57 protein-coding genes, 7 pseudogenes and 2 riboswitches (1 of these 66 running past the window's edge) are annotated in these 57671 nt (G+C 43.1%); of the genes and pseudogenes, 16 read left to right on the forward strand and 48 right to left on the reverse strand.

Annotation, left to right across the window (positions count from 1 at the left end; translation table 11 throughout):
- From AB5170_RS06445 to AB5170_RS06505, 13 genes are all read right to left on the reverse strand, one after another.
- Window positions 1-355: BMC domain-containing protein (locus AB5170_RS06445; protein WP_368365053.1), on the reverse strand; the 355-nt coding region annotated here is incomplete at its 3' end.
- Window positions 356-371: 16 nt separating this feature from the next.
- On the reverse strand, window positions 372-1700 hold the full coding sequence (locus tag AB5170_RS06450) for a 4Fe-4S dicluster domain-containing protein (RefSeq protein WP_118577771.1): 1329 nt from the start codon (window positions 1698-1700) through the stop codon (window positions 372-374).
- A 4-nt stretch (window positions 1701-1704) separates the two neighbouring features.
- Entirely contained in the window at window positions 1705-1971 is a 267-nt protein-coding gene (locus tag AB5170_RS06455) for a EutN/CcmL family microcompartment protein (protein ID WP_117850917.1), read from the reverse strand.
- A gap of 104 nt (window positions 1972-2075) precedes the next feature.
- Entirely contained in the window at window positions 2076-2720 is a 645-nt protein-coding gene (gene pduL / locus AB5170_RS06460; RefSeq protein ID WP_368361282.1) for a phosphate propanoyltransferase, read from the reverse strand.
- Window positions 2721-2848: 128 nt separating this feature from the next.
- Window positions 2849-3127, reverse strand: coding sequence for a BMC domain-containing protein (locus AB5170_RS06465; protein ID WP_005427721.1), 279 nt, complete (start codon window positions 3125-3127; stop codon window positions 2849-2851).
- Window positions 3128-3330: 203 nt separating this feature from the next.
- Window positions 3331-3633 (reverse strand): BMC domain-containing protein, encoded by a 303-nt coding sequence (locus tag AB5170_RS06470; RefSeq protein ID WP_118577772.1) that lies wholly within the window; start codon window positions 3631-3633, stop codon window positions 3331-3333.
- 21 nt (window positions 3634-3654) lie between these two features.
- The gene (locus tag AB5170_RS06475; RefSeq protein ID WP_118577773.1) at window positions 3655-3930 is read right to left on the reverse strand and encodes a BMC domain-containing protein; all 276 of its coding nucleotides are present in this window, start codon (window positions 3928-3930) and stop codon (window positions 3655-3657) included.
- 128 nt (window positions 3931-4058) lie between these two features.
- Window positions 4059-4373: a BMC domain-containing protein gene (locus AB5170_RS06480; RefSeq protein ID WP_118577774.1), complete on the reverse strand. Its 315-nt coding sequence runs from the start codon at window positions 4371-4373 to the stop codon at window positions 4059-4061.
- Window positions 4374-4396: 23 nt separating this feature from the next.
- On the reverse strand, window positions 4397-5635 hold the full coding sequence (locus AB5170_RS06485) for a zinc-binding dehydrogenase (RefSeq protein WP_347088460.1): 1239 nt from the start codon (window positions 5633-5635) through the stop codon (window positions 4397-4399).
- A gap of 17 nt (window positions 5636-5652) precedes the next feature.
- Window positions 5653-7041 (reverse strand): aldehyde dehydrogenase family protein, encoded by a 1389-nt coding sequence (locus AB5170_RS06490; RefSeq protein ID WP_118577776.1) that lies wholly within the window; start codon window positions 7039-7041, stop codon window positions 5653-5655.
- 73 nt (window positions 7042-7114) lie between these two features.
- Entirely contained in the window at window positions 7115-7978 is an 864-nt protein-coding gene (locus AB5170_RS06495) for a class II aldolase/adducin family protein (RefSeq protein WP_173717925.1), read from the reverse strand.
- A 255-nt stretch (window positions 7979-8233) separates the two neighbouring features.
- Entirely contained in the window at window positions 8234-8707 is a 474-nt protein-coding gene (locus tag AB5170_RS06500; RefSeq protein WP_148461167.1) for a EutP/PduV family microcompartment system protein, read from the reverse strand.
- 6 nt (window positions 8708-8713) lie between these two features.
- Window positions 8714-9091 carry a BMC domain-containing protein gene (locus AB5170_RS06505; RefSeq protein ID WP_021924989.1) on the reverse strand — a complete coding sequence of 126 codons (378 nt, stop codon included), beginning with the start codon at window positions 9089-9091 and terminating at the stop codon, window positions 8714-8716.
- 279 nt (window positions 9092-9370) lie between these two features.
- Here AB5170_RS06505 and AB5170_RS06510 point away from each other — a divergent pair, with 279 nt between their 5' ends.
- The gene (locus AB5170_RS06510) at window positions 9371-10084 is read left to right on the forward strand and encodes a phosphatase (protein WP_118577779.1); all 714 of its coding nucleotides are present in this window, start codon (window positions 9371-9373) and stop codon (window positions 10082-10084) included.
- Between the two features lie 123 nt (window positions 10085-10207).
- Here AB5170_RS06510 and AB5170_RS06515 read toward each other — a convergent pair whose 3' ends face one another.
- The 13 genes from AB5170_RS06515 to bsh form a co-directional block, all read right to left on the reverse strand.
- The gene (locus tag AB5170_RS06515) at window positions 10208-10516 is read right to left on the reverse strand and encodes a cysteine-rich small domain-containing protein (RefSeq protein WP_118577780.1); all 309 of its coding nucleotides are present in this window, start codon (window positions 10514-10516) and stop codon (window positions 10208-10210) included.
- A gap of 460 nt (window positions 10517-10976) precedes the next feature.
- A riboswitch (cobalamin riboswitch) is annotated at window positions 10977-11165 on the reverse strand.
- Window positions 11166-11256: 91 nt separating this feature from the next.
- Window positions 11257-12303 (reverse strand): GDSL-type esterase/lipase family protein, encoded by a 1047-nt coding sequence (locus AB5170_RS06520; protein WP_368361283.1) that lies wholly within the window; start codon window positions 12301-12303, stop codon window positions 11257-11259.
- 169 nt (window positions 12304-12472) lie between these two features.
- On the reverse strand, window positions 12473-13828 hold the full coding sequence (locus AB5170_RS06525) for an NlpC/P60 family protein (protein ID WP_368361284.1): 1356 nt from the start codon (window positions 13826-13828) through the stop codon (window positions 12473-12475).
- A 372-nt stretch (window positions 13829-14200) separates the two neighbouring features.
- Window positions 14201-15721 carry an N-acetylmuramoyl-L-alanine amidase family protein gene (locus tag AB5170_RS06530; protein ID WP_295260874.1) on the reverse strand — a complete coding sequence of 507 codons (1521 nt, stop codon included), beginning with the start codon at window positions 15719-15721 and terminating at the stop codon, window positions 14201-14203.
- A gap of 309 nt (window positions 15722-16030) precedes the next feature.
- Window positions 16031-17017 (reverse strand): diaminopimelate dehydrogenase, encoded by a 987-nt coding sequence (locus AB5170_RS06535; protein ID WP_368365054.1) that lies wholly within the window; start codon window positions 17015-17017, stop codon window positions 16031-16033.
- Between the two features lie 292 nt (window positions 17018-17309).
- Window positions 17310-17969 (reverse strand): J domain-containing protein, encoded by a 660-nt coding sequence (locus AB5170_RS06540; RefSeq protein ID WP_173734861.1) that lies wholly within the window; start codon window positions 17967-17969, stop codon window positions 17310-17312.
- On the reverse strand, window positions 17953-18807 hold the full coding sequence (locus AB5170_RS06545; RefSeq protein ID WP_173734860.1) for a DUF5685 family protein: 855 nt from the start codon (window positions 18805-18807) through the stop codon (window positions 17953-17955). The genes AB5170_RS06540 and AB5170_RS06545 overlap by 17 nt, the downstream gene beginning before the upstream one ends.
- A 1-nt stretch (window position 18808) precedes the next feature.
- Window positions 18809-19222, reverse strand: coding sequence for a hypothetical protein (locus AB5170_RS06550; protein ID WP_118577786.1), 414 nt, complete (start codon window positions 19220-19222; stop codon window positions 18809-18811).
- Window positions 19223-19363: 141 nt separating this feature from the next.
- The gene (locus AB5170_RS06555; protein WP_148461162.1) at window positions 19364-20566 is read right to left on the reverse strand and encodes a class I SAM-dependent rRNA methyltransferase; all 1203 of its coding nucleotides are present in this window, start codon (window positions 20564-20566) and stop codon (window positions 19364-19366) included.
- Between the two features lie 317 nt (window positions 20567-20883).
- Window positions 20884-21495 (reverse strand): ECF transporter S component, encoded by a 612-nt coding sequence (locus AB5170_RS06560; RefSeq protein ID WP_173734859.1) that lies wholly within the window; start codon window positions 21493-21495, stop codon window positions 20884-20886.
- Window positions 21496-21843: 348 nt separating this feature from the next.
- Window positions 21844-23472 (reverse strand): DUF1002 domain-containing protein, encoded by a 1629-nt coding sequence (locus AB5170_RS06565; RefSeq protein ID WP_368361285.1) that lies wholly within the window; start codon window positions 23470-23472, stop codon window positions 21844-21846.
- Between the two features lie 231 nt (window positions 23473-23703).
- Window positions 23704-25977: an endopeptidase La gene (lon, locus tag AB5170_RS06570; RefSeq protein WP_368361286.1), complete on the reverse strand. Its 2274-nt coding sequence runs from the start codon at window positions 25975-25977 to the stop codon at window positions 23704-23706.
- A 199-nt stretch (window positions 25978-26176) separates the two neighbouring features.
- Window positions 26177-27151, reverse strand: coding sequence for a choloylglycine hydrolase (bsh, locus tag AB5170_RS06575; protein ID WP_195476892.1), 975 nt, complete (start codon window positions 27149-27151; stop codon window positions 26177-26179).
- 246 nt (window positions 27152-27397) lie between these two features.
- Between bsh and AB5170_RS06580 the strand changes: the two genes are divergently transcribed.
- Together AB5170_RS06580 and AB5170_RS06585 are read left to right on the forward strand one after the other, a co-directional pair.
- Complete coding sequence (locus tag AB5170_RS06580; RefSeq protein ID WP_195476890.1) at window positions 27398-28633, forward strand: nucleotide sugar dehydrogenase; 1236 nt, start codon at window positions 27398-27400, stop codon at window positions 28631-28633.
- 11 nt (window positions 28634-28644) lie between these two features.
- Window positions 28645-28911 (forward strand): DUF6783 domain-containing protein, encoded by a 267-nt coding sequence (locus AB5170_RS06585; protein ID WP_334284952.1) that lies wholly within the window; start codon window positions 28645-28647, stop codon window positions 28909-28911.
- On the opposite strand, the gene AB5170_RS06590 is transcribed toward AB5170_RS06585, so the two are convergent.
- From AB5170_RS06590 to AB5170_RS06605, 4 genes are all read right to left on the reverse strand, one after another.
- Window positions 28886-29608 carry a LytTR family DNA-binding domain-containing protein gene (locus AB5170_RS06590; protein ID WP_226815623.1) on the reverse strand — a complete coding sequence of 241 codons (723 nt, stop codon included), beginning with the start codon at window positions 29606-29608 and terminating at the stop codon, window positions 28886-28888. The two genes, AB5170_RS06585 and AB5170_RS06590, sit on opposite strands and share 26 nt — an antisense overlap.
- 134 nt (window positions 29609-29742) lie before the next feature.
- Window positions 29743-30498, reverse strand: a complete 756-nt coding sequence (locus AB5170_RS06595) for a ThiF family adenylyltransferase (protein WP_148461155.1) — start codon at window positions 30496-30498, stop codon at window positions 29743-29745.
- A 241-nt stretch (window positions 30499-30739) separates the two neighbouring features.
- Complete coding sequence (locus tag AB5170_RS06600) at window positions 30740-31546, reverse strand: response regulator (RefSeq protein ID WP_330602859.1); 807 nt, start codon at window positions 31544-31546, stop codon at window positions 30740-30742.
- A 30-nt stretch (window positions 31547-31576) separates the two neighbouring features.
- The gene (locus AB5170_RS06605) at window positions 31577-33958 is read right to left on the reverse strand and encodes an ATP-binding protein (RefSeq protein WP_368361287.1); all 2382 of its coding nucleotides are present in this window, start codon (window positions 33956-33958) and stop codon (window positions 31577-31579) included.
- Between the two features lie 55 nt (window positions 33959-34013).
- On the opposite strand from AB5170_RS06605, the pseudogene AB5170_RS06610 reads away from it, so the two are divergent.
- Window positions 34014-34148: pseudogene (locus AB5170_RS06610) on the forward strand (DUF6783 domain-containing protein); the annotation flags it as partial.
- A gap of 78 nt (window positions 34149-34226) precedes the next feature.
- Window positions 34227-34317: riboswitch (cyclic di-GMP riboswitch) on the reverse strand.
- A gap of 74 nt (window positions 34318-34391) precedes the next feature.
- Here the strand turns inward: AB5170_RS06610 and AB5170_RS06615 are convergent.
- A complete protein-coding gene (locus AB5170_RS06615) occupies window positions 34392-34592 on the reverse strand; it encodes a hypothetical protein (RefSeq protein WP_295261993.1) in 201 nt (66 codons plus the stop codon).
- Between the two features lie 67 nt (window positions 34593-34659).
- Between AB5170_RS06615 and AB5170_RS06620 the strand changes: the two genes are divergently transcribed.
- From AB5170_RS06620 to AB5170_RS06640, 5 genes and pseudogenes are all read left to right on the forward strand, one after another.
- Complete coding sequence (locus tag AB5170_RS06620; protein ID WP_195991589.1) at window positions 34660-34866, forward strand: hypothetical protein; 207 nt, start codon at window positions 34660-34662, stop codon at window positions 34864-34866.
- Between the two features lie 84 nt (window positions 34867-34950).
- On the forward strand, window positions 34951-35223 hold the full coding sequence (locus AB5170_RS06625) for a type II toxin-antitoxin system RelB/DinJ family antitoxin (protein ID WP_118578232.1): 273 nt from the start codon (window positions 34951-34953) through the stop codon (window positions 35221-35223).
- Window positions 35220-35501, forward strand: coding sequence for a type II toxin-antitoxin system YafQ family toxin (locus AB5170_RS06630; RefSeq protein ID WP_148461153.1), 282 nt, complete (start codon window positions 35220-35222; stop codon window positions 35499-35501). The genes AB5170_RS06625 and AB5170_RS06630 overlap by 4 nt, the downstream gene beginning before the upstream one ends.
- Before the next feature lie 89 nt (window positions 35502-35590).
- A pseudogene (locus AB5170_RS06635) lies at window positions 35591-36282 on the forward strand (phage tail tape measure protein); the annotation flags it as partial.
- 37 nt (window positions 36283-36319) lie between these two features.
- Window positions 36320-36817, forward strand: a pseudogene (locus AB5170_RS06640) (recombinase family protein); the annotation flags it as partial.
- Between the two features lie 209 nt (window positions 36818-37026).
- On the opposite strand, the gene pnuC reads toward AB5170_RS06640, so the two are convergent.
- From pnuC to pcrA, 8 genes are all read right to left on the reverse strand, one after another.
- Window positions 37027-37656, reverse strand: a complete 630-nt coding sequence (pnuC, locus tag AB5170_RS06645; RefSeq protein ID WP_368361288.1) for a nicotinamide riboside transporter PnuC — start codon at window positions 37654-37656, stop codon at window positions 37027-37029.
- 587 nt (window positions 37657-38243) lie between these two features.
- On the reverse strand, window positions 38244-38684 hold the full coding sequence (locus AB5170_RS06650) for an N-acetyltransferase family protein (protein ID WP_368361289.1): 441 nt from the start codon (window positions 38682-38684) through the stop codon (window positions 38244-38246).
- Window positions 38685-39353: 669 nt separating this feature from the next.
- On the reverse strand, window positions 39354-40397 hold the full coding sequence (locus tag AB5170_RS06655) for a virulence RhuM family protein (RefSeq protein ID WP_148461150.1): 1044 nt from the start codon (window positions 40395-40397) through the stop codon (window positions 39354-39356).
- 26 nt (window positions 40398-40423) lie between these two features.
- Window positions 40424-42217 carry a DUF262 domain-containing protein gene (locus AB5170_RS06660; protein ID WP_148461149.1) on the reverse strand — a complete coding sequence of 598 codons (1794 nt, stop codon included), beginning with the start codon at window positions 42215-42217 and terminating at the stop codon, window positions 40424-40426.
- Between the two features lie 14 nt (window positions 42218-42231).
- Window positions 42232-43002, reverse strand: coding sequence for a hypothetical protein (locus tag AB5170_RS06665; RefSeq protein ID WP_148461148.1), 771 nt, complete (start codon window positions 43000-43002; stop codon window positions 42232-42234).
- A 277-nt stretch (window positions 43003-43279) separates the two neighbouring features.
- Window positions 43280-44650 (reverse strand): 23S rRNA (uracil(1939)-C(5))-methyltransferase RlmD, encoded by a 1371-nt coding sequence (gene rlmD, locus AB5170_RS06670; protein WP_368365055.1) that lies wholly within the window; start codon window positions 44648-44650, stop codon window positions 43280-43282.
- A 414-nt stretch (window positions 44651-45064) separates the two neighbouring features.
- Window positions 45065-45295 (reverse strand): hypothetical protein, encoded by a 231-nt coding sequence (locus tag AB5170_RS06675; RefSeq protein ID WP_173716615.1) that lies wholly within the window; start codon window positions 45293-45295, stop codon window positions 45065-45067.
- A gap of 115 nt (window positions 45296-45410) precedes the next feature.
- Window positions 45411-47642: a DNA helicase PcrA gene (gene pcrA, locus AB5170_RS06680; RefSeq protein ID WP_215659252.1), complete on the reverse strand. Its 2232-nt coding sequence runs from the start codon at window positions 47640-47642 to the stop codon at window positions 45411-45413.
- Between the two features lie 30 nt (window positions 47643-47672).
- On the opposite strand from pcrA, the pseudogene AB5170_RS06685 reads away from it, so the two are divergent.
- Window positions 47673-47744 (forward strand): annotated as a pseudogene (locus tag AB5170_RS06685) (DUF6783 domain-containing protein); the annotation flags it as partial.
- Here AB5170_RS06685 and AB5170_RS06690 read toward each other — a convergent pair.
- Window positions 47718-47795: pseudogene (locus AB5170_RS06690) on the reverse strand (DUF6783 domain-containing protein); the annotation flags it as partial. The pseudogenes AB5170_RS06685 and AB5170_RS06690 overlap by 27 nt on opposite strands.
- Between AB5170_RS06690 and AB5170_RS06695 the strand changes: the two are divergent.
- The gene (locus AB5170_RS06695) at window positions 47760-47840 is read left to right on the forward strand and encodes a DUF6783 domain-containing protein (protein WP_368361321.1); all 81 of its coding nucleotides are present in this window, start codon (window positions 47760-47762) and stop codon (window positions 47838-47840) included. The pseudogene AB5170_RS06690 and the gene AB5170_RS06695 sit on opposite strands and share 36 nt — an antisense overlap.
- Before the next feature lie 195 nt (window positions 47841-48035).
- Window positions 48036-48662 (forward strand): DUF1836 domain-containing protein, encoded by a 627-nt coding sequence (locus tag AB5170_RS06700; protein ID WP_118578215.1) that lies wholly within the window; start codon window positions 48036-48038, stop codon window positions 48660-48662.
- A 92-nt stretch (window positions 48663-48754) separates the two neighbouring features.
- Here AB5170_RS06700 and AB5170_RS06705 read toward each other — a convergent pair whose 3' ends face one another.
- Window positions 48755-49081, reverse strand: coding sequence for a YerC/YecD family TrpR-related protein (locus AB5170_RS06705; RefSeq protein ID WP_118578214.1), 327 nt, complete (start codon window positions 49079-49081; stop codon window positions 48755-48757).
- Between the two features lie 227 nt (window positions 49082-49308).
- On the opposite strand from AB5170_RS06705, the gene AB5170_RS06710 reads away from it, so the two are divergent.
- Window positions 49309-50004, forward strand: coding sequence for a YesL family protein (locus AB5170_RS06710; RefSeq protein WP_118578213.1), 696 nt, complete (start codon window positions 49309-49311; stop codon window positions 50002-50004).
- Entirely contained in the window at window positions 50001-50933 is a 933-nt protein-coding gene (locus tag AB5170_RS06715) for a TIGR01212 family radical SAM protein (RefSeq protein ID WP_180006308.1), read from the forward strand. Before AB5170_RS06710 ends, AB5170_RS06715 begins: the two co-directional genes overlap by 4 nt.
- Here the strand turns inward: AB5170_RS06715 and AB5170_RS06720 are convergent.
- Window positions 50906-51013: pseudogene (locus AB5170_RS06720) on the reverse strand (DUF6783 domain-containing protein); the annotation flags it as partial. The gene AB5170_RS06715 and the pseudogene AB5170_RS06720 sit on opposite strands and share 28 nt — an antisense overlap.
- Here AB5170_RS06720 and AB5170_RS06725 point away from each other — a divergent pair.
- Window positions 50990-51040, forward strand: a pseudogene (locus tag AB5170_RS06725) (hypothetical protein); the annotation flags it as partial. The pseudogenes AB5170_RS06720 and AB5170_RS06725 sit on opposite strands and share 24 nt — an antisense overlap.
- 168 nt (window positions 51041-51208) lie before the next feature.
- On the forward strand, window positions 51209-51721 hold the full coding sequence (locus AB5170_RS06730) for a DUF4364 family protein (RefSeq protein WP_148461144.1): 513 nt from the start codon (window positions 51209-51211) through the stop codon (window positions 51719-51721).
- A gap of 127 nt (window positions 51722-51848) precedes the next feature.
- On the opposite strand, the gene AB5170_RS06735 is transcribed toward AB5170_RS06730, so the two are convergent.
- The 6 genes from AB5170_RS06735 to AB5170_RS06760 all read right to left on the reverse strand — a co-directional run.
- Window positions 51849-53171, reverse strand: a complete 1323-nt coding sequence (locus AB5170_RS06735; protein ID WP_148461143.1) for a replication-associated recombination protein A — start codon at window positions 53169-53171, stop codon at window positions 51849-51851.
- 287 nt (window positions 53172-53458) lie between these two features.
- A complete protein-coding gene (locus tag AB5170_RS06740; RefSeq protein ID WP_226841004.1) occupies window positions 53459-54271 on the reverse strand; it encodes a polysaccharide deacetylase family protein in 813 nt (270 codons plus the stop codon).
- 275 nt (window positions 54272-54546) lie between these two features.
- Window positions 54547-55164 (reverse strand): AAA family ATPase, encoded by a 618-nt coding sequence (locus AB5170_RS06745; protein WP_148461142.1) that lies wholly within the window; start codon window positions 55162-55164, stop codon window positions 54547-54549.
- Window positions 55165-55382: 218 nt separating this feature from the next.
- Window positions 55383-56093 (reverse strand): ABC transporter ATP-binding protein, encoded by a 711-nt coding sequence (locus tag AB5170_RS06750; RefSeq protein WP_118578210.1) that lies wholly within the window; start codon window positions 56091-56093, stop codon window positions 55383-55385.
- A 13-nt stretch (window positions 56094-56106) separates the two neighbouring features.
- On the reverse strand, window positions 56107-56865 hold the full coding sequence (locus tag AB5170_RS06755; protein WP_148461141.1) for an ABC transporter ATP-binding protein: 759 nt from the start codon (window positions 56863-56865) through the stop codon (window positions 56107-56109).
- Window positions 56866-56867: 2 nt separating this feature from the next.
- A protein-coding gene (locus tag AB5170_RS06760; protein ID WP_118578244.1) for a branched-chain amino acid ABC transporter permease crosses the window boundary here: on the reverse strand, window positions 56868-57671 show its 3' portion. 270 nt of this gene lie beyond the right edge of the window; 804 of the gene's 1074 nt are visible here — the last part of the coding sequence; its start codon lies beyond the right edge, outside the window; its stop codon occupies window positions 56868-56870.

The raw sequence follows: 57671 nt of genomic DNA on the forward strand, positions 1-57671 counted from the left end.
CAGTCTTTGCAGCCTGATCTGCAGCCTCAATAATGGAAGCTGCATCATATGTTTCAAGAATTCCCAGCGCACTGATCTCCTCAACCTGAGTAGTTCCATAAATAGCCGGGAAAAGAGACTCGTGCGGATTACCCAGTACAAAACTGTCAATGCACTTGTCCTCATATGTTGTTACAGCTGTATCTACGGCAGCTTTTACCGCACTGAGATCACCGGTAATAATTGCAATATATTTACCCGGACACACGGTCTGCGCCTCAACGATTTCTACATCAGATGTCTTAACCATTGCATCTGCTGCAGTAACGCCGGTAGCTGTAGTTTTGAATTCAATCATTCCGATTGCTTTACTCATTTTCTGCACGTCCTTTCTAATTCTTTGCAACTACGATCCAGCGGTCTGTCACCTCGGTAACTTTACCGGAGATGGTTGCATGGATACCAACACTTAAGCCCTGGGCAGGAGAAGCGATCATCTGACCTCTTGTCACCTGATCTCCAACTTTTACAATTGCCTGAGCAGGTGCTCCGATATGCTGGCTAAGAAGAATTTTAACCTTTGGAATATCAACCAGTGTCTCGTCCATCGGTGCGTCCTTGTCATATTTTGTAAGACCAAGACGTGCCATCAGGCGTTCTTCCGGAACCTTGCGGTATTCTCGGGATTCCTTAACTGGTACTGGCTGTACTCCCTGAGGAGGACGAATACCTGCCTTACGAAGTCCGCCCTTCATGTCTGCAAGAAGTGTTCTTGGAGCAAGGCTCTGAGGACATGCATACATCTCACAAACGCCACAGGAGCTGCAGAAGCTTGCATTGATGTATGGATTAACATCTCTGAAATCCTGATTGGAAGCTGCACGCATGAAGCGGGCTGGATCAATCGGATGTCCCAGATTGTTACGTGGGCAAAGATCTGTACAAGTATTACACTGGCAGCAAATAGATGCTGCACGTTTTAAATCTATAGCAGAAGTCCGCATCTTCTTCTGTACGATTAAATGGTCTTTTGGCAGAACCAGAATCGCATTTGTTGTCTTCGTCACAGGGTCAGAACCTTTTCCGATTCTTCCCATCATCGGTCCACCAATAAAGTAAACCGGGTCTTTTACAGTAGTTCCGCCTGCCTGGGCAACAACATCATCCATAGTACATCCAAGAGGTACTTTTACAGTTACCGGATGATTTACCTCAGCTACAACAGACACATATTTGGCTGTTACAGGCTCTTTTTTCTCTACTGCCTGGTATATATTATACAATGTCTCTACGTTAAACACAGCAACTCCCTGCTCAATAGGAAGTCCGCCAGGTCTTACAACTCTACCAGTTGCTTCGTAGATCAGTACAACCTCATCTCCCATCGGATACACTTCATCCAGAAGGTGGATGCGCATTCCCGGGAACTCTTCGATATGCTGTTTCAGAGCATTTACTGTCTGAACATAAGATTTTTTGATTCCAATAATGGCCTCAGAAGCTCCAACTGTTTCCTGAACCATATGGAAGGTTTTCATTATTTCGTAAGCGTGCTTCTCTAATAACTGTCTGTGTAATTTCAGTAAAGGTTCGCACTCTGCACAGTTCATAAGAATGGTATTTGCTTTATCTGTCAGCTTCATGTATGTAGGGAATCCTGCACCACCGGCACCAACTACACCATTCTCCTGTATAATATTCTGTAATTCTTTGATATCCATGGCGTTACTCCAATCCTGCACCGTCATCAACGATACCTACAATGGCGGCATCTACCGGTGCTGTTTCTACGCCGCAGCCAATTCTTGCCGCGCTTCCTTGTGCCACCAATACATATTCTCCGATTCCTGCACCGATAATATCGATCGCAACAATCTGACTGAGGTCACCTTTCATGTGATGAACCGGTTCCACGATCATAAACTTATTGCCGATCAGCTTTTCGTTTTTTCTTGTGGAAACAACGCTTCCTACTACCTTGCCAACTATCATGTGAACCTCCAAATTTTATATCAGTTCAGCCATGCATCTGTCATTTTCAGAACCAGCATGGCTGAACACTTTATTTTAGTAATGAGGAAATGATTTCCAAAACATTACTTTATAATTGTAACTGTATTGCCTGTGGCAATTTTTGCTGCATTTGCTTCATCTGTATCAATGTGCATCTCCAGTGTAAAGCTGTCGTCTACACGGATCTTCACCTGATTGAAAATGGTTCCTCTCTCATTGTCTGCCTTAACAGATACGATATCTCCATCCTTCACACCGGCTGCCTGGGCATCCTTCGGGGACATATGAATGTGACGCATTGCTACGATACATCCCTCTTTCAGATAAATCGCACCTTTCGGTCCGACAATTGCAATAGGAGCACTTCCCTTAACATTTCCAGACTCACGCACCGGTACTTTCATACCAAGCTTGATTGCGTCTGTAGCTGATACTTCAACCTGTGAAGCCTTGCGGACCGGTCCGAGAATACGTACATTCTCAATTGCACGGAGCTTCAGTCCAACGATAGTTACTGTCTCATTGGAGGCAAACTGTCCGCCCATCAGCTCTTTCTTCTTGGTGAGCTGATATCCTGGTCCAAATAAAGCTTCAACATGTTCCTGCGTCAGGTGGATATGTCTTGCGGAAACTCCGATGGGCACCATGAAGCCATTGCCTTTTTCTTCTTTTTTATTGAGAGCATCCAGTACCATTCTGGTAATCAGCTCAACATTATTGGTTTCCAAAAGTACACCTGCTTTCTTCCTGAAATTCGGTAATGTCTGCCATAGCAGACATTATAAAAGTAAGGAGCATCCATGAATTCGCTCATGCAAGCACAGCTCATTCATGGCTGCTATCTGGGACTTTTATATTATTTCAGAACTGGAAGGATTTTCTCAACATCTGTATGAGGTCTCGGAATTACGTGTGTAGCTACAAGCTCTCCAAGTCTGGATGCTGCTGCGCTTCCGCTCTCTACTGCAGATTTAACTGCTCCAACATCTCCACGAACCATAACAGTTACAAGACCGGATCCGATCTTCTCTGTTCCAACTAATGCAACGTTAGCTGCTTTGCACATCTGGTCAGCTGCCTCGATAGCTGCTGTAAGTCCTCTGGTTTCTACCATTCCTAATGCTTCCTGTGTCATGATTTTTTCCTCCTTATGAATTGCTGGTTTCTCAGCTTCTGTATGTTTGGTTTCTGTAATCTCTTTGTCAGCTGCAGTGGTCTTCGGCTCTTCGGCCTTTACTTCTGCTGCTTTTGCTCTGGTTGTTCTGGCCGTTCTTCTCGGAGCGGCTGCCTTTTTAGGGGCTGTTTTTTTCGCTGTCTCTTTCTTTTCTTCGTCAGCCATTATTCATCCCCCTTTTTCTTTCTCCATCGACTTGCGCTAAGCTCCACCATTTTGACGATTTCCTCATGGGGATTGGCAATTACTGCATAGCTTGCCGGTTTCTTGATGGCATTTGTTGCTGCCGCTTCCACAGCTTCTGTAACAGCTGCCACATCGCCTTGTACAATAATGGTCACCAGTCGTCCGCCCAGCTTACGCTCCCATGACGCCAGCTCAACGTCTGCCGTTTTACACATAATGTCCAGGGCATCCATGGCCGCTACAACACCTGTGATTTCAATAAAACCATATGATTTACTCATGAGCGAACTCCTTATAGTTCATTAGATGCTTGGAAGGATTTTCTCCACATCTGTATGAGGTCTTGGGATTACGTGTGTAGCTACAAGCTCTCCAAGTCTGGATGCTGCTGCGCTTCCACTCTCAACTGCTGCCTTAACAGCTCCGACATCACCGCGAACCATAACAGTTACAAGACCGGATCCGATTTTCTCTGTACCAACCAGTGTAACCTCTGCTGCTTTTGTCATTGCATCTGCTGCCTCAATTGCAGCTGTAAGTCCTCTGGTTTCTACCATTCCTAAAGCTTCCTGTGCCATGATGAATTCCTCCTGATATATCTCGACTTTTCAAGTACGCTCCAGCGTACTTGCTGTGAGGTACCTGCCATGCTCCGCATGACTTTGTTCATTTTTATTATAGACTTAAATTCACTGGTTAGCAATCATTAATCCTTATCCAGTGCGCTGATTTTCAGCATTTTTTGTGTACCGGGTTCCGGATTTGGTATTACGTAGTGCTGTACCACACCGGTCATACTCTCTGCTACTCTGATTCCAGCTTCCACAGCCTCTGTTACATCAGAAACGCTTCCGCGGAACTTGATGCAGACAAGGAGCGGTACCGGCAGACTGTCCGCATTTGCAGGTTTATTTTTATCAAAAACCTCCAGATGGACATTTGCTGCCTTGCAGCCAGCGTCGGCCGCCACAAACGCTGTTGCCAGTCCGAACACCTCCAAGATTCCTACAGCTTCTGCCATCTTGATTCTCCTTTATCCGGCAATTATTTATTTACAACTGCGATCTTAAGACCGGTCATTGCAAGGTTCTTCTTTAATGCTTCATTGATCTCCTCAAGCGGATACTTGTCTGTGATCAGCTCAGACATTGGAAGTCCGATTGCATTTGCTCTCTTAAGGAAATCAAATGTTGTAACGTAATCTCTTAAGGTGTATACCCAGGAGCCTACGATTGTGATCTCTTTGGAGCAGATGTCAAAGTGCGGGTTAATTGTAGCATCTCCACCATTGATGAAGAAACCAAGCTCGCAAAGGCCACCGCCGTTACGGATGAATTTGTAGATGTTTGCATGAGCAACAGGTGATCCTGTACACTGGAATGCAAAGTCTGCAAGATGTCCGCCAAACTGATCTTTAACAGCTTCAGAAAGTGCTTCGATTCCTTTGTGCTCCATGAAGTTTACACTCATGGTAGCGCCCATTCTCTTAGCGAAATCAAGACGCTGCTGATTTCCATCTACAGCACAGATGTTCTCGATACCCATGGTACGAAGAACTGCAATACAGATCAGACCGATTGGTCCGCATCCCTGTACAACAACTCTGCTGTTGAAACGAAGGATACCAGTTGTTTTTGCTCTCTCAACTGCATGTACAAGAACTGCACATGGCTCGATCAGGATACGGGAGTCCAGATCAAGATCACTTACGTTGAAGAATGTGCTTCCAAACTCTCCACCTCTGATAAAGATGTAATCAGAGAACCATCCGTTAAGATGAATGTTATCATCTGGAAGAAGTCCGTATACGTCAGCTCCTCCAACGTTTTTCTTGTTTAAGTCGAACATTGTGATTTCAGGATCATCCTTGAAGATCATACAGGTAACGACTTTGTCACCGATCTTAACCGGTTTTCCAGCTGTATCAGTCTTAACATTTTTACCCATGGCAACGATCTCACCAGTTCCCTCATGTCCAAGTGCAACCGGGATCAGGTTGAATGGGTCTCTCTTGAATTCGTGAGCATCAGTACCGCAAACGCCGCAGCCTTCTACTTTAACAAGGATGTCGTCATCGCCAATTGCCGGAATCGGGTACTCTTTAATATCAAAATGCTCTTTTTCAGTAAGTACTGCAACGTGTGCAGTTTTCGGAATTGCGCCTGCCGGTGCTGCAGCTGGTGCTGCCGGTGCTGCTGATGCAGAAGCTGCCGGTGCTGTTCCAGCCATTCCAGCAAGAACCTGTTTTACGATTTCTTCGATATTTACGTTATTCATATCCATTTTTATGTTTCCTCCTGTCAGCGAATGCAAAGGCTGTCTGCCATTACGCAGCGTCTTCTCTTGGTGAATGTACTTGCACTTGTAAGTCCTTCACCAGTACGGCTTGCGATTGTGAATGTACAGTAACCTTCTCCGCCGAATCCAAGTGCTGCATAGGAAGGTGCATTCTTAACAAGGATTGCGGTGTCGATTGCTTTCGCATATTTGGTGATATTGTCAATGTTCTTGGAATGAATGTGTGCAGAGTGGCGGTTGCCATGCTCAAGCCATACAGCCTGCTCTACTGCATCATCAAAATCTTTTGCCCTTACAACGCCAAGGATCGGCATCATAAGCTCTGTAGCGATAAGTGGATGTTCCTTCGGTCCTTCAAATACGATGCAGCGGATATTTGCAGGAGCATTTACTCCGATCATGGAAAGTAATGTTCTTGCGTCACGTCCAACGCATTTACGGTTCAGCTTGCCGCCTGCAAGAACAACTGCTGTAAGTTTATCCTGTTCTTCTTTGGAAGCAAGGTAACAGTCATTCTCACTTACCAGATAATGCATAAGCTCATCTGTAATAGAAGCAACTGCTACGATTTCCTTCTCTGCGATACACGGAAGGTTGTTATCGAATGTACATCCGTTTACGATATCCTGAGCAGCTTTTCTTACATCTGCTGTCTCATCTACAACTGCCGGAGGATTTCCTGCGCCAGCGCCGATTCCACGTTTTCCAGAGGAAAGGACTGCTGTTACAACGCCAGGACCGCCTGTTGCTGCGATAAGCGGGATATCTTTATGTTTCATCATAATATTGCTTGTCTCTAATGTAGGTTTCTCTACTGTTACTGCGATATTGTCCGGGCCACCTGCTTCCAGGGATGCCTCATTTAAAAGATTGATCGCATAAATAGAGGTTTTGATTGCTGCCGGATGCGGATTAAATACAACTGTATTTCCACCTGCCAGCATACCCATTGTGTTGCACAGAATGGTTTCACTTGGGTTCGTACACGGAGTGATTGCTCCGATTACGCCAAACGGTCCCATCTCGATCAGAGTAAGTCCTCTGTCGCCTGACCATGCTGTAGTGCTGAGATCTTCTGTACCAGGGGTCTTATCTGCTACCAGATGATGTTTCAGGATCTTATCTCCTACATTTCCCATTCCGGTCTCATCAACACCCATACGTGCAAGGATTTCTGCATTTTCTTTTGTTTTTCTTCGAATGCAGGTAATAATTTTTTCTCTCTGGTCCAAGGACATTTTCCGAACGATCTTCTGGGAAGCTTTCGCAGCCTCAATGGCCTCGTTCATATCTGTGAAAATTCCATGTTTACCGGCCGGAGCGTCTGCAATCTGCATTTTCGCCATAACTTCCTGTACAATATCCTGTACCATGCTCTCGCTGATTGGCATGAGATTGTTCCTCCTTAACAATTGCCCACAGCTGCCTGATTTTCCCACAGCTGCCAGCCTTTATATTTTCTGATTATTTCAGTCCTAACTGAGCCATAACCTGTTTGGTGATCTTAGCTACTAACTCTGCATCTGCATTAGCAGTGTCAGCTGCAGGAGCATCACTTCCACCTACGAAATCATACTGATATCCTGGGAACTGTTTGTAGTCCTCGTTGTGGCATGCGCCGCCGCAGTTGTGGCAGTTCAGGCCGTCTTTGTTCTGACAGAGGTTTGCAGGATGTTTTCCAGGCATACCGAATTTACGACGGATCTCATAAAGTTTCTTAATGTTCTCTTTATCGAATTCCTTCGGGCCGCCAAGAAGCTTGCTCTGATACAGAAGCTGTGCATAGAACTCTACAGATTCCATCTTCATGTATGCAGCGTTCAGATCTGTGCTCCATGTAAGAGCTCCGTGGTTCTCAAGAAGAACAGCATCGAAATATGGAAGATATTTCTCAAGGTTATCCGGAATCTCCATTGTAGAAGGTGTACCGTACTCAGCGATCGGAACACATCCAAGAGCGATAACTGCCTCTGGCATGATTGGCTGTGTAAGCGGAATACCAGCAATAGCAAAAGATGTTGCATAAATTGGATGAGCATGTACAACAGATCCTACATCAGGTCTCTTCTCATATACTCTCATATGCATCTTGATCTCAGATGATGGTTTGAATCCCGGGTTAGCCTGAAGAACATTTCCTTTGGCATCTACTTTACAGATGAACTCTGGGGTCATGAAACCTTTGGATACACCAGTAGGTGTGCAAAGGAACTCGTTGTCATTCAGTTTTACAGAGATGTTTCCATCATTTGCTGCAACCATGTTGCGGTTATAGATTCTTCTTCCGATGTCGCAAATCTGTTTTTTGATTTCGTATTCGTTTACCATGCTTTTTTCCTCCTTAAGCACATTCAGGTGCGGTGGATTATGTATGTTATAGTACCGCACCGGGTAACTTATCATGGCTAGGCATAGCTAGCCTGTTACTTTTTAGGTTATGTTGTAAGTTTACACCATTCCACATTATAAGTCAAGGTTTTTCCGTTGTTTTATGTTGTTTTATGTGGATTTTTTTCTGGATTGCTATGTTGTTTTTCGTGGTTTTGCTGGTTTTACTGTTTTTCCACATTTGACAGGTATTTTCTAATTCACAGGATCAGAGGCATCTTTTTCCCATGGCATTACATCGCCATCTTCCCTAAGATATTCCAAAATCTCCGGAATGCCCTCCTGCTGCCTGGAGTCTACATAAAATATTTTTTTACAGCCGGCAAGCTCCAGCCAGGACGTGGCAAGTTTTACATTTGCATCCGGATTGTGGATTTTGGTAACAATTCCAATTACTTCACGGTTGGCCATACAGGTAATGCAAGGTGGAAAAAGGCAATACGGTTCCGTGGCAGATACCAGCAGCCCTACCACATCTGATTCATATGTATACAACGCCAGGGCGTGTCCCAGACCTTTCGTCTGGGCATACTCTCCTGGCGTATCTACGATCACATCAAAATTATTTACATATTGTGTTTTATGATAATGTATTTTTTCACCACGCAGGGCCTGGGTCAAAGTAGTTTTTCCAGCCTCGCTGCGACCGATCAGAACAAGTTTCTTCATATTCTGTCAAGTCCTTGTAATGGGGCATAAAGTAAAGCCCAGTTTATTTCCCACATAGTCCAGAATTGCGCTGGTAGAAGCTTCTACTTCCGACACAGTACCTGTGATGATCAGGCTTCCGCTGAAACGGTCAACAAACCCCAGTTCAATGCCAGATGATTTCATCGCAATATCTGCCATAATGATAGCAGTTTCTGCCGGACTTACAGTCATGATCCCAATGGCCGCTCTTGAGTAGTCCAGCGACGGATCAAGACCCAGCTTGGTGTAAAGAATCTTATCCGGATTGGCAATGATATGTGCCAGGGAAATCTGCTTGCCTGGCACAAGCTCCTGTACAATTCTCTGTTTCATTTCCGGAGACATATTATCTGTGTATCCCATTTTCTCCTCCTGAATAAAGAGTTTTTATTTTCTAATTTGATTATACCTTTCTGATTTCCAAGTGTCAACAAAAAGCAACACTTCTCTGCATGCTATATGTGGTTTTTCTTGTACTACAATGTTGTTTTTATTTGTTTTCTCTGTTTTTTCTTATTTATGATTGACATGCTTTTTACCCTCTGGCATACTAAAGTTAACTGTAAATGGCTTTTCAAAACACTTTTATAGTGAAATTACCAGCTGCATATATTCACGTAATCTTGACTAGGAGATGATTTTATGTATCTTTCTGATATACACACACATTCCATTGCCAGCGGACACGGCACAACCTGCACCATCAGCGACATGGCAAAGGCTGCTTCTCAAAAAGGGCTGAAGCTTCTTGGAATCACAGACCACGGACCAGCCACTCTGGCTGCCGGAACTTCTTCTTATTTCCGAAGCCTGATCTATTCGCCCAGGAAGCGGTTCGATGTGGAATTATTATATGGAATTGAACTGAACATTCTGGATACCGATGGAAAAACAGATCTGCCACAGGAGCTTCTTGATAAGCTGGACTACGCAATCGCCAGCATGCATTATCAGAATTTCCGGCCAAAGACCAGGGAAGAAAATACTGCTGCTTTTCTGAACGTAATGAAGAATCCGGTTATAAAGATCCTGGGACACATTGATAATCCCCAGTATGACATAGATTACGACGCAGTTGTAAAGGCTGCCGGTGAAAACGGTGTTCTCCTTGAGATCAACGAAGCTTCCCTGGCGCCTTACGGATATCGGGGCGACACCCATGCCAACTGCGCGCAGATCCTGTCCTGCTGCCGGAAGTATCTGGTTCCAATCGTTCTTTCCAGTGACAGTCATGGAACAGAGCATATTGGAGACTTCACTTATGCCGCTGATTTCGTTCATAATGCTATGTTTCCAGAGGGTCTGATTCTTAACAACCAGATTCCGAAATTAAAGATGCTGTTAAGCATACGATAAAAAGGATCCAGCTTGCAGAATTCCAATGGAATTTTGCATTACGCAAAAACTCTCCGAGAAATATAAATACGTAAGCTTAACTTCGTATATATTCCGGAGAGTTTTTTATACTTATTTCTTTGATTACTCATTTTCATTTTTATGATCTGCTTCTCTTACTTTCTGCATCATCGCAGCAAGTTCCTGATATTTTCCTGTCACATAACCGTAGTTTTTCTTCTTATGAGGGAGCTGACAATTCGTACAATCTTTAAATCCCTTCTCATTATATTTGAAATTTCCGCCGCATTTGTCTCCAAGGGCATAAAGCGGGCAATAGCAGAACAGACAGTTAAAGTCCTCTGGATCAGCTCCTTTATGGCATGGAAAATACTCACATTTCTTATGACTGAAATAAGCGTATTCTTTATCTTCCCAATATTTTTTCTCCATATTTCTCTCCTTATCTCATACAGCTCAAAACAAAATATTCTTTATATTCTATTTCGTAATGCCCCAAAATCAAATGCAAAAAAAGAATCCCGCTTACAGGAATAGAATACGGCCAGAGCGTGTTTAAAAAAGGCTTTCTGTAAGATGTGCGTCACACCCTGCAGGAGATTACGGGAATAATTCTACAAACAGGCTCAGGAAAAGTGTAAAAAAAATACCGCATATGCGGCTTCTGAATCATCATTATTTAAGAGGGAGCGATGCTACTCCGGGGTAGAATATGATCCGTTCATATATACGCGGAGGGAACGGTTTCATCCGAAGTAGTATCGCCTGCCATTTAATCTGTATAATTCTTCTGAACAGGCGATCATTCCATAAAAAATGTCCACTCACAAAAGCGGACAACATCTCAGGGCTGCGGATTCCCCAAAACTGGTTGTTACACTTTCATCGGAAGTTTAACCTCGCCATACCAAGCAGGTTTCCTGGCTCCAGAATCATCACTTCCTCTCTCCTTCTCATGCGTAAGCACAATGGACTATGAGATTCGCTCCTCTGTTACAGTGACCGGATCGCTCAGGTTTCTCACCTGATTCCCTCTTTCTGCCAGCTTATAGCTGTCAGCACTTAATATGTTCACTATGGAATTATACTGACATCATATTACCACCGGTCACTGTCTTTGTCAACCCTTTGAAAGGATTTTTTGTTATTTTTTTATCAACCTGATGGTGCTGTCACGGCGTGAACAGCAGCGTCAGCTTCTCCAGAATCTTCTCCACCAGGATTTTCGCTGTTTTTTCATGAGATCTGTGCCCAGGGTGCTGCCTTGATCCAAATTCTCCTTCCTGTGTATCCGGAAGCCTCACAAATTCCACGCGCTCATCCCCTGTTTTTCTTTTATAATTCCCCACCGCTTTCTCAAGCGTAGGCAAAATCTCATCTCCAAGCATTCCATAACACCACAGAATATAGCTTTCCGGATTACATACGCGCAGTTTTCTCAAAAAGTCTTCCACAGCCTTTCCAACCCTGTCCATATTCTTCGTGCCGCTGCTGTCGTTTGTCCCCAGATTCACCACGATCACATCAGGCTGAAACTTCTGGAAATCCCATTTTTCCATAGCACCCAGTTGTTTGTTTCTTTCTCCATTTAAAAGACCGCACACCTGCTCATAATATAGCGGGATTGCCTGCTGCTCATTGCCTTCCCAGGAACAGAAAACGCCCCAGCCGCTCTGACTGATGCAATTGTACACCGCGCCCAGTTCTTTTGCTGCCATATATGCATAATTATCCACGGCATTGAAGCAAAAGGAATTCCATGTCATTTCTTCTCCTGCACCGCTGCCGCCCTCACCAGAGGTAATGCTGTCCCCTATTACCTCCAATCTGAGCTTTGGTGTTTCAAGAGGTAAAAACTCACCGTCAGTTTCAACCTCCAGAAGCTGAAGCAATGTTTTTTCATCTGTGGGAAACGCAGGGGTATCACGAAGAAGCTTTACATTTCTTACCTTATCCCTTTCCATATTACGGAAAAGGCAGATTTCCTGTTCTCCCTTATTTACCATAAGCCGTTGGGACAATACGCCGTCTACGATCACATCCACCCATGGCTCAAAAACATCATAATCGGAGCGGATTTTCACCCATATTTCTGTTGCTTTTACATTCAGTTCAATTCCGGAAGCGGTCCAAAATAGTGTTACCGGTTCCAGACTGCCATTCGTTCTTCCTAATATTCTTAAATATGGAATTTCCTTCATCTGATAATGGCTAAGCATTTTTCTCCACCTCTCATCTGGCTATACGAAATATTTATGTTACGATTTTCAGACAATACTTTTATTCTTACTATACTTCTTTTTTCTTTACTTTTCCACATTATTTTCAGTAAAAAGCCCCTTCCGGATTTTCATCTCCGGAAAGGGCTCACAAATTCATTTATTCAGATTACACAAGACGTCTTACAGAAGTAATCGTTCTGTATGCAGCATTATCGCTGACCTTGATGCCATCTCTGGCATTGGATGCATGGACAATCTGTCCATTTCCCATATAAATTGCAACATGTCCGCCATAGCAGATCAGGTCGCCTGGCTGAGCATCCGCATAGGATACTTCATATCCGGCATTCTGCTGCTCATAAGATGTTCTTGGAAGACTTACGCCAAAGTTTGCATATACACTCTGCACAAAGCCAGAGCAGTCAGCACCACTGGTAAGGCTTGTTCCACCCCATACATATGGGTTTCCAACAAACTGTGTTGCATAGGATACAACAGAAGAGCCGGAACCTGAAGAACTGCTGGCTGATGAACTGTCAGAAGAACTATCTGAGGAACTGTCGGAGCTGCTTGCCTCGGAATTGTAATCAACTGTATTGTCAGTATCAATTACATTACCATACTCATCATATTCATAATCAGAAGATCCATCAGAAGAACCACTTACAACATTTCCATCTTCATCATACTGAACATCTTCTGAAGAATTATCTCCATTCTGAGCTGCTTCCTGGGCTGCTGCAGCTGCTGCGGCCTCTGCCTCTGCCTGACGTCTTGCCTCTTCTTCTGCTGCAATACGTTCTGCCTCAAGCTGCTCAATTTCTGCCTGCTGCTGTTCCAGAAGGTTCGCATACTCAGTAGCCTGCTGCTGTGCATATGCGATCTCGTTCTCGCAATCAGCACTGTTCGCACGGGTTACATCCAACTGATACTGAAGGTTAGACTGCTGAGCCTCATATTCTTCCTTCATGGTCTCAAAATCAGCCTTCTCCTGCTCATACTGTTCTTCTAACTTCTGAACCTCTTCAATTGTTCTTGCATATTTCTGAAGGCTCTCTCTGTCCTGCTCATACATCTGCTGTGTATACTCAGCTCTGGTAAGAAGGTCTGCAAGGTTATCTGCATTTAACATCATCTGGAACCATGCATTATTTCCACCTTTTTCATAAAGATACTGGATACGTTTCTTCATGGCGCTGTACTGTTTATCCTTGGCATTCTGTGCCTTGGTCAGGTCGCCCTGTGTTTTTTCAATTTCTGCTTCCTTGGAAGCGATATCATTCTCAAGAGTCTGAATGGAAACCATCACATTTACAAGATCAGAATTCAAAGATTCGATCTGACTCTCAAGCTGCTGCTTCTGATCCCACAGAGCACTCATACGTGCATATGTAGCATCCAGCTGCTGACTTGTCCAAGCCTGCTCTTCTCTTAAGTCACTCTCACGGTCAGCCATTACGCTTACAGCCTGTGAGCCGCACATTAAAATTGCCAGTGTCAGACATACAATTCTTTTCTTCATGTTTCATCACCCTCGTTAATCATTTTGATAATCTAAAATAACTTAATTTGTAATATGTTTGCAATATTTCATTCAATCTTGCTACATATTAACACACCCTTGCAAAGATTTCAACCCTAATTTGCAATAAATTTTAAATTTCTGTAACATTTCGTAATATATTCGTTTGAATTAAGCTTTTTTCCACAAGAAAGAATCCTGCTTTGCAGGATTCTCCGCCTGCGGCGGGTCGCTATAAGCGACATCTACCTTTCCGCCGCTTCTGGATCCTGCCCGGCAGGGCTTTTTTATGCTATAGGGAATTCCAACGTAATTTCCTATAGCATAAAAAAAGAGAACCGGCGTTTCCACTGGTTCTCTTCCATATAATTATTATTTTCCAAACAGGTCATACAGAATCTGATCTGCTGTCATATTATAATAACCATCCGGATCAGAAAGTGTATTTCCATTCCATCTCAGATAGTTACCATTTCGAATATAGTTTCCAACAGATGGATGATAATTAAAAATACTGTATCCGGAATACAAGGACATATACTTCTTCGCAAGGGCTACAGCCTCACTGGAATAGCTTCCTGTAGGTGTGGTAGTTCCGGAAATCTGGACACCTGCCTGCGGAGTAGAGTGGATGATAACAACACTCTTATCACTGCACTGACCAAGAACGATCCATGTATGACCATCATTGTATCCGATATCGCCAGGCTTCAGCTCCCAGCCATTCTGTGACAGGTAGGACTGGTTTACAATTGTACCCCATCCTTTGCCCTTGTAATAGCTTCCGATCTCACCAGATACCACTGTGTATCCATAACCTACGCCTGACTGAGTCTGCATTACCTGGTAAGCGGACCAGCCTACAAAGCCCGAACAGTCAAAGCCCTTCGCACGGTTCGAGGTGGAAAGATCACGATAATTATTGTAGTCATATCCAGAGGGATTAGCTGACCATTTATTGTACCAGTTGGTCATGGTATCGCTCAGACCTTTTCTGGTAGAATCATTCCAGCCGCCGCCCCATACATAAAGAGCCTTTCCTACTGGCATCAATGCTCCTGCCAGATAGTTCTTGATCGTTTTGCTTCCTGTATTTCCATCTGGTGTAGGGTCATTCTGCTTCTCACCCTGGCATACACCAGTGTCAGAGAACACATAAGTAACACCGTCAATTGTCTGTGTACCTGTATACATAGCTCCTGTAGTAGGGTCAAAATAGTACTTGGTACCTTTATCTGTATTCTCTACCCAGCCGGTTGCCATAGCACCGGAGCCACTGTAGAAATAATATGTAACATTGTTAATGGTCTTAAATCCAACTGCCATAATTCCATTGGTCGAAGTGGAAGAAGTGCTGGCAAAATACCGCTTCACTCCGGAGGAACTTGTCAACCATCCTGTAGCCATAATTCCTGTCTTGGAAAAATAGCGGATATTTCCTTTGCTGTCCTTTACAAAACCGGTAGCTGCAACGCCTGACTTAGCGTAAAGGTAATAGGTCTTTCCGCCAAGCTTCAGCCACTTTGTCTTCATGTATCCGGTTGATGGTGCAAAGTAACGACGCTGTCTCTTGGAATTGGAAAGCCATCCAGTTACCATAACACCTGCTTTGCTTGTGAAATAACGCTTTCTGCCCTTTTTATCTTTCACCCAGCCTTTCACCTGAACACCGGTAGATTTATTAAAATAATATTTCTTACCGTTCAAGGTAAGCCATCCTTTGACTTTCTTGCCGTTTTTATAGTAGTATGTTTTCCCTTTTACTGTACGGAATCCATTCTTCGTGGCAGCCTGTACATCTCTTGATGTACTATGGCATGTAAAACCGGCTGCCATAAGCATTACCAGCAGCAGGATACTCCAAAGTCTGAATTTTTTACATTTGTTTTGCATACTTACCTTCCTTTTTAATTAATCTGTTGCTGTCCACAGGTAATACTGCAGTCCAGCAAACACAACCCCTGTTATTATCATCTTCAAGTTTTTACAAAGTTGTTACAGCTTTATGTAGCTCATTATATTACAGTTTCCATCTATCGTCAACCCGAAAGTAAAACTCTGTAAAGTTTTCACAATATTTTCGTATTATTTTTCTTTAAAAGCAATGATTTCAAAGGTATTTTCCATAAAAAAAGAACAGTCCCACACAATGTAAAAGAACTGTCCTTTTATAAATTCTGTAATATTCCTGTTATAAAGTGATTATAACAGATGTTTTCTTAATTCTTCTCCGCTCAGAGCGCTTAAGTAAGCAGGTGCAACATCAAATACAGTCTTGCAGCCCTTCTGTCCCTCCTGGTTCATGCGGTATGCAGCTCTGGCATATGCAACAATTACAGAAGAAGTAAATTCCGGATTGGAATCCAGTTTCAGGCTGTACTCGATCACATGACTGTTCTCATCGTTCCAGCCGGTCTTGCCTGTGCGGATTACAAATCCACCGTGCGGAATTCCGCTGTGGTCACGCTTCAGTTCCTCTTCGGGAATAAAATGTACTGTGGTATCGTATTCATCAAAGTAGTTCGGCATAGTCTTGATCTCATTCTCAATTCTTGCAAGATCAGCGCCTTCTTCAGCTACTACGAAACACTCTCTGGTATGTTTCTCTCTTGTAGTAAGCTCCGGATTCTTTCCGCTTCTTACTGCTTCCAGAGCAGACTCAACTGGGATGGTGTACTGTTTGCCGTCTTTTACTCCTTTGATACGGCGGATTGCATCAGAATGTCCCTGGCTTACACCTTTTCCCCAGAATGTGTAATCCTTGCCGTTTGTCAGGATTGCATTTGCATACATGCGGTTCAGGGAAAACATTCCCGGATCCCAGCCTACAGAAATAATTCCCACATGACCGTTCTCAGAAGCCGCTTTATCCACATTTGCAAAATGTTCCGGGATTCTCTTATGGGTATCAAAGCTGTCTACCACATTGAACCACTGGGCATACTTAGGTGTCTGCTCTGGCAGGTCAGTAGCACTTCCGCCGCAAAGAATCATAACATCAATCTGGTCTTTCATCTTCTCAGCATCATCTACAGAATATACCTTCGCTGTCTCTGTCAGAATTTTAACAGTCTCAGGAGCACGACGGGTAAAAACTCCCACCAGTTCCATATCAAGATTGTGTTTGATCGCACATTCTACGCCACGTCCCAGGTTACCGTATCCCAGGATACCAATACGAATACTCATTATCTGATTCCTCCTATACTACCGCACGCCAGATGCACAATCCCCACAAATGGTCATGCAGCCCCCAAAAGCTGTATTATCCCATACGAACGTCAGATGCTTCACGTCTGCGGTATCTATATCTATTTCACGCTTTAACAGTTTAATACGTGCGAGTTTTCTTGTCAATTGATTTTTAACAAAATCTGTCATTCAAAGGTTACTGTTCTCTGGTAACATCAAAACACCTCAAAAAAGAATACTGTACAATGGCATCCTTCTCCACGGTACAGTATCATAAACTTCTACTTTATCAACAACACAGCACTCCGCTTCCCGGACAGCACATTCCGCAAAGCGCATTCGCCAGACAAAGCTTCAGGCACATATCATCCCCTGCCACCGGCATTCCTCCAAACGGTCCCTGCTGTGTCTCATACCAGCTTCCGCCACCTTCCATCCGGTTCAGGAGCATACGGTACTGCTGATTATTCGGCTCCTGGCGCACAGCTTCACGAATATGCTCCAACGCTTTTACATTATTCCCCATTCCCATGTTCGCCATGGAGGAAATATAATACCACTCTCCATTCTTCTGGGAAAGGGAATTCAACACATTCATAGCCTCCTGATAATGTCCGCTCTGAACAAAATTAGCTGCTGCACGTCTGCGCACACTTTCCTCATCTTCGTAAGTGCTCTGGCGCTGCTGTCCTCCAAAGCCGCCAAATCCTCCATATCCATAACTACCGTATCCGCCGGAAGATCCACCACTGCTTCCATACTCGCGTTCTCTCATGATCTGCTCATATGCCTGCTGTACTTCCTTAAACTTCTCTTCTGCCTGATCTTTGTTTGGATTGTTAATATTCGCATCCGGATGGTACTTCCGGCTTAACTTTCTGTATGCCTTCTTTATTTCTTCATCTGTTGCATTTCTGGAAACTCCCAGTACGCTATATGGATCCAACATGTTCTTTCTCCCGTTCTTCCTTGCGTTTCCTGCTCACTTCCTCGAAGCGGCACCACACACCGGAATATAAAATGTTCCGAAGAATATCCCCATATTTAATAATAGGAAGCTTCTCGAATTCTCTGCAGGTTTCTGCCATCATCATCATAAGGATCTGGCGTACTTCCCCTTCAAACCCTTCCATTGTATATTTTTCTGCGAAAGGATTGTAATCTTTATTTTTCACATCTTCTTCCACATCATCATATGCATCCAGAAGATAGATGAATTTGCCAAGATAAAAGCCAATTCTTCGAAGGCTTTTATCCCACTCATCCTGCCTGTAAGCAAGAATCTCCTCCATAATATGCCCAAAAATCCCGGACATTCTGTCTATATCTGTCTCTCCCTGTTTCTCCAAAGCGGAAAGCTCATCCAGAAGTTCGACGATCCGCTTCGCCTTATCTGGATAAAGTTTTAACAGACGGTTATTTTTCCCCTCGAGAAGCCTGGCGTAACCAAGCTTCACATATTTTCTGTCATCGTTCCAGTCATCCAGACATTTATAATAAGTTAAAAGTATATTCATGTCTGCACAGTATTCTGTCATCACATTCTTTCGAACTGGCTGTTTTCTCACAGGATGAAGAATGCATCTGGTAGTGCCCTTGTACGTCTTTGGCTCATAAAGGCCGGAAAGAAGCATGATCACAAAAGTCATATCATAGCTTAATGTAATCTGGCCGGATATCCCGTATTTCTCACGCAGTTCCCTGCAGAGTCCGCAGTAAAAGGTTCTGTACATGTCAAAATCCTTCATCTTGATCTCCGGCTTGTTCATTACAATATATCCAAACATATCAGCGCCTCTTTATAAATTTGGTATGACACTTGGGACATTCAATCTCCACTTTCTTAAATCCGCCTCTGGGAATACGGATTTTCTGACCGCAGCCAGGACAGCTGTAAATATGATAGTCCTTGCGCTGGCTCATCATTCGCTTCTCTTTCTGGAAACGGGCTCTTAGCTTATCCGTCATCTGAAGATACTTCTGATTCTCCTGATAACGTTTGGAAATATTTTTTGAAAAAATCCTGAAATAAGTATAAACAATGGCAGCCATTCCAAACAGATCCAGAAATGCGCCGATTCCACTTCTGGTCCCAGTAAATAAGGTGAGCACAATAGCAGCCAGTGCTACTCCCATAGTGAATCTTGCGAACTGATCTACTCCGTTTCGTCCCTGCATAAATCTCATAAATTTTTCTTTCAATAAAATACCTTCTTTCTTGTGAACTTATCTTCCTGAAATAAGTTTCTGTCTCTCTTATGTTATTATATTATTTCCCTATTCCTGATTCTGTACATTCACTATTACGGTTCACAAAACAACCAACAATCATTCCGTCTATTCCTATCTGTCGCTGCAGACCTGGAAAATATAAAATTTCAGATAATAAGATTCATCAGCAGACCATAAGATCGGATGATCTGGTGCCTGGGTGCGATATTCTACCTGACGGAGACGTTTATGCACATTCCTGGCTGCCTGACCGATGGTCTGGGTAAAAAGCTGGTAATCCATAAAATGTGAACAGGAACAGGTTGCAAGGAAGCCGCCGTCTTTCACCAGTTTCATGGCACGAAGATTGATCTCACGATAGCCTTTCACTGCATTCTTAACAGAACTTCTTGACTTGGTAAATGCAGGTGGATCCAGAATTACCACGTCATATTTCTCGCCTTTCTCTTCCAGTTTCGGAAGAAGATCAAATACGTCCTCACAGATAAATTTTACAGAATCAGAAAGTCCGTTTAAAGCTGCATTGGCTGTAGCCTGATCAACTGCAAGCTGTGAAGCATCCACACCAGTTACTTCTTTCGCTCCTGCATATCCTGCATTTAAAGCAAAAGAACCAGTATGGGTAAAACAGTCCAGAACTCTGGCATTCCTGCAAAGCTTCTGGATTGCCAGACGATTGTATTTCTGATCCAGGAAAAATCCTGTCTTCTGACCGTCTTTTACATCCACCTGATATTTTACACCATTTTCTACAATTTCAACCAAAGTAGGGAACTCTTCACCAATAAAGCCCTTATATGGCTCCATTCCCTCCTGCTTACGTACTTTCACATCACTTCTCTCGTAAACGCCGCAGATCCGGATACCATCCTCTGCCAGAACTTTCTTCAGAAGTTCCACCAGCATCTCTTTATAACGGTCGATTCCAAGTGCAAGGGACTGTACCACCAGCACATCAGAAAACTTGTCCACAATAAAACCCGGCAGAAAATCTGCCTCTCCGAAGATCACGCGACAGCTTGAAGTATCCGTTACTTTCTTACGATACTCCCATGCATCCCGCACTCTTTTCTCAAAAAATTCCTCATCGATCACAGTATTCTCATCTCTTGAAAGAAGACGTACCACAATCCTGGAATTCGTATTGATAAATCCTCTTCCCAGAGGATATCCGTCAAAATCATGAACCAGTACAATATCTCCATTTACAAAGCTTCCCATAATAGAAGCTACTTCATTATCAAAAATCCACATTCCGCCGGATTTCAAAAGACGTCCTTCTCCCTTTTTCAGGGTTACTACTGCCAGACTCATAGCACTACTCCTTTGCTTTTGCGATTTAGGTAACATTGTAGCACACAATTTCTCAATTTGCCAGTGTTTCCAGGGGTTCTGAGAAAAAGTCATAAAAATTTCACTAATCTTAAAATTTTATAAACTGCCAGCCATTCATCTTCTTTTTTTAACAGACATCTCAGTCTCATTAACAACACAAAAAAAACTCCGGACTGCCTGAACTCGCTTCCTATCGTCAGATTCTAAATCTGACTTTCAATGGCGGTACACGGTTCAGACATTCCAGAGCTTTCACTTATCTCATATTCTGACTTTTCCAGAAGGTTATTTTCTTCTTATTTCGCATTCGCTGCAGCTACATGTACGTGAATCAGATTTGCCTTAATAAGAGCCGGACGAACTGCATTGTAAATAATCACAACCAGGATTGTAGATACAATTGCATTTACAAATGTAGCACCGGCGCTTAATTTCGCAAGGATGCTCGCTACTTCCTGGGGCTGACCAAGAATGTACTGTTTATAGAAATAGCCAACGATGGGATCTGCGATCACATTAAAAGCAAGACCTGCAATAGAAGCGATCAGACTCCATTTGAATACGTATTTCTTGTCGTTCGTCTCATTGATCTTTGCAATCTTGTGGGCTACAAGGCCTGTTATAAGACCGATGCAAAGCTTCAGTACAAAGGTCTTGGGTGCTCCTGTAATATAAACCGGATCCATAAGGTCTGCGATAGTCATTCCAATAGAACCTGCAAGACCGCCGTACCAACCGCCAAGAAGCAGAGCTCCAAGCACGCAGAAGGTATTTCCGATGTGAAGAGAAGTAGCATCTCCACCCGGTACCGGAATCTTAATCTGCAAAAATGTAAAAGATACATAGCAAAGTGCTGCAAGAAGTGCAGTCTCTGCAAGTTTCATAATGGTAGAATTCTGTTTGTTCATAGGTTTCTCTCTCTTTCCCGGAAACCTGGTACATATTGAAAAAACATTCTGCAAGATGTGCCTCACAAGTTGCAGGAATGATTTCTCAAACAAGCTCCAATGTTTCCTGTTTAATCACTGCTTTTTATACTGCAGTATCTAATTAGCACTTATCATAGCGAGATACTGGTATGTCTTCAATAGACAGTTTTGATTATTTTTAAGAGGACAGTTATTTTCTGCAAAAAAAGGTACAGTCCCCAATATCCCACTGGATATCAGTTTCTGTACCTTTTCCACCAGCAGACATGTCATCTCCTGGAGCATCAACACATACTATTCAACAGTATTCTTCCGAATTCAGGTCTGTTATTCTTCGTAGGACTCTTCATCAATAGTCTCGTCATAAGACTCATCGCCTACTTCATCTGTAGCACTTTCATCTGTTGTCACATTTTCAGAGCCGTCAGCTGAATCACTGGATTCTGAACTCTCACCATAAAGTTTCTCAAAGAACTTCATAGTATCTTTATACAGGGTATCTTTATCATCAGAAGATACTGCATCGCCAAGAACATCAATATCCTCAGAAGACTCACCATCATCGATCACATCAATGCCGAAAAGTTTCTTCATCTCTTTATCCAGCATATTCAGTTCTGGTGTAATGTATTTCTCAGTTCCATCCTCCTGATAGGAAACAGCACCATTTCCAAGGATACCAAGGTATTTCTGAAGAACCTTGATGGAAAGCTTGTTGCCTGTGTCGGAATCAAGTGTTACAGTAACTGCAGCATCATCTCCCATTACTTCGTAAAGAGCATCCTCATCACCGCTGTACTCTCCTTGACAGAAGGTCTTCGCTTTTTCAAATTTCGCTTTCGCATCATCGCCAAGGAAATCTGTATTCAGCTGGGATATATCTGTGATCTCTGCGGAAGAATCACTGCCATCACCAGTATCTGTTCCGCCAACTTCACTGATGTCACCATCAGCTGACTCATCTGTACTTCCATCTGTGTTCTCGCTGGAATCATCAGAAGCCGGAAATTCTTCCCAGGATTCTTCACCGGATTCGTCTGCAGCTCCAGTCTCCTCAGCAAGTCCCGGATCCTCTGTAGAACTCTCGATAACATTGTCACCAAGAGCACTCTGGTCTACATTATCCACAATACTGTCCTCATCATCTGATGAATCACTGCTCTCCTCTGCCTTTCCTGTTACATTGTCATTTACACGCTCCAGAGTTTCCTGCATCTCAGAGTAATCATAGTCCTGCTGGGAAATCTGCTGAAGCAGGTTTACGATGGTATTAATCTCATCATCTGTAAGAGTTACATTGTTATTATTGGAGATATTTACAACAATATTGTAGATATCATCTGCATTCTGAACATTGTCTGCAATAACCTGCATTTTCGCCTGGTTGATAACAGTGGTAGCGTCATTCTTTCCTACAGAATCAGCAAGATTACCTGTAACTACCATCTCCTCAGTAGCAAGCTTCTTCTTGGTCTCATCAAGTTTCTGTCCACTGGCAGTCTCATATGCCATCTGGATACCGGTCAGTGCTCCTGTACCGGATACTTCAAACGGGCAGGCAGCAACAACCTCACAGTTGGTAACACCAGATGTGGAAAGGGAACTTGCGATCATATTGCAGGTAACCCAGTTCAAATTGGCGGTACGAACCTTGATACCACCGGATGTGGTAGGCTTCACATAAGCACAGCTCACTGTTCTTGTACCAATCTGCTCCAGCGGAACATAGGAACTTAAGTGATCCCTCTCATCCTGATTGGTAACGTAGATAATCTGTGCCTGGCTGGAATCTACTTTAAAATATTTCAGCATGGTGTTCTTCTGCTCATCTGAAAGATCTGCGCCAAGTGTAACAACCTTCATAGCATCTGCCATAGCCGGTACCGTGGGAACCAAGCTTCCCATAACCATTGATGCGCTGCAGAGCAGCGTAGCTAATAATTTACCTTTCTTCATAACTTTTCCTCCAACTTTCTGTCTGGGTTATAATCTGATCTGTAATGAAAGCCTCATACTCTGTAACAGCTTCCATGCACTGCACTTCTGTCTTTGCAGTTGTTTCATTTAGTACACTTATTATAACATACTTCTTATAGTTTTTGTAATTTTAATTGTTAATTCTCTCTTTGAACATGAAAATATGTTTTGGTAAAAAAATTATTATATCAGCAGCTTTTCCAGAGCCTGTTATCTGGCGAGCTGTAAACAGCAATCCAGAACCTCCTGCACGGTCTTAACTGGTGTAATCTCAAGCTTCTCTTTTACCTCATCGGCCACATCATCAAGATCATCCATATTCTCATATGGAATAAACACATGCTTTACGCCAGCTCTTTGGGCAGCCATCAGCTTCTCCGGCAATCCGCCAATAGGCATAACACCGCCGCGAAGGGAAACTTCTCCTGTCATTGCTATTTCTGCTGGTGCAGGCTTTCCTGTCACCAGAGAGGATAATGCAGTTACCAGCGTGATGCCTGCTGATGGGCCATCCTTGGGAACTGCTCCTGCCGGCACATGGATGTGAAGATCATTTTCCTTGAATTTATCTGCAAATTCCGGATAGAGGGACTTCACAAGAGTAATGGCAATCTGGGCGGACTCTTTCATCACATCTCCAAGCTGTCCGGTAATGATCACCTTTCCATCGCCTTTTGTAAAAGAAGTTTCGATAAAAAGGATTTCTCCACCAGCACTGGTCCAGGCAAGACCGGTTACAACTCCAGGCACTGGGTTTTCCAGAATCTTCTCATGATGAATTCCATGTCCCAAAAATTCTGCTACACGCTTCTCACTTACCGTAATGCTCTTCTGCTCACCCTTTACCAGCTTCACAGCTGCATATCTGCATAACACATCCATCTGCTTCTTCAGTCCGCGGACACCAGCCTCCGCTGTATACTCTTCAATAATGCGGCGGATTGCCTCATCTGTCACCTTCAGATTCTGGGCTTTGATTCCCATGCTCTTCATTGCTTTCGGCAAAAGATGACGTCTCGCGATCTGAAACTTCTCTACTGCAGTATATCCAGGAAACTGGATTACTTCCATACGATTGAGCAATGGCTCAGGAATGGTATCGGTGGAATTGGCTGTACACACAAAAAGCACATTGGAAAGATCATAAGGAACATTCATATAATGATCTGTAAAGCTTCCGTTCTGCTCCGGATCCAGCACTTCCAAAAGAGCACTTGCCGGATCACCGCCGTAATCTTTGGCAAGCTTGTCCACCTCATCCAGTACCATAACCGGATTTGCGGCTCCGCTTCTCTTCATTCCCTCCATAATCCTGCCTGGCATAGCACCTATGTAGGTTCTCCTGTGTCCTCGAATTTCCGCTTCATCACGGATTCCACCAAGACTGATACGCACATATTTACGGTGAAGCGCACGGGCAATACTCTGTCCGATACTGGTTTTTCCAGTTCCAGGTGCACCTACAAACAATAAAATGGAACCAGACTGTTTCTTATTAAGAGCCATAACAGCAAGCTGCTGGATAATTCTCTCTTTTACTTTTTTCAACCCATAATGGTCTTCATCCAGGATTTGTTCTGCCTCATTCAAATCAATTTCAGCAGGTTCCTCTGGCTTCCAGGAAAGACTTGTGGCAAAGTCCAGATAATCGTACAGCATGCCATACTCATGGCTGTCTTTTCCTTCCTGCTTCATGCGGTTCAGCACCTTTTCAGCTTCTTTGCGTGCTTCCTCATTCATGCCGGATTCCTGGATTTTCTTCTGGAAACGGCGCACATCAGAAATATTCTCCGGATGCATTTCGTCCAGCTGCTGCTGAAGAAATTCGATCTGCTTCCGGATAGCGGACTCCCGGTAAACTTTCTCATTGGAGTTCTTCTGCGCAGTCTCAGCTTCCTCACTGACACGGAAAATCTCCATCAGCTCATAGACAGCCTCTTCCATCAGATGCATGCGTTCTTTCCTGGAATCCACCTCGATCATATGGTATTTTTCTTCCCAGGAAAGGCTCATGTAACCAGCCAGGGCACTGACGGCTTCCGGATAGCTTTTCCAATGGTAGATCATGCTGCGTACCCAGACGCCCCACTGAAAGCCTTTTGCAAAATCCATCAGTTCTTTCTTGATCTTATCAAATTTCTCCTTTTCTTCTTCCGGGGAGATATCCTGGATATCCGGAAGATCTACCGCTTCTGCCTGAACCATGCCGTCAGTATATTCTACATGAGTCACCTGCACTCTTTTTCTGGTAGTAATCTTGACGCTGCCTTCCTCGTCTATATTCTCAATGATTCCCATCACGCCCACTGGAAAAATATTTTCCATGGAAATTTCCTCTGGGGCTATTTCTTTCTTCTGTAAAACGAAGAGAATTTCTTCTCCGATATTCTGTTCTTTAATTCTGCCTTCCGGAAACATATCTTTTTTAAAGAAAAATGTAACTTCCGGTAAAAGAAGAAGTTCATAAACTGGTATTGTAATCATACATGTTTCCTCCTTGTATTGTTAGCACTCCTTTAATATGAGTGCCAGATTTATTCTATAGAAAATGGCGAACTCATATGAATTCGCCATCTGAATCTATGATAGTTCATTATAGCACTAAATTAAAATTTTGCAATAAGAATCGAACATTCTTTCTGGAACATGGTAGTTTTTTGAAACATTTATTTCGAAACGGGAGCTAATTTTGCATTCTGATCTGTTCCCCTTTTATGGGCGCATAGGTATAAAGCTTCTCACCATCCAAATCCGCCTTGTACATATCCACAGCACTGATCTGGTGATTGTCGTAAGTATTATAATAATAGATTCCCTTATCTGTATTACAGCAGGAAGTATATAGCGTAATCTCATACTTGTCTTCTCCCAGCTTGCAGCAGCCTCTCTGCTGGTCTACGCTGCCAAGAATGTGGAAAAACTGGCTTACACTTTCTTCTTCTGAATCCCCGGACAGAGAGTTCATTTTTACAAAGGCCACCCGCACAAATCTTGACTGGGAGGAGAGATCTCCCGGCAGTCCCATGCCACCCATTCCCCGGCTGTACTGATTCAGTTCCAGATTTTCTGAAAACGTGTTACTGCGGTTTTCCACAGCCAGCTGCATATAATTGTTCAGATTAAACATCTGATAGTTAAAGGGCGGATTGTTTGTGAGGACACCTACTGGATTATCATATATTTTCATTCCCTCTTCCAACGACTCCAGGGTAATACATTCCTCTTTGTCCGCAATAATCCAGTGCAGCTGCGCAACTGGCAGATCAGGAAGAAATGGGGTGTCAATCAGGTTCATATTCTTAAGAAGCTGGCGTGCTTCTTTCACTGTAGCACATTTTCCCAGAATCCATGGGATCAGTTCGAACTGAGTAATATTGTCTTTCCCCTCTACAGGCTTCTTGTAGCTGGCATTTCCAACGAAATTAAGACCGGCGATTCCAAGACCTTTCTCATTGACCGCATCATAATACAGCGGATAGTTCTCCATAACACATGCCATTCCGATCATGGCATAATGACTTTTCAGCTGACCGCCTTCTCTTAAATCAAATACATAATTTCTAGGCGTGATCACTACCTGGTCTCCATAGGAAATCTCATAATCCAGAGTTCTTCCAAAATAGAAATCCTTTGTTTTATAGGTTGCTGCTGTACACATATTCTGTTCCTCCATTCATCCGAGACTGTTTAAAAGTCAGTTCTGTATTACTGTTCACTGGTAACGTTCTGTAATCTGCATATTCCAAAAAGTTCCCAAGGCGTTGTATTTTCCAGTCTGTCATGTTATTATTTATAAAAATTGTGCATGAACGGTTCATCATTAGTGTTATATATTGTAGCACAAACTGTGAAAATTTAAACTCTTTTTTCCCGATTTCACACTTTTTTAAGAAAGGAACTTACCATGAATAAATCTATTGCAGTCGCAGGTACCGGATATGTAGGGCTTTCTATTTCTGTACTGCTGGCTCAGCATAATCATGTTGTTGCAGTTGACATAATTCCGGAGAAGATTGCTTTGATAAACCAGAAGAAATCTCCAATCCAAGATGAATATATCGAAAAATACCTGTCGGAAAAGGAACTGGATCTTACGGCCACCTCAGACGGAGAATCCGCCTACGCAGAGGCTGATTTTGTGGTAGTGGCCACCCCCACCAACTATGACAGCAGGAAAAATCATTTCGACACTTCCGCTGTTGAAGCTGTACTAAGCCTGGTCACAAGGGTGAATCCTGCTGCCACAATTGTGATCAAATCTACGATTCCTGTAGGCTACACAGAATCTATCCGAAAGAAGTTTCACAATAACAATATTATTTTCAGCCCGGAATTTCTCAGAGAGTCCAAGGCCCTATACGACAATCTTTACCCAAGCAGGATCATTGTCTCCTGTGATGAGCACACCAGAGAAGCAGCTCATACTTTTGCAGCACTTCTTCAGGAGGGTGCTCTCAAAGAAAATATCGACACCTTGTTCATGGGATATACGGAAGCAGAAGCTGTAAAACTTTTTGCCAACACCTATCTGGCACTTCGTGTTTCCTATTTTAATGAGCTGGATACTTACGCGGAAATGAAGGGGCTGAACACCCGCGATATTATCAATGGAGTCTGTCTGGATCCCCGGATCGGAACTCATTACAATAATCCTTCCTTTGGCTACGGCGGCTACTGCCTGCCTAAGGACACCAAACAGCTTCTTGCCAATTACAACGACGTTCCTCAGAATATGATGTCCGCAATCGTGGAAAGCAACCGTACCCGAAAGGATTTTATTGCTGATCAGGTACTGCAAAAAGCCGGCTATTACAACTACAATGAGGACAACCTTTATCAGTCAAGCCTGGAAAAAGAAGTGGTTATCGGCGTCTACCGCCTCACTATGAAGAGTAATTCCGATAATTTCCGGCAAAGCAGCATTCAGGGTGTTATGAAACGGATCAAGGCAAAAGGCGCCACTGTCATCATCTATGAGCCCAATTTGGAAAACGGTTCCACATTTTTTGGCAGCAAGGTTGTAAATAATCTGGAAGAGTTTAAAGAAAAAAGCCTGTGTATTCTGGCGAACCGTTATGACAAGGTCCTGGACGATGTGAAGAAAAAGGTTTATACAAGGGATCTGTTTTCCAGGGATTAAGAAACGAAAGCGTGTCTAAAAAAGGCTTCCGCAAGATGTACATCACAATTTGTGGGAGATTTTGCCCGGATGAGGGCGCCGCAGCGGGCTGCGTAGGTCGAATTCGAGCAAAATATACCGCAATCTGCACCATACAAAAACAGGCAGGAAACATAGCGATCAAGAGAGCAATAGCTCCGTTTAATCACTGTGTTTCCTGCCTGTTGTCTATGAAATCCGTTTTTTATTCACCATACTGGCAATTGCTCTCTTTCAATTGCCGGATGACTTTATCCTGAAATAGTGATTATAAGCATCCAGCACATCCTTACGTCCTCTCACGCGAATGGGAACCCGTTCTCCATTTCGGAGTAAAAACTCCTCTTCTACATCTGTAATGTGATCCATATTTACCAGAAAGCTTTGGTGGCAACGCAAAAAACGGGGATCCTCTATCTTTTTCTCAAGATTCCCAAGTTTTTCCGCAGTTTCAAGCACCGAACCATCCAGCATATGTAAGGTTACTGTATGGCGGTCACTTTCCAGGTATAAAATTTCATCCACGAAAGGATAACGATACTGTCTTCTGCATTTCACTGAAATCCGCCTGCGAAGCTCAGACTTCAGCAGTCTGTTTAAAATTGCTGTGGTCTGCTTCTCTTCTGCAGGTTTCAGAAGATAGCCGGATGCTTCTACCTCATAACTTTCAAGCGCAAAATCAGGTGAAGCAGTCAGAAATACAATAGGCGCTTTTACTCCCAGGTCACGCAGCTTCCGTGCCGTGTCCATTCCATTCAGATCGCCCATATAAATATCAAGAAAAATCAGATCTGGCCATATATAGCCCTCTTCAATGTCTGCAAGGAGGCTCTCTCCAGATTCATATTCCTGGATCTGCGCCTCCCTGCCATTTGTCTGAAAGTACACCATCAACTGACGCTTCAGCACAAAACGCTCAACTTCCACGTCGTCACATATGGCAATTCTGTTTACCAAAGCTCTCCCAAAGCCTCCTTGTACTTGACTAGTTTATTATAACACAACGTTCCCTCTCGGGGAGAAATCTGCATAATCGTCACGTTTCAGAGCATAATCCTCAATTACCTGCACTCCCCACTTTGTGGGATCTTTCAAGGCTTGCAAAGATCCTTCACAACCTCTCCGGCAATGATCAGTCCTGCAACAGACGGCACAAATGCTACGCTTCCCGGAATATCACGACGCTCTGTACATTTGTGCTTGGCACCTGGCGGGCAGATACAGTGGGTTCTGCAGCTGATGGACATATCCTCTATCGGTCTTGTAGGGATTTCCTCGGAATAAACCACTTTCAGCTTACGGACGCCACGTTTCTTCAGTTCGCGGCGCATAACCTTGGCAAGAGGGCAGACCTTAGTCTTATAAATGTCCGCAACTTTAAACTGGCTTGCATCCAGTTTGTTTCCGGCACCCATAGAACTGATGATCGGAACCCCTTTCTCCTTCGCCTTCATGACAAGGGAGATTTTTGCAGTAACGGTATCTACTGCATCTACAATATAATCATATTCTTCAAATGGAAAATCGTCTGCATTCTCCGGCAGAAAAAAACACTTATGTGTCTCCACCTTCACGTCCGGATTGATTTCCAGCATACGCTCTTTCATAACATCCGTCTTGTATTTTCCCACTGTTTTTCGCGTTGCTATGATCTGGCGGTTCAGATTCGTAAGGCATACCTTATCGTCATCGATCAGGTCAAAAGCACCTACCCCGCTTCTCACCAACGCCTCACACACATATCCGCCAACACCGCCGATTCCAAATACTGCCACTCTGGCACCGGCAAGCTTCTTCATCCCCTCTTCTCCAAGAAGAAGCTGGGTTCTTGAAAACTGATTTAACATAAATTTTTCTCTCCTCAATGAAAGACAGGCAACAGACTTTCAAACAGACATTTCTCTTTCAATAAGAAAACTGCGGTCTGTTCTATCTTCACATAAAAAGCCTGGGAAGCTTATCCACCCAGACTTTTGTCCACATTACCTTTCGGAAATATTTTATAATGACTGTGTTTTTCTGTCAATTATTTTTTCGCCTACACATAAATAAATTACAGCGTTCCTGTTCACTCCGTTCGCAGTATCATTACAGCCATTTTTTCAAAACATCACTCAGCTTATTCATATCCAGCGGCTTTGCGATATGTCCGTTCATACCTGTATTTTTTGCCAGCTGTACATCTTCTGCAAAAGCATTGGCAGTCATGGCAACAATTGGCAGTTCTCCTTTTTCACCGGGGAGGCTTCTAATTGCTGCGGTTGCCTGATAACCATTCAGAACAGGCATTTGGATATCCATAAAAATAAGGTCATACCGGTCTTTTGGAGAAACCTCCACTTTTTCAACTGCAATTTTTCCATTTTCGGCTGTCTCAACTTCTGCCCCTGTCATCTGCAGGATTTCCACTGCAATTTCTCTGTTTAACTCATTATCCTCGACCAGCAGAATCCTTTTTCCTGTGTAATCTGCTTCTGACAGATTCTCCAGATAATTCCTTGCTGTTTTTTCTTTTTTGTCAGAAACAAACTGCCGCAGTGTAGCGGTCAGCCTGGAACGGAATAACGGTTTTGCAATAAAAGCATCTACACCTGCTGCCTTTGCATCTTCTTCAATCTCGCTGAACTCATAAGATGTCAGTACAATGATGGTAATCTCCTTCCCTATCCGTTTCCGAATCTGTCTGGCAGTTTCTATGCCATCCATATCCGGCATCTTCCAGTCCAAAATAACAGCAAAGTAATCATTTTTTAACTCATGACGTGCATAGCAGCGCTCAACGGCTTCTCTGCCGGAGAGGACCCATTCGCCTGTAATTCCAATCTCCTTCAATGTCGCAACTGTACTTTCACAGCATGTCTTATCATCATCCACAACCAGAACCGGCAAATTCATCAGATTTTCATCCTTTTCTTTCTCTTTTTCCTAAAGTTCAAGATAAATTGTTACCGTAATTTTAGTTCCCTTGTGTAAGGTGCTGTCCACTTTAATATTACCATTCATCAGATTTACAATATTTCTGCTGATTGCCATTCCCAGACCAGTTCCCTGAACTCTGGTTGTCCGATGGTCATCTGCGCGGCTGAAGGGATCAAACATGATTTTCTGGAATTCCGGCGACATACCGATTCCATTATCCTCAATCGTGAATTCATAGCATCCAAGCTCCGAAAATCCATTTGGCTTTTCCTCTATGGAAAAAGTAATATTCCCGCCATCCGGTGTATACTTGATCGCATTACTCATCAGATTCACAAATACCTGCTGAATCCTCAGACTGTCACCGCAGACATCCTCATGTTCAATATGATTAATGTGTATATCAAAATTATGTTTATGTTCATCAAGCACCGGTCGCGTAAGTGTAATAAGATTATCCACCAACTCTGACAGATTGAAATCTTCCTGTGCCAGTGTCATTTTTCCACTTTCAATACGTGCCATATCCAGCACTTCATTGATCAACCCAAGCAGATGACGGCTTGATTCTGTAATCTTGCTGAGACATTCAATAACTCTGTCCTGACTCTCAATATTTGCTCCGGCGATTGCTGTCAGACCCACAATGGCATTCATCGGTGTTCGGATATCATGGGACATATTGGAAAGGAATTCTGTTTTTGCACGATTTGCATTTTCTGCGGACCGGTAAGCCTCTTTCAGTGCCTGACGGGATTCAATCTCTGCTTTCTTCTCCTGTGTCACATCCATGGATGCCAGCAATACCTTTTCCAGCTTTCCATTCTTCCATTCCAAGGGAATATAAGAAGCGATTTTATAAGTCTTTTCATCCAGGCTGCAATACTCAAACTTATAAATATCATTTTCGCTTTTCAGATTTTCCCGGATATTTTCCGGGGCTATCAGAATATCTATAGCTTCCAACGGTTCCAGTGTCTTATACTTTTCAAGAACCTGCATCTGAAAATCATGATAGAAGCCCAGAGGTTTATATATCATCTGTCCATTCAGATTGTAGAATTCATATCTGTCATTTTCCAGATCACAGACAACAAAACGGTCAACCAGACGCACTATGCTCTGAATCAGCTGCTCCATGGAAGCATTATCCGCTGCCATCTGCAGATGCCGTGCGCTCTCTACCTTTGCCTCCGTAATATCCCGCAGAAAAATCATGGCATATTCTGAATCCTCTATCTCGCCACGTATGATCACATTACGGACCCATCGTTCTTCTCCCTTCAGAGTGATTCGGCACTCCAAAGACAATTCGGTTTCCAGACCCTTCAGTTTTTCCGCAATATAGCCACGATCATAAAAAGCGGATACTGCCTTCTTATCTGTTTCCACAACATAGGAATCCACAAAATGCCGGATCAGTTCATCCCATGTATGACTCTGTTCAAAAACAGTCATCAGGGACGGTTCAACCTTAAAGGTATCAAATGTGTTTGCCTCCAGGTTAACATAATATTCGCACAGATCTGTTTTCGTAAAGGCACGGTGGAAAGCAGCTGACTTTTGTGCCTGCATAATTTCTTTTTTTTCCGCATCAATATTAATAAAAATCCCGGCAATCCTGCTGGCAGAACCATCCAGCCGGCGTATTACTTCTGCTGATGCCCGAAACCACTGGTACTGATGATCCTTCATTCTCATACGGTACTCTACCTGGTATTTTACCTGATTCGTCTTATCCGCAATTGCCGCCTGAAGCTGCATCATTACTCTTTCTTTATCCTGTGGATGCAGAAGATCTGACCAGGATTCCAGTTTATTCGGAAAATCCAGAGTATCATGATAGCCAAGCATTTTTCGGAACTCATGGCTCCAGTTTGCATTCACAATCTCACTGTTTTCGTCACAGTCAAAATACCAGAAGCCGGAACGGATAGCCTCATTGATCAGTGCCAGATTTACATGATCCCAGTTGACCTGTACGGACATAATCCAGATCTGTCTGCCTGCTTCATCTGTCGCATCCTCTTTATAAAGCCGTACATTATTCACTGTACCGTCCGCTGTAAGGATCTGCGCTTCCCCGGCTCCGTGGATCTGCAAAAAACGGTCTCGATCCAATATACTTATATCCTTGCCGTAAAAAAATTTCTTCAATGAGCCTTTTGTCTGCTTCATAAAAGAATCGAACGTATGTCCTATACTATGTAGCAGCAGATTACTCACAGACAGAATAGACAGATTTTGGTCATAATATCCGGTCAACATACCTACCCCGCCATTATTTTCCAGTGTTTTCTGTATTGCCTGTGATAAATCCTGTGTTTGTCCAGGTACCGTCTTGTTTAAAGAATATATTTTATCCTCATAATTTTCCTTATATAACATTTTATAAAAACCCTCACTCTGTTTGATGCGTGTTTGAAAAAGGCTTTCTGCAAAATGTGGCGCGCAGATTGTAGGAATGCTTTTTCAACCACGCTCCAGAACATGCTCCGGCAAGTTCTCGTACATATTTTGGCATATAAAAAGGACACCTGACAAACATCCTGCCAGTGTCCCTGCTACATCTTTTTAAACTCACACATCCATATACATATAGTATAAAAGGTATCGGAATCGCTTCCGTTCTCACGTCTTTTCTATATATGGAAACAGCAGCAACCGGCTGACATGGTCAGACTTTCTGACTTTAGCCCCTTCTGGCTTTGCGTCCCTGCCTTTCAGCAAGTTTGCCTTTAAATAAATCCCATTTTTTATCAAAAATAAAATACCATGAAGTTTCCGATGCGTCAATAATATTTTGATAGAAAATCTGTGTTTATGAACCATTCGCAAAGTCGAAGATGTCTCGCACAATCGTTACTCTGTCTTTGTCATATTCCCCGAAGTTCTGAATCATGCAGCAGCCACCACCAACAACTACATATAAACGCATCAGCTCCGGATTGTATTCCCGTTCTCTCAGCTTATGAAAGATTTCTCTTGTGTAATCACTGGCAGCCTTACGGATTGCAGCCAAATACTTTTCTCCGATGTCTGCTGTCCCGGTACGGATCACCTGTTCAATCTATAGAATGTCCAGACGGATGTGGAGTCTAAAAAAACTTCACGCAACTGACCGCCCGATGACCACACCCTTGTTTCTGCTTCGCTGCGTACAGCTCGGAATCTCCATCCGGGATCTGGATCTTCTTACGATTGGGATGGTGAACGACATGTACGCAGAAAGCAGCAATGATGAGTACAAAGGCTATGCGCAGATCGCTACGCAGAGGGATTTTGATGCATTTTAGCAAATTTATGTGTCTTATATAATGACAGTGTGTTGACATTAGACACGCATTTGAGTATACTATACTTGAATGGAGGTGTTCTGTATGGCAACAACTAATTTAAATATTCGTACAGAGAAGGCAATCAAGGATCAGGCGGAGGAAATCTTCAATGAGCTTGGTCTGAATATGACAACTGCTGTAAATATGTTCCTGAGAACCGCTATCCGTGAGCATGGTATTCCTTTTGAATTAAAACTGGAAGTACCGAATGATACGACAGCCGCTGCCATTGAGGATGGCAGAAAAATGATGAAGGATCCTTCTGCTCCGCGTTATTCCAGTATGGATGCGCTTAAGGCAGCTCTCGACGTATGAAATACGACATTCAGTTTACCAATCAGTTTAAAAAGGATTTGAAGCTTGCCAAAAAGCAAAATAAAAATCTTGATAAGCTGTTTGAGGTAATCGATATTCTGGCGAATGGCGGTACGCTGGATGCAAAATACAGGGATCATGACCTTACAGGAAACTATAAAGGCACGCGTGAGTGTCACATCGAACCGGACTGGTTGCTCATTTATGAGATTCAGAACAACGTTTTAGTACTCATGCTTTACAGGCTTGGTACGCACTCAGAACTATTCAAAAAATAGATTTAAAAAACAGAATAGCAATTCAGAAAGCATCTATCAGAAATGGTAGGTGCTTTTCTTATGCCCAAATCCAGGAAAGGAGGTGCGCTATGGCGGGAAGTAGAATCAAGGGTATCACGGTCGAGATCGGTGGCGATACTACCAAGCTTCAGAGTGCCTTAAAGGGTGTCAATTCAGAAATCAAGAATACGCAGTCACAACTTAAGAATGTCGAAAAGCTCCTGAAATATGATGCTCTTCAGAGGGAGATCATCGAAACGGAAGAATATCTCAAAAAGCTGTAAGCGCAGGCCAATCAGTCTGCCACTGCTGTGCAGAAGATTGCTACTGCTGGTGAAAACCTGAAGTCTGCAGGCGATAAGGTTTCCTCCACCGGCGAAAAGCTCCTTCCTGCCTCTGCTGCAGTTACAGTTCTTGGCGTTGCTGCTGTAAAAACAGCCTCTGATTTCGATTCTTCTATGAGCCAGGTAGCCACCGTGTCTGGTGCAACCGGAGAGGATTTCGACAAGCTCGTGCAAAGGCTCGTGAGATGGGTGCGAAAACCAAGTTCTCAGCATCCGAGGCTGCAGATGCCATGAACTACATGGCGATGGCCGGATGGAAAATCTCCGACATGCTGGATGGTATCGAAGGTATCATGAACCTTACTGCGGCATCTGGTGAGGGCCTCGCCACCACATCGGATATCGTAACCGATGCACTGACTGCATTTGGTCTGACAGCCAAAGATTCTGGGCATTTCGCAGATATCCTTGCAGCGGCAAGCTCTAACGCAAATACAAAGGCAATGGATGATTGACGACTGCGAAGCCGAAAACATCGACATGATTATCACCAAGTCCATCAGCCGATTTGCCAGAAACACGCTGGACTGCCTGAAATACATCCGCCAGCTGAAAGATAAGAACATTCCCGTCTTCTTTGAAAAGGAAGCCATCAATACAATGGATGCCAAGGGTGAGGTTCTGATTACGATTATGGCTTTCCTTGCGCAGCAGGAATCATAATCCCTCAGCCAGAATGTGAAGCTGGGACTCCAGTTTCGCTACCAGAATGGCCAGGTACAGGTAAATCACAATCACTTCCTCGGCTACACCAAGGATGCAGATGGGAATCTCATCATCGATCCGGAACAGGCAGAGGTGGTAAAGCGCATCTACCGGGAATACCTGGAGGGCTATTCGATGGATCGGATCGCAAAAGGTCTGGAAGCAGACAGCATTCTCACCGGCGCTGGCAAAACAAAATGGTGGACCAGCACCATCAACAAAATCCTCCGAAACGAGAAATACATCGACGAGGCCCTGGTAAAGCGCTGGCTCGAGCGAATCACCGTCTGGGAGGACCACTTCACTGTGGAGCTTAAGTCCGAACTAAAAATTGATATTGATGAATAATCCCAATAGATGCACAACACCCTCTCGACCATGATGGCCGGGAGGGTATTTTCTACATCCACAAACCAGAATTGTCTTAACACTGTGCTGTTTCTCTTTTCTTCCAACATATGAATCCATACATGTCATTAAGAAAAAATATCAAGAAATTTACAACCACTGGAATATACCCCGGGGTCCTTAATTGATGCCAGTATCCATAAGATAATCAGCACGATGTCATTCGATGCATATCCCAAAGCATAATAGGAAGACCGTAACATAGTGAGTGATGCAGCAAAAAAACTTGTTACTACCGAAATGGTACTAAATATCAGATTCGGCGTGTTAAGTTTTTTTAGTAATATATAAAATGCAATTGTCACTGCCACATTGCAAAGAACAAGAACTCCTGCTCCTTTTCTTGTAATTTTTCGTATTTCTACTGTTCCATCACTACTGTTTCTCGCATTTTTCAGCCATGTCACAATCGACCAAACAGACATCGGAAGTGACATAAATAAGTAAGTAAACATCTCTCCCCAGTAGCGAAAACGGTATGATATTATCGCATACTGGATGCAGAAAATCGTCATCAATATCGGTGCCCATACATTTCCCTGTGCGGCAAATATCAGTGAAGTTACACCAATACAAGTTGCAGTAAGTGTCAAAGCATCTACTCTTCCTGCCATAATATTGGACATAACAACAATAGCAATAGACACGAACCAAAGTGCCCATTCTCTTTTGGTCATTCTTTTAAATGGATTATTCATTTTTCTAATTCCCTTCATACGTTGATTTGAGACAACAGGAAATTAGATATATTTTATACCTGTTGTCTCTTAAAATTGGATACCCTTTATATGCTTCTCTTGCGAAGCAATGGCACCCTTCTGCATATGAAGGATTGCATAATTACTTTCGTGAAATTGATAATATCCAAAAAACATAATTTTATCCTCTATAACGCTCTGACAAATCGCGATTCACCGAATTTTCCCTTGCCATCTAATCCACTGCCTCAAATCGTGACATCTAATCCGAGGTTACAACCTGACACACATTTTGCAGTAGATATGTTTCCATATAAAACAACCGAGCTTTTTCAGGAGTTAGGCTTCTATTCCCAACTTCCGAAAAAGCCCGGAAATACGCCGCTTTCTGGCACTTGATTTTATTTTCTTGACATCAAGACTACCGTCTCAACATGCGTTGAGACGTCTGAACTGCTCTCTTTTTTACTCGTTGGTTTGCGAAAATATGTCCAACGTCTCATCAGTTTGTGGAAACATATCAATGGATTACAGCTTCTCCATTGTATGTTTTTGGTACAGTTAACTTCTAGAATAACCTACTTACTTCAACGTATCATTTCAATGATAAATTGTTCTGTTCCCTCTTCCAATTGCCTTACTCCACTTGGAGTAAAACCGTGTTGCAAATAAAAGTGCTGCGCTTTTGTATTCTTCTCAAGAACCCATAGTGAATTACAATTCCTACTTACGGCAAAATCTAATAATTTACCTCCGATTCCCTGATCCACGAAAAACGTATCTACATACAATTCCAAGACTTGCGTTCCCTGAATATGAATGAACCCCTTAACAAAATCATCTTCATATACATAAAATTCCTTAAGTATCTCTGGGTGCTCGATGTATTCTTTTGCCAACGGATAAACTTGTATTTCACCAAATGAAACCATATCATCGTGAAAAATTTCTCTATAGTTCATCCGCTTGGAGAATACTGATATCTCAGCAATTCTCGATGCATCTCTATCTATTGCTCGTCTTATCATGACTAATTCTCCTTTTTGTAATAAACTGAAATTCATCAGCATCTCTGCCTTCCTCTTTTATTCCGCAGGGATTATTTCGCCTCGGTTAGATACGTCCCCCATCGCTGAAACCATCTCTACCAGGCCATTCCATCAACTTCCGATTTAAACAATTCTCCACATATCTAATCCACTGTCTCAAATCGTGACATCTAATCCGGGGTTACAACCTGACACACATTTTGCAGCGGATATGTTTCCATATAAGAAAACCGAGCTTTTTCAAAAGTCTGGCTTCAAATCCAAACCTCCGAAAAAGCTCGGAATCTATGTTTTTTAATTTGTCTACGCCACGCCGGATGCGCTACGGAAGCAAAGCTTCCTACGCTTATCCGCGGCATTCGCCGCATACAGCCCATCGCATAATGGTGCCTTTGTGAGCAAGCTCCCACAGCACCTTATGCTCGGTCTTAACCATTGAAGTCTATGGGAACAAGTCGGTATAAGGCCTTTTCTACCTATACAATGCAAGGCAAGTTTACACTGCTGCCACCTGCCACTGTCTCGACCGTTGAGACAGTGAAGGCCGCTTAACTTCTACACAATCCATCCGTTCAAACCACGGATTTGCCATACACTCGCAGGGAGTTGAGTTGCCTGATTTCACCGTCTCGACCTGATATCTGATCCTTATTTCTTTGCGCTTTCTTCCAACTCCAGCATATACCTATCAAAGTCGGACATGAATAAACTGTCCTGGATCACGCGATATTTTTCAAATTCTGTCTCAGCATGAAGCTTTGCAATTTCTGCGGACACCTTACCCGCATCCTGTAAAATGCCATAATCAAACATTTCAATGAAGCTGTTGAGCCTCTTTTCCCAGTCCTGCATCGTAAGCGGAATATGTCGTAAGGTCATGTTTTCCGCAAAATCCAGGTATGCCGTCACCATACGATTCAGCTGCTTCATTTCATCCTGACTCAGATAATTTTTAGCAACCGTGACATCGCTTTTCTTAATCTTTCCGTCAGGAGCATCTGCCCAGGTGGTTAATCCCATGTGCTCTTTTGTGTGATCCGCTCTTTCCACGATCATCTCCGCCGCCGTATGTCCATGAACGGCATAATGCATTTTATTCTGAACAGTCGCATAGAATCTTCTCGTTGTTGCAGCATTTTTATCATAGTCAATGGCTGTCGCATACAGGTCAGTGATCTTCTGATAGAATTTTCTTTCGCTGGCACGGATCTCTCGGATGCGCTCTAGCTGCTCATCGAAATACTTTTCTGTCAGATACGTTCCGCGCTTCAGCCGCTCATCATCCATGACCCAGCCTTTGATGGTGTAGTCCTTTGCGATCTGGTTTACCCATTTTCGGAACTGTACCGCACGCTCGGAATTGACCTTGAAGCCTACGGCAATGATCATTTGAAGGCTATAGTGCTTGGTATCGCGTGTGACCTGGCGAGAACCTTCGGTTTGAACTATTCGGAAATTCCGAATAGTTGCGGCCTCTTCCAATTCACTATCCGCATATATTTTTTTAATATGTTCATTTATCGTTGGTGAACCAACATCATACAATGTGGCCATCATCTTCTGTGTCAGCCATATATTCTCATCCTCATAGCGCATCTCTATGCTGTCCTGTTGATCACCTACAGAGGCAACATAGGTCAGGTACTCTGCTGCGCTGGAACGGATGGTTATTTCATCTTTTTTCTTTGCCAAATAGAATGCCTCCCTTCTACATATCACTAGATCCAGCCATTCTTTTTAAATTTCTCAATTTGAGCTAATTCTTCCTCAGATGGTTCGCCCGCCTTACCCTCGCTGACCGGAGTGTTTAAATATTCGTTATTCCATCTGTTCATGATTTTGACAACCTCATCAGATACACGAATATCACGTTTCGTGATGGATTCCAGGTTCCAATCCATTACATCAGAGGTTCCCATTGCCTTAGTAATTACAATTTTGGAAGCTATGTACTCTTTTTTCTTCTTGCCAAAATATCCATTACCAGCGACAATGTTCAGCTTCTTTTCGAATGGGAGCTTATTGCCTATATGCTCAATTTTCTCTTTGATGGTTGCGTCTGGCTCATCCGGAAAATAATTCGTCTGCCACTTCTGTGGAAAGATATGCTCTATCTCCCACTTAGCCGGAAGCAAATCATCCTGATGTTCATACGCAAGCGTCTTCAGAAGCATACGCACTACATTACGATTCGGATTCTGGATATATGGCTCCAGCTGTGTCATATCGACAGTCTTAAATTCAAACGTAGGTATATCCGATGCTACAATTGCAGAATTCAGCTTCAGAATATCCGGCTTTACAGCATTGATTGTCGGTATCATCAAGTATTTTGTCATCAGCTCCATGAGCAGCTTATTCAAGAACCGAGCAAATCGTGTTTCAAAATTTTCTTCATTCCTGTAGCAAACATAGTAAATAACAACCGGGTATTTCCAGTACTCGTTCGGATATGAAGTCAGAATATCCAGTGTCTGCCTAATTTTAATATTCTTGGACCAGGCTTCATCTTCAAGTTCCTCTCCTTTGTTTACAACCTTCCACAGATTCAGGATAACAAAAAGAGTATCCAACAATTCAGGCTTATACAAGCGTTCAAACTTATTAACCGCATAATACTTCCTGACACCAGGAGTAGTCGTCTTCGTATCCTTATCCAGTGCTCGATAATAAAACATATTGTAGTAGAACAGCTGCTGGATGCTTTCATTAGCATCTGTAGACTGCTCATCTAAATCTTTCCAGCGGTCAATAAATGCCTTCTTATCATCCGGCGCAAGCTGGTTGTAAATCTTTGCCTTAAAAATATCTGCGTCCGACAGAGGAAGACCTCTATCATTTAACGTTGAGAAAATAGTCAACGCAGTATCCTGGGTGTCTGCTGTGATAGGAAGCAGAATAGCCTGGTTCAAGAGCGCATAGATAAACTGATATACCATCAATGGATTCTCTGTGGAATGCTTATCAAACAACTCTTGAAAATGGCGATAATTCTTTGAATAGTTATCTTTCGCATCCTCATCCGCTTTTCCGGTTTCCAAGATTGATCGCAGAATTTCATTTCCTTCGTTATTCACAACACGTGAGGTCAAAAGGATATTTTTGAAATCCACCGTTCCAGTAAGTTTATTGGTTCTCCAGATAGTAGGCTCAATCTTTCCAATAAAGTTATTGGCCTCTGCCGTTCGCTCTGATGCAGGCGTAGCAACAAGCTTCGTATAAATTGCACGTAGCAGCAGAAACAAAGACGTAATACGCTGCTGTCCATCAATTATTTCCTGCTCACCATCTTCATTTTCGTAGGAAACCACACTTCCGAGGAAGTAGGAACTCTCTCTTTCTGTACCGCCACTTGTAGCAGTAAAATCCCATAAATCCTCAAAAAGTGTTTCTACCTGTTCATCCGTCCAAGCATATGGTCGCTGGTACTCAGGAATGACAAACGGTTTTGATTTTCCGCTACCCAGGAGCGCTTCCACGCTTTGTTTATTTACTTCTATCGTTGTTGGCATGTTTACGCCCTCCTCTAATTATCAAAGAAAGTATGTAAATCAATTATTTCGTAATCTTTTGAAAGCCGCACGGGATAACTCTTTCCAGCCTCTATAGTCTCATTTGGAAGAACTATTCTATACTCCTGTTCTTGCTCAAAAAATACATCTTTGCAGAATAAAACTCTAAATGCATAATCCGCATAAAAAGTATATCTTATTCCTCCGTCTACTTTTTCTGGAGATGCATCTTGCATCAAATATTTCATATACTCCATGTCCATAGCTATTTCACCATCGGTGGTTTCGTAACCTTTATCTATATGAAAATAATTGACTTTTTCAGCCTTAATCTCAGTACCGATACTTCTTTTAACATCTTCAATAAATTCCTCAGGATTCGGAATTACTGCAACAGCATCAGCATTAGGGAAGTGTTCCCTAATAGTCTGTTTTTTATCATCTGAAAGATTGATGATTGAAGCTCCAGTAATATCGACTTTGCAATCGTCTTCATAAACAGCAAACATACAAAAAACTGGCATTTTCTCTGCTGGTTCTATTCTCACCAAGCCATTTGCTTTTCCACATTTTGCAATTACCTCTTTGGTATCTGGATGCTGCATTATCATTTTTTGAGCAAACATTCTAGTACCAGCTTCAAGAATATCTCCTTGTCCTTTGATTTTCAGTTTATCTTCAATCCCCCAGAAAGTAATTGCATTTGAACAATATATATTTCCACTTACTAGACTTTCCAAATGTTCTCTCTTTCCAAATTTCAACAGGTATTTAATATCTGCCACTCATTCATTCCTCCTTGCCATCTAATCCACTGCCTACAAACACCCCAAATGGTCGAATTGCCGGATTGGTTGTCATCCGTTTTCATTTTCCCAAAATCATCCCCAAATGCCTGACATCTAATCCACTGTCTCAAATTGTGACATCTAATCCGATGTTACAACCTGACACAGATTTCGCGGTAGATATGTTTCCATATAAAACAACCGAGCTTTTTCAAGAGTTAGGCTTCTATTCCTAACTTCCGAAAAAGCCCGGAAATACGCCGCTTTCTGGCACTTATTTATCTTTCCTTGACATCAAGACTACCGTCTCGACATGCACCGTCTCGCAAAACTGATCCACGCTGCAGCTGCGCTGAACCTCATAACCAGCTGCCAGAAATGCTGGTAAATCTCTTGCAAGACTTGTTGGTTTGCAGGAGATATAGACGATGTTCTCTACTCCATATGCCAGGATCTTCGGCAGCGCTTTGGGGTGGATTCCATCGCGAGGGGGATCCAGAATGATCATATCTGGTTTTTCAGTAAGATTGTCTAGGACTTTCAGGACGTCACCTGCGATGAAACGGCAATTGGTGAGACCATTTAAGGCGGCATTTACTTTTGCAGCTTCCACAGCTTCCTCAACAATTTCCACGCCGATAACCTCTTTCGCAACAGAAGCAAGAAGCTGGGCAATAGTTCCAGTACCGCTGTAGAGGTCAAATACTTCTTTATCCTTGGTGTCACCAATGTAATCACGCACAATGGAGTACAATACTTCGGCTGCCAGTGAGTTTGGCTGGAAGAAGGAAAATGTACTAATCTTAAACCGCAGACCCAGCAACGTTTCATAGAAGTAATCCTGTCCATAAAGTAATCTGGTTTCATCGCTCTGCACCACATCAGACAGAGAATCATTGATAATGTGCATAATTCCCACGATTTTTCCTTCCAGCGGAAGAGCCAGAAGCCTTGATACCAGCGGCGCATAGTCGTACTCTGCCTGGCTTGTGGTGATCACATGTACCAGAATTTCACCAGAGGTCACACCGCGGCGCAGAAGCAAGTGGCGCAGATAACCAGTATGCTGCATTTTCTTATAATGCACAGCCCCAAGCTCTGTAAAAAAATCCAGCACACGGGAAAGGATTGCCGTCATATCCGGATGCACCAGCTTGCAGTCAGACGCTGTCAGTACGTCGTAAGTGCTGCCTTTCTTGTGCAAACCAAGAGAAAGAGGACCATCTTTATATTCATCTCCAAAGGAAAATTCCATCTTATTACGGTAACCAAATTCAATAGGACTTCCGTGGATTCCTTCCCAGTGAAGGTCTGTACCAATACCTACTGCCTCCTGGAGAAGTCCTTTCACCTGAGTTTCCTTCATTTTTAACTGTTCTTCGTAGGACATTGTCTGGTACATGCAGCCACCACATGCTGGAAAATTCTTACATACATGCTCTCTTACCTCAAGGGGAGATTTCTCCAGAACCTCCAAAAGTCTGCCTTCTGCCCTACCCGAGCGCTTCTTATTGATCATAAAGCGAACCTTCTGACCTGGAATTCCATTTTTTACAATTACTTTTTCTCCATCTATGTTCACATATCCCTTGTTGGGGAAATCAACTTTCTCGATAATTCCTTCGTAAATCTCTCCTTTTTTCATAAATCCTCCATAAAATAATTATATATAGATCGTAACTATTCCGCAGCTGTCTTTTATATATAATGCTGTCGCCAATAGATTACTTTTCACTGGTAACGTTCCGCGAGGTGTTTTTTTGTGAACAAAGTTCACAGAAAACCCGAGAATTAAGTTTGCACAGCAAACGCTACTTCTTGTGCTTGTCATAAGAAGGTTCGTCTTTCTGTGCATCGCGAAGCGTGTTACTGTGAAGATACTGAACAGTTACCTTAAATCAAAAATAAGGTATACGGGGGAGCATAACTGCTATATGCCCGTATACCTTTTCATTTAATATGCACTCACTTATAAAAAATCCCCGAAATTATCCACATCCAAACCAGATTTGTATTCCAAAAATTGTGGACGACCGTGGATATCCGCTAAACGCCTTACTTATTTCTCCTCATCCTCGAAATAATCGTCATAATCATCATCAAAGTCTTCCTCGAAGTCTTCAAGATAATCCGGTGCGAAGAAGCGATATACTGCAAATGCAATTCCTGCAACAGCAGCTACAGCGCCAATGATAGCCAGTACCCAGAGGACTGTATTCTTCTGCTTCTCATCTTCTTTTTTCTTAAGTAATGATAATAATTCCTCGAGCTTATCCATTTTAATGTTCATGTGATACCATCCTCTCTTTCAAAGTACTCATTAGGTTTATTTATTATACCACTTTTGCAATTATTTTACCATAGTTAATATATTAATTTTAAATTTTTCCAAACCCAATTTCCAATCAAATTTTCTTCAGCTTGGCAAAGCTTGCGAACATCTTCTTCACACCAACCTTATCAAACTCCACTGTAACCTCATAATCACGACCGCCTTCCACGATTTCTTTCACAATTCCAACGCCAAATTTAATATGGCGAACCGTATCTCCCACCTCATAATCCAGCGAATTGGCTTTTGTTACTTTAAATTCTCTTGGCTTGTAATTTCTGCCCTGGAGAATTTCTTTCATCTTGGAGTATTTCGCCGGTGTTGGGATTAGTTCCTCCACTTTCGGCTTCTTCTCCTGAATAGTGTGTCCCAGATCTACCAGTTCTCTTGGAATCTCTCTCACAAACCTGGAAACCCTGTTATACTGAGTCTCTCCACGGATCATCCTCTGCTGGGCGCAAGTCAAAGTAAGGTCTTTCATTGCACGGGTAATTCCCACGTAACAAAGTCTTCTCTCTTCTTCCATCTCCCCGTCATCGCCATAGCTGATGGTCATATGACTAGGGAAAATGCCGTCTTCCATTCCTACCATAAACACCTTCGGAAACTCCAGACCCTTGGCACTATGTAAAGTCATAAGGAGCACATAATCCTGATCCGGATCTACAGTATCAATATCTGCTACCAGAGCCACCTCTTCCAGAAAGCCAGAAAGCGTAGCCGGCTGATTCTGCTCCTCCATAGCCTCCTGATAAGCCACAGTCTTGGAAATCAACTCATCAATATTCTCAATTCTTGCTCTCGATTCTTCTGTATCCTCAGCTTCCAGCTCTGCCACATAACCTGTGGAATCAATTACCTCCTGCAGGATTTCCTCCACAGTCAGCACATCTGCCTTGCTCTTCAGCATCTGTATAAAAGTTACAAAGCCATCGATCTTTGACAAGCTTCTTCCAATAGAAGGAACCTCTTCAGCCACGCGCAATGCCTCATACAGACTGATTCCCATATTGTCCGCATAATCCTGAACACGTCCAAGTGTCGTTGCACCGATTCCACGCTTCGGCACATTGATGATTCGCTGCACAGCAAGATCATCTCTGGCATTATTAATCGTTTTCAGATAACAGAGAAGATCCTTGATTTCCTTACGCGCATAGAAGTTAACGCCTCCTACCAGTTTATATGGAATATTGGCTGCAATAAATTTCTCCTCAAAAATACGGGACTGGGCATTGGTACGATAAAGAATGGCACAATCACGGTAGTTCCCAAGACCATTTCTTTTTAACTTACCGATTTCTCCTGCCACATACTCTGCCTCCTCATAGGCATTCAAAAACTGGCGAAAATGCACCTTGCTGCCTTCTTCGTTCTCTGTCCACAGGGTTTTTGCCTTACGCTCAGTATTATTCGCGATCACCTGGTTCGCTGCATTCAGGATATTCCTGGTAGAGCGGTAGTTCTGCTCCAGACGGATTACCCGGGCATCTGGAAAAACATGCTCAAATCCAAGAATATTTCCAATATTAGCCCCACGGAATTTATAAATGGACTGGTCATCATCACCTACCACACAAAGGTTCTGATACCGCTGGGCCAGAAGACTGATAAACTTAAACTGTGCAGTATTGGTATCCTGATACTCATCCACCATAATGTATTTAAACCGCTCCTGATAGTACTCCAGAACTGCACCGCATTTTTCAAAAAGCTCCACCGTCTTTACGATCAGATCATCAAAGTCCAGTGCATTATTCTTGCGAAGAGCAGCCTGGTATTCACGGTAAACAGAAGCCACTTTCTTCATATTGTAATCTCCGGCAGCTTTCATCTCCATATCATCTGGTGTAAGCAGCTCGTCCTTGGCATGGGAAATCTGGGCAAGAAGGGAACGCTCTTTATAAATCTTGGTGTCAATGTTCATCTTCCTGCACACATCTTTCATAAGAGACTTCTGGTCATCTGTATCATAGATTGTAAAATTCGTGTCATATCCCAGATTATCAATATGTCTCCGAAGGATTCTTACGCAGGCTGAGTGGAAAGTAGACACCCAGATACTCTCAGAACCAAAGCCCACCAGCTTATCCACACGCTCTCTCATCTCCTGAGCAGCCTTATTGGTAAAAGTAATAGCCAGAATGTTCCACGGATTTACTCCCTTCTCATCCATCATATAGGCAATCCTGTGTGTCAGCACTCTTGTCTTGCCGGAACCAGCTCCCGCCAGGATCAGGACTGGTCCCTCTGTCTGTGCTACCGCCTCGCGCTGAGGGGGATTTAATGTATCATATATGCTCATTTATGTTCTCCTTTTTTCGCTAAAGCATGTTTGAAAAAAGCTTTCTGCAGGATGTGCGCCACAATTTGTAGGAGCTTCCGCCCTGATGAGGGCGTCACAGCGGACTGCGACAACTGAATTCGGACGAAATATACCGTCAAATGGGGCATGCAGATTGCGGGAATGATTTTTCAAATAGTTAAATCTCATTATACATGAAATCCTTATCTCCCACAACCCCGAACGTGCAGAAAATCCAAACATAGATTCGGGTTTTTACTGTTTACCAGTAACATTCCGCGAGGTGTTTTTTGTAAACAAAGTTCTGGTTTTTTTCTGTTTTTCGCAAGATCTGAAAAAAACAGTTTACAAGTAGTTTTAAAAACTATATAATAAGGAGCAGAGGTGATAAAAATGACAGCTGATGATAAATCCATATTAAAGAGCATTCTGGAGCACATTTCCGGAATGGATTATATAAAACCAGAAGATCTTCCAAACATCGACCTGTACATGGATCAGGTCACCACGTTTATGGAGGATCAGCTTGCGTCCACAAAGCGTCACGATGATGACAAGATCCTGACAAAGACCATGATCAATAACTACGCCAAGAATAACCTGCTCCCTTCACCTGAGAAGAAGCGCTATTCCAAAGATCATCTGCTCATGCTGATCTTCATTTATTATTTTAAGAATATTCTGTCCATCACAGACATCCAGAAGCTTCTCGGTCCCATCACAGCGAAATACTTTAAAGGTGAGCCAGGCAAGGACATGACCTATGTATATAATGAAGTTTTTGGAATGGAGAACCGCAAGATTGACCAGTTGATCAAGAATCTTCTGAAGGATTACCGTTTCTCCAGCGCCACTTTCCAGGATGCAGATGAGGAAGATCAGGAATTTCTGAAGCGATTCAGTTTTATCTGTCTCATGAGCTTTGATGTCTACATTAAGAAGATGATCATTGAGAAAATGATCGATGACATTTCCCCATCTGAGCCCAGGGACAAACATAAGAAGAATAAAGACAAATAACAGTACAAAACCCGCGAAATTATCTCATAGCACAATTTCGCGGGTTTTCTTTCGTATATTTTATTCTATTTCGGATTCAGATCCTCTGACGCTTATTCGTCCTTCTGATCCAGAGAACGGTTCTGCTCTTTTTTCTCTTCCATTCTTTTAAATACCATATCATAACCGTCATTGCCATAATTCAGAGAACGGTTTACACGGCTGATCGTGGCTGTGGAAGCACCGGTCTTCTCAGAAATGTCAAGGTAAGTTCTCTTATCCATCAGCATTTTGGCCACTTCAAATCTCTGAGATAAAGAAAGAAGTTCGTTAATGGTACACACATCCTCAAAGAAAGTGTAGCACTCTTCCTTATCCTTCAGACAAAGTATGGCCTCAAAAAGATGGTCAACTGCCTCAGTTCTGATATTTTTACTCATTTCGCTACTCCTTTTTCTATATTTAATGTTTATTATTCTCTTTTCAATAATTACTATTTTAACACTCTGACGTGTGATAAGCAAGGACTTTCTATAAATATTTTTGTGAAGATTATATAGTTTTTATGTTCTTTTTTATTTTCAAATTGCTTTTTTTTCACAGATTCGTTATACTATGTGATAAGCTCATTAATGCTATATACAAAATAGAAAAGAGGAATTTTTGAATGGATCGTTTTTTCAACATGGATAACAAATTTTTCACCTTCATGAGCAGGGTGGCAGATCTTATCATTCTGAATCTGCTTTGCATTGTCTGCTGCATTCCGGTGGTGACCATTGGACCTTCCATTGCCGCCATGTTCTACGTCACTTTGAAAATGGTTCGTAATGAAGAGTCTTATATCGTCCGCGGATTTTTTAAATCCTTTAAACAGAATCTGAAACAGGGTATTGTGATCAATCTGATCATGCTTGCGGCTGCCCTTTTGCTGTACTTTGACATTAGCATCTGCCGCAGCACACCTGGCACCATCGGTAAGGTTCTTATGGTATTATTTATGATGATCCTGGTCGTTTACCTGATGATCTTCCTGTACATCTACCCGGTTCTTGCGAAATTTTACAATACCATCAAGAATACTTTTACCAACGCATTTTTGATGTCCATCCGCCATCTTCCATATACAGCACTTATGATCCTTGTCACTGCTGCCCCGGTTCTTGTATTTTTTATTCCAAGTGCCCAGGTACAGTCCATGGTCATCCTGCTGCTGGTGCTCATTGGATTTTCCGGAATTGCATACATCAATTCCCATTTCTTTGTGAAAATTTTTGACAAATATATTCCGGAAGAAACCTCTGAGCCGAATCCTGACAGTGTAGTAGACCACAGTCTTGATTCCGACAATAAGAATTTATGATCACCAGCTGGAATGGAAAGCCCTATCACTCCCTTGACTATATGCTAAAGGAGCGCTTCGGGGAAAAGGTTTATAAAGTCACCTTAAACGGCGGCATGAGCTGTCCCAACCGCGATGGTACAATAGGACACGGCGGCTGCATCTTCTGCAGCGAAGGTGGCAGCGGTGATTTTGCCGCCAGTGCAGCCCTCTCTATCCATGAACAGATAGACAGTCAGATTGCCATGCTTTCTGCCAAAAGACCTATTCACAAATACATCGCCTATTTTCAGGCTTACACCAATACTTATGCTCCTGTGCCTTATCTGGAAAAAATTTTTCAGGAAGCTATTTCCCATCCGGGGATTGTGGCACTTTCTATTGGTACAAGGCCGGATTGCCTGGAGGACGATGTAGTAGAACTTCTTTCCCGGCTAAACATGGTTAAACCAGTCTGGGTAGAACTGGGACTTCAAACCATTCATGAATCTACCGCAGCTTATATCAGGCGAGGTTACCATCTATCCTGCTTTGAAGACTCCCTTAAGAGACTCCGTACAGCTGGTCTGGAAGTAGTAGTTCATACCATTCTCGGGCTTCCCGGCGAATCCAGGGAAGATATGCTGGCTACTATGGATTATTTAAATGCCCGGGATATTCAGGGAATCAAGCTTCAGCTGCTCCACGTTCTGAAAGGCACTGACCTTGCATATGATTATCTTGCCGGGAAATTTAAAGTGCTGGAACGCACCGAATATATTGACCTTGTAGCAGACTGCCTGGAACATCTGGATCCATCCATTGTGATCCACCGGGTTACCGGCGATGGGCCGAAAGATCTGCTGATCGCCCCTCTATGGGCCAGCAGAAAAAGAGAAGTGCTGAATCTGCTCCACCACCGTTTGAAAGAGCGTCAGAGTTTTCAGGGCAAAGCATTAGAGCGTGTTTGAAAAAGGCTTTCTGCAAGATGTGCGTCACAATTTGTGGGAGATTTTGTCCGATTGAGGGAGGCGTAGCGGGCTACGCCGACTGAAAGAGGGCAAAATCTCCCGCAAAGTGGGGCGTGCAGATTGCGGGAATGATTTTTCAAACACGCTCCAGAGTCTGTTTGAAATATTATTCCCGCAATCTCCCGCAAAGTGTAATACACATCTTGCAGAAAGCTTTTTCAAACACACTCGAATTTAGAACTTATGCAATATTTCACCAGAAGGGAGGCTGGAAAATGGCTACACCATTTACTGTTTACAAACTGATCATCCTATATATGCTTCGGAATTCTTCGTCCCCCATCACTAATTCAGAAATTTCAGAATTTATTCTGGACCACGAGTACACAAATTATTTCCATTTGCAACAGGCCCTTTCCGAGCTTGAGGAAACAGAGCTGATTGAGAAGCGTACCATTTCCAATACTTCCTACTATTATCTTACTGAAGATGGAAAAAACACGCTCACCTATTTCGAGAATGATATTTCCCAGGACATCCGTACTGAAGTGCTCCAGTACCTTGCAGCCAGAGGTGCCTCCACAAAGAATCAGGTGAAAGCTCAAGCCGATTATTACATTAATAATCAGGGAGAATATGTGGTTCACCTTCAGCTTTTGCAGAAGGGTGCTTCTGTGATCGATCTTTCTCTTGCAGCGCCATCTCTTTCCGCTGCAAAGGCCATGTGCAGGCAGTGGCCCAAGAAATATGAAGAAATTTATGCAAAAATAATGGAGGGGCTTTTATAAAGCTCCTCCACTTTTTATTTCAGATTTTGTAATTATTCAGTACCTTCACAGCTGCATGCTTGGCAAAATAGCACTTGCTGATAACTACTCAATATTTATTCCAACGCGTGTTTGAAAAATCATTCCTTCAATCTGCATGCTCTTTTATAAACTTCATGTGTTCCTTCAGTTTCTTCTCATATCCCATATCTGACAGCTCATAGAATTTCTCTCCCTGGATCTCATCTGGCAGATACTGCTGCTTTACATAATGATTTGGATAATCGTGGGCATACTTATAGCCGATTCCATGTCCCAGCTTCTCATGCCCTCCATAATGGGCATCCTGAAGATGAGCCGGAACAGTCGTCCTGGTACGCTTCACACTGTCCATTGCTGCAAAAATAGCATTCACCGCTGCATTACTCTTAGGTGCACATGCCATATATGCGGCAGCCTGGGAAAGAATGATCTGGGATTCCGGCATTCCCACCCGCTCAACTGCCTGGGCTGCTGCGGTTGCCACTACCAGGGCCTGGGGATCTGCATTTCCAATATCTTCAGAAGCAAGGATCATCATACGTCTTGCAATAAATTTCACATCTTCACCTGCATACAGCATCTTCGCCAGATAATAAACTGCAGCATCCGGATCGGAGCCGCGCATACTCTTGATAAATGCAGAAATAATATCATAATGGTTATCTCCATCCTTATCATAGCGCACCACACGCTTCTGGATACACTCAGAAGCCACATCCAGAGTAATATGAATCTTGCCGTCTGAAGCTCTTGGCGTAGTAAGAATGCCAAGCTCTATGGCATTCAGAGCGCTTCTGGCATCTCCTCCTGCCATATCTGCCAGAAACTCCAGGGCATCTTCATCCAGAACCGCATTATAGCTTCCCATGCCCTTTTCCTTATCGTTCACTGCCCGCAGGAGCAGTTCTTTAATCTCCGGAATCTCCAGTGCCTTCAACTCAAACACAATAGAACGTGAAAGGAGAGCACCGTTTACCTCAAAATAGGGATTCTCTGTGGTGGCCCCAATAAGGATAATGGTTCCGTCCTCCACAAAAGGCAAAAGATAATCCTGCTGTCCTTTATTAAAGCGATGAATCTCATCAATAAACAAAATCGTCTTTCGCCCATACATTCCAAGGGCATTCTGAGCCTGTTTTACCACTTCTTCCATATCTTTCTTGCCTGCTACGGTGGCATTGATCTGGGTAAAGTCTGCGCTAGTAGTATTGGCAATGACTTTAGCCAGAGTGGTCTTTCCGGTTCCTGGAGGACCGTAAAAAATAACGGAAGTCAGCTTATCTGCCTTGATGGCTCTGTAAAGTAATTTATCTTTTCCCACAATGTGCTGCTGTCCCACTACTTCCTCCAGTTTCGTAGGGCGAAGACGTGAGGCAAGTGGGGATTCATTCTCCATTGTCCTGGATTTCGCATATTCAAATAAATCCATGTATTTCTCTCCAATTCAAAAGTAATTTTCCGTACATTTGTTCTAATTATAATCTATATTTCTCATTTAGGCAAGTTTATAAAGCTATTTTTTAACTGTTCGCGGAACATTACATTACTGTTCACTGGTAACGTTCCGCGAGGCGTTTTTTGTGAACAAAGTTCACAGAAAATCCGAGAATTGCGGCGCGAAATCATGCGAATGCATGATTTCTGTGCATCGCGAAGCGCGTTATTGTGAACGGAGTGAACAGTAACACATTACCAATGAACATCTTTAACGATCTTTTACGGCAATATCAGCTCCTCTACAGTCACGAATTCATATTCTTCTGCCATCAGAAGATCCACAATCTGAAGCGCTGCATCTACTGAGCTTTGGTAAGCATCATGCATCAGGATCACTGCCCCGTCTGACACTTCCGACCGCACAATTTTCATAATCGAATCTACATTTTTACTCTTCCAGTCCAAAGTATCCACATCCCAGAGTACAGGAAACATCTCCACATAAAAATCCAGATTTTTTCGCCACTCCCCATATGGCGGTCTTAACCATGCCGGGTACACACCTGTGATTTCAAAGATTTTCTGGTTGGTTGTCTCAATTTCTTCTTTTGCTGCCTCCTTTGAAATCTTATCCAGCTGTACATGATTATATGTATGATTCCCGATCAGATGACCTTCCTCCTGTATTTGCTTCACCAAGGCCTCTTTTCCCTCAATATTCTTCCCCATGAGAAAAAAAGTAGCATGGACCCCTCTCTCCTTCAGCCCTTTCAGAAGCAGCGGCGTATATTTACTGTTAGGACCGTCATCAAAAGTCAGAGCTGCTTTTTTCTTTTCCGTCACATTCTTTTCCAAAGTATCTTCCAGCTTCTTTTCTGACCTTCTATTCCTAGCCCCTATCACTTTGTCACTGACAGTTTTTTCCTCTCTTTTTCCGTACCCCTTCTGCGCACCTTCCTGTTCCCGCCCGGCACAGGCATATTCCTGCACTTCTTTTGCATTCTCCCGGATTCTCACAGTTTCCAGCCTTGCCAGCAGCACCGCCAACGCGATAAATTCTACCCACATCACCAGATGTCTTTTTTCCTTCATATCCCGCCGCCTGACATCTGTCTTTCCTGATAATATATGTTTATGAAATGTAAAAAAGAATCCTGCTTGCAGGATTCTCCGCCTGCGGCGGGTCGCCTCGAGCGACAACTACCTTTCCGCCGCAGTGCGATCCTGCCCGGTAGGGCTTTTAATGTAACAGGAAATCCAAACGGAATTTCCTGTTACATTAAAAAGCACTGGCAATCTCTTTCAAAATCACCAGTGCTCTTCCTTTTGTTTTCACATCATATGCTGCTATGTGACACAGCCTGTTATTATTTCAGCAGCTTCAGCTGATTTTCAATTTCTTCGATGCATTTCTCATATCCAAGCTTGCTGCTATCCAGACACAGGTCATACTGAGTGGCATCCTTCCATTCCTCACCTGTGAATCTGCGGTAATACTCATCCTTACGTTTGTCATCCTTCTGAAGGAATTTTTCGATCTCTTTCTGGCTCATGCTCAGCTTCTCAGCAGCCTTTTCCATTCGGAAATTCCAATCAGCGTGAATAAATACACGAAGCACATTTGGATAATCCTTCAAAATATAGTTGGAGCATCTTCCGATGATCACGCAGGACTCCTTCCCTGCCAGTTCACGGATGATCTTTGCCTGATAATTAAACAGGTTCTCATCAGAGGTGAAGTCCTTACTCTGAGGCGAGATCAGCTCACCGCTGTAAATTCCATTCTTCCCGAAAAGCGGTTTTTTTGCGCTGGAATACTCATCTACTCTTCCAAAAAGAGTTTCGTGAATTCCGCTGTCCTCAGATGCCATGCGGATAATATCCTTGTCGTAATATCCAATCCCTAATTTCTTCGCAAGCATTTCACCAACGGTACGTCCACCGCTTCCGTACTGTCTTGCAATTGTAATTACGAAATTGTCCATTTCTCTCCTCCTTATTACACTGGCCAGCTTCCTGAAGCGTTGTTTTTTCCATTCTTTCCGACAACAATAAAAATCACCTGACCAGATTATTTTCCCAAAGACCTTACTGTTCACGACCTGTCCAGTAACCGCTTCGTGATGCACCAGATTCCCGAAAGTTCTGTGAACTTTGTTCACAAAACGGACATGTCGCCTATCAGCTGTCAGATCTACAAATTTTATTCACCCAGGTAAGCCTTCTGTACCGCTTCATCGTTCAGCAGGTCGCTTGCATTTCCACTCATTGTGATCTTACCAGTCTCAAGAACGTATGCACGATCTGCGATAGAGAGGGCTTTCTTCGCATTCTGCTCTACAAGAAGTACCGTGGTACCACTTTCACTTACCACACGGATAATATCGAAGATCTCATTTACAAAGATTGGGGAAAGTCCCATGGATGGCTCATCCATTACGATCAGTCTGGGTTTACTCATAAGGGCACGCCCCATGGCAAGCATCTGCTGCTCACCACCAGAAAGTGTGCCGGCACGCTGTCCTTTACGCTCTTCCAGTCGCGGAAACCTTTTATAGACTCCTGCAAGGCTTTCCTGGATCTCAGCTTTATCTTTTCTCGTATAAGCACCCATGATCAGGTTCTCATATACACTTAAATCTGAAAAAACACGACGTCCCTCCGGAACATGTGCAATTCCCATTTCAACAATCTTATGGGCCGGAACCCTGGTAATATCTTTTCCTTCAAAAACAACGGAACCTTCTTTTGCTGAAAGAAGACCTGTAAGTGTCTGCAGTGTAGTGGTTTTTCCTGCACCATTGGCACCGATCAAAGCAATGACCTCGCCCTGGTTTACCTCAAAGGAGATTCCTTTTAATGCCTGGATTACACCATAATATACGTGTAAATCTTTTACTTCCAACATTGCCATTTCTTTTTCCTCCTTATTCGCCCAGATATGCAGTAACAACAGCAGGATCTTTCAGAACCTTTGCTGTCTCACCCTGACAAAGAACCTGTCCGAAGTTTAATACAGTCAGTTCCTCACAGATACCGCCAACCAGCTTCATATCGTGCTCAATCAGAAGGATCGTCATATTAAAATGATCTCTTACAAACCGAATGGTATCCATCAGCTCCTGAGTCTCATTGGGGTTCATACCGGCAGCCGGCTCATCCAGAAGGAGAAGCTTGGGATCTGTGGCAAGCGCTCTGGCAATTTCCAGCTTACGCTGTTTACCATAAGGAAGGTTTCCCGCAAGAAGACCAGCCTCCTGATCCAGATTAAACACCTTCAAGATCTCCATAGCGCGCTCGTTCATCTCTTTTTCTACTTTAAAATATTTGGGAAGTCTTAAGATTCCGGTTAAAGTAGAATATTTATAATGATTATGCAGACCAGCCTTTACATTGTCCAGTACGGTCATATCTTTAAAAAGTCGAATATTCTGGAATGTTCGTGCAATTCCAGCTTTATTAATATCGATAATACTTTTTCCGGTGATATCCTGCCCATCCAGCTTGATAATTCCCTCTGTTGGCTTATAAACACCTGTAAGAAGATTGAATACGGTTGTTTTTCCGGCACCGTTTGGTCCGATCAGGCCGTAAAGCTCGCCTTTTTCGATTTTCAGCTGAAAATTATCTACAGCATGAAGGCCGCCAAACTGTATGGAAAGATTATTTACCTCTAACATTGCCATAATTAAGCTGCCTCCTTTTCTTTCACGTGACCTTTGATTTTTTCAATAATACGGCTTCTGAAATCTCTAGCTGCAGGAGCCCAGTTGAAAAGCATCATTGTGATCATTACGATTGCATAAATCAGCATACGGTAGGTGGAGAATCCACGAAGCAGCTCGGGAAGTGCATAAAGCACAATCGTTGCCAGAATACTTCCGCGAAGATTTCCCATACCACCAAGAATTACATATACCAGAATGGTGATGGACATGTTGTAGTCAAAAATAGAAACCTTCAGCATGGAAAGGTTGTGGGCATAAAGTACACCTGCTACACCGGCAATTGCAGCGGAAATAGTAAATGCAAGCAGCTTATTCTTTGTTACGTTGATACCGATGGACTCAGCTGCAATACGGTTATCACGGGTAGATGTAATGGCACGTCCGCTTCTGGAGTTTACCAGATTCTGGATAATAAACAGAACGACCAGAACCAGAATCACACCGATCAGGAAGAAATAATCCTTAATATCTTTATATAAGGTTGCAGTACCGGAAACACCGAGAGCACCCTTGATGATCTGTTTTCCGCCTGGATCCAGCTTCAGGTTGGCTGCGCTTGTTGCAACGTGAAGCCCTTTATCATCCACACCAACATACAGAATATTGATCAGGTTCTTAATAATCTCACCAAATGCCAGGGTTACGATTGCCAGATAGTCTCCCCGAAGTCTCAGTACCGGGATACCGATTAGTACACCGAAGACAGCAGCCACGGCAGCACCTACCAGCAATGCAAGAATCAATCTTGGAACAGACGGAAGCAC

Source organism: Ruminococcus sp. RTP21484sp1_RTP21281st1_A8_RTP21281_210402 (genome assembly GCF_040914025.1).
Classification (GTDB): Bacteria; Bacillota; Clostridia; order Lachnospirales; family Lachnospiraceae; genus Blautia_A; species Blautia_A faecis.

What these genes read in the sequence shown, in the direction of transcription:
- AB5170_RS06450 (WP_118577771.1), bottom strand. Translation starts at nt 1,700, where the DNA reads ATGGATATCAAAGAATTACAGAATATTATACAGGAGAATGGTGTAGTT.
- AB5170_RS06455 (WP_117850917.1), bottom strand. Translation starts at nt 1,971, where the DNA reads ATGATAGTTGGCAAGGTAGTAGGAAGCGTTGTTTCCACAAGAAAAAAC.
- AB5170_RS06465 (WP_005427721.1), bottom strand. Translation starts at nt 3,127, where the DNA reads ATGACACAGGAAGCATTAGGAATGGTAGAAACCAGAGGACTTACAGCA.
- AB5170_RS06470 (WP_118577772.1), bottom strand. Translation starts at nt 3,633, where the DNA reads ATGAGTAAATCATATGGTTTTATTGAAATCACAGGTGTTGTAGCGGCC.
- AB5170_RS06475 (WP_118577773.1), bottom strand. Translation starts at nt 3,930, where the DNA reads ATGGCACAGGAAGCTTTAGGAATGGTAGAAACCAGAGGACTTACAGCT.
- AB5170_RS06480 (WP_118577774.1), bottom strand. Translation starts at nt 4,373, where the DNA reads ATGGCAGAAGCTGTAGGAATCTTGGAGGTGTTCGGACTGGCAACAGCG.
- AB5170_RS06485 (WP_347088460.1), bottom strand. Translation starts at nt 5,635, where the DNA reads ATGGATATGAATAACGTAAATATCGAAGAAATCGTAAAACAGGTTCTT.
- AB5170_RS06490 (WP_118577776.1), bottom strand. Translation starts at nt 7,041, where the DNA reads ATGCCAATCAGCGAGAGCATGGTACAGGATATTGTACAGGAAGTTATG.
- AB5170_RS06495 (WP_173717925.1), bottom strand. Translation starts at nt 7,978, where the DNA reads ATGGTAAACGAATACGAAATCAAAAAACAGATTTGCGACATCGGAAGA.
- AB5170_RS06500 (WP_148461167.1), bottom strand. Translation starts at nt 8,707, where the DNA reads ATGAAGAAACTTGTTCTGATCGGTCGCAGCGAGGCTGGAAAAACTACT.
- AB5170_RS06505 (WP_021924989.1), bottom strand. Translation starts at nt 9,091, where the DNA reads ATGGGATACACAGATAATATGTCTCCGGAAATGAAACAGAGAATTGTA.
- AB5170_RS06510 (WP_118577779.1), top strand. Translation starts at nt 9,371, where the DNA reads ATGTATCTTTCTGATATACACACACATTCCATTGCCAGCGGACACGGC.
- AB5170_RS06515 (WP_118577780.1), bottom strand. Translation starts at nt 10,516, where the DNA reads ATGGAGAAAAAATATTGGGAAGATAAAGAATACGCTTATTTCAGTCAT.
- AB5170_RS06520 (WP_368361283.1), bottom strand. Translation starts at nt 12,303, where the DNA reads ATGCTTAGCCATTATCAGATGAAGGAAATTCCATATTTAAGAATATTA.
- AB5170_RS06525 (WP_368361284.1), bottom strand. Translation starts at nt 13,828, where the DNA reads ATGAAGAAAAGAATTGTATGTCTGACACTGGCAATTTTAATGTGCGGC.
- AB5170_RS06530 (WP_295260874.1), bottom strand. Translation starts at nt 15,721, where the DNA reads ATGCAAAACAAATGTAAAAAATTCAGACTTTGGAGTATCCTGCTGCTG.
- AB5170_RS06535 (WP_368365054.1), bottom strand. Translation starts at nt 17,017, where the DNA reads ATGAGTATTCGTATTGGTATCCTGGGATACGGTAACCTGGGACGTGGC.
- AB5170_RS06540 (WP_173734861.1), bottom strand. Translation starts at nt 17,969, where the DNA reads ATGTTGGATCCATATAGCGTACTGGGAGTTTCCAGAAATGCAACAGAT.
- AB5170_RS06545 (WP_173734860.1), bottom strand. Translation starts at nt 18,807, where the DNA reads ATGTTTGGATATATTGTAATGAACAAGCCGGAGATCAAGATGAAGGAT.
- AB5170_RS06555 (WP_148461162.1), bottom strand. Translation starts at nt 20,566, where the DNA reads ATGAGTCTGGCAGTAGTAACCCTGAAAAAGGGAGAAGGACGTCTTTTG.
- AB5170_RS06560 (WP_173734859.1), bottom strand. Translation starts at nt 21,495, where the DNA reads ATGAACAAACAGAATTCTACCATTATGAAACTTGCAGAGACTGCACTT.
- AB5170_RS06565 (WP_368361285.1), bottom strand. Translation starts at nt 23,472, where the DNA reads ATGAAGAAAGGTAAATTATTAGCTACGCTGCTCTGCAGCGCATCAATG.
- lon (WP_368361286.1), bottom strand. Translation starts at nt 25,977, where the DNA reads ATGATTACAATACCAGTTTATGAACTTCTTCTTTTACCGGAAGTTACA.
- bsh (WP_195476892.1), bottom strand. Translation starts at nt 27,151, where the DNA reads ATGTGTACAGCAGCAACCTATAAAACAAAGGATTTCTATTTTGGAAGA.
- AB5170_RS06580 (WP_195476890.1), top strand. Translation starts at nt 27,398, where the DNA reads ATGAATAAATCTATTGCAGTCGCAGGTACCGGATATGTAGGGCTTTCT.
- AB5170_RS06595 (WP_148461155.1), bottom strand. Translation starts at nt 30,498, where the DNA reads ATGTTAAATCAGTTTTCAAGAACCCAGCTTCTTCTTGGAGAAGAGGGG.
- AB5170_RS06600 (WP_330602859.1), bottom strand. Translation starts at nt 31,546, where the DNA reads ATGAATTTGCCGGTTCTGGTTGTGGATGATGATAAGACATGCTGTGAA.
- AB5170_RS06605 (WP_368361287.1), bottom strand. Translation starts at nt 33,958, where the DNA reads ATGTTATATAAGGAAAATTATGAGGATAAAATATATTCTTTAAACAAG.
- AB5170_RS06620 (WP_195991589.1), top strand. Translation starts at nt 34,660, where the DNA reads ATGTGGAGTCTAAAAAAACTTCACGCAACTGACCGCCCGATGACCACA.
- AB5170_RS06625 (WP_118578232.1), top strand. Translation starts at nt 34,951, where the DNA reads ATGGCAACAACTAATTTAAATATTCGTACAGAGAAGGCAATCAAGGAT.
- AB5170_RS06630 (WP_148461153.1), top strand. Translation starts at nt 35,220, where the DNA reads ATGAAATACGACATTCAGTTTACCAATCAGTTTAAAAAGGATTTGAAG.
- pnuC (WP_368361288.1), bottom strand. Translation starts at nt 37,656, where the DNA reads ATGAATAATCCATTTAAAAGAATGACCAAAAGAGAATGGGCACTTTGG.
- AB5170_RS06650 (WP_368361289.1), bottom strand. Translation starts at nt 38,684, where the DNA reads ATGATAAGACGAGCAATAGATAGAGATGCATCGAGAATTGCTGAGATA.
- AB5170_RS06660 (WP_148461149.1), bottom strand. Translation starts at nt 42,217, where the DNA reads ATGCCAACAACGATAGAAGTAAATAAACAAAGCGTGGAAGCGCTCCTG.
- rlmD (WP_368365055.1), bottom strand. Translation starts at nt 44,650, where the DNA reads ATGAAAAAAGGAGAGATTTACGAAGGAATTATCGAGAAAGTTGATTTC.
- AB5170_RS06675 (WP_173716615.1), bottom strand. Translation starts at nt 45,295, where the DNA reads ATGAACATTAAAATGGATAAGCTCGAGGAATTATTATCATTACTTAAG.
- pcrA (WP_215659252.1), bottom strand. Translation starts at nt 47,642, where the DNA reads ATGAGCATATATGATACATTAAATCCCCCTCAGCGCGAGGCGGTAGCA.
- AB5170_RS06700 (WP_118578215.1), top strand. Translation starts at nt 48,036, where the DNA reads ATGACAGCTGATGATAAATCCATATTAAAGAGCATTCTGGAGCACATT.
- AB5170_RS06705 (WP_118578214.1), bottom strand. Translation starts at nt 49,081, where the DNA reads ATGAGTAAAAATATCAGAACTGAGGCAGTTGACCATCTTTTTGAGGCC.
- AB5170_RS06710 (WP_118578213.1), top strand. Translation starts at nt 49,309, where the DNA reads ATGGATCGTTTTTTCAACATGGATAACAAATTTTTCACCTTCATGAGC.
- AB5170_RS06715 (WP_180006308.1), top strand. Translation starts at nt 50,001, where the DNA reads ATGATCACCAGCTGGAATGGAAAGCCCTATCACTCCCTTGACTATATG.
- AB5170_RS06730 (WP_148461144.1), top strand. Translation starts at nt 51,209, where the DNA reads ATGGCTACACCATTTACTGTTTACAAACTGATCATCCTATATATGCTT.
- AB5170_RS06735 (WP_148461143.1), bottom strand. Translation starts at nt 53,171, where the DNA reads ATGGATTTATTTGAATATGCGAAATCCAGGACAATGGAGAATGAATCC.
- AB5170_RS06740 (WP_226841004.1), bottom strand. Translation starts at nt 54,271, where the DNA reads ATGAAGGAAAAAAGACATCTGGTGATGTGGGTAGAATTTATCGCGTTG.
- AB5170_RS06745 (WP_148461142.1), bottom strand. Translation starts at nt 55,164, where the DNA reads ATGGACAATTTCGTAATTACAATTGCAAGACAGTACGGAAGCGGTGGA.
- AB5170_RS06750 (WP_118578210.1), bottom strand. Translation starts at nt 56,093, where the DNA reads ATGGCAATGTTGGAAGTAAAAGATTTACACGTATATTATGGTGTAATC.
- AB5170_RS06755 (WP_148461141.1), bottom strand. Translation starts at nt 56,865, where the DNA reads ATGGCAATGTTAGAGGTAAATAATCTTTCCATACAGTTTGGCGGCCTT.